Here is a 57,671-nt window from a genome sequence, read left to right as displayed (position 1 = left end):
GAGTGGCGGGTGACCGCCGTCCAGCCCTGGTGGTAGATGCCTCGGTTGACGAACATCTCGAAGTACTGTGTCCGCCGCCGATCCGCGGCCTGCCCGTCGTCGAAGGTGTAGCCCATGCTCACGCCCTCGTAGGGGTGCTGCTGCACACCATGCACGAAGGTCGGCTCCGGGATCCCGGCCGCCTCGAGAACGGTCGGTGCGACGTCGATGACGTGATGGAACTGGTGCCGAGTCTCACCGGCGGCTTGGATGCCGTTGGGCCAGCGCACGATCGTGCCGGTGCGGGTTCCGCCCCAGTGGGAGGCGACCTGCTTGGTCCACTGGTATGGGGTGTTCATCGCGTGCGCCCAGCCGACGGCGTAGTGGTTGTAGGCGGCCGGGGTGCCGAAGTCGTCGATGCGGGAGGCCATGAACTCCGCGGTCTGCATCTCGGCGGCACCGTTGAGGTTGATGAGCTCGTTGAAGCATCCGTTGACGTCGCCTTCAGCCGACGCCCCGTTGTCGCCGATGATGACGTACACCAACGTGTCATCGAGCACACCCAGCTCCTCGAGCGCGTCGATCAACCGGCCGACATGATGATCCGTGTGTTCCAGGAACCCTGCGTACACCTCCATCTGCCGTGCGAGCACGGGCTTCATCTCCTCGGGCATCTCGTCCCACGCCGGGATCTGGTCATGGCGGGCTGTCAGCTCCGCGGATTCGGGCAGCACCCCGAGCTGCTTCTGCCGGGCGAAGGTCTCCTCACGCAGTACATCCCACCCGTCGTCGAACTGGCCGCGGTACTTGTCCGACCACTCAGTCGGCACGTGGTGGGGTGCGTGCGTCGCTCCGGGAGCGAAGTATGTGAAGAACGGTTTGGTGGGCATCAACGCCTTCTGCTGACGCACCCAACCGATGGCTCGGTCGGTGATGTCCTCGGTGAGGTGGTAGCCCTCCTCCGGTGTGCGGTCCGGTTCCACCGGTGTGGTGTTGTGGTACAGCGCGGGCGCGTACTGGTTGGTCTCTCCGCCGATGAAACCGTAGAAGTACTCGAACCCGCCTCCGCCGGACGGCCAGCTGTCGAACGGCCCCATCGGGCTGGTCTGCCACACCGGCACCTCGTGACATTTCCCGAATTGTGCCGTGGAGTACCCGTTCAGCTTCAGCGTCTCCGCCAGAGGCGCGCAGTCGTTGGGACGCACCGAACTGTATCCCGGCGCTGAGGTCGCGATCTCCGTGATCCCACCCATCCCGACCGTGTGATGGTTGCGGCCCGACAGCAGCGCCGCCCGCGACGGGGAACACAGCGACGTGTTGTGGAACCGGGTGTACTTCAGGCCCTGCTCAGCTAGCCGATCGAATGTCGGCGTCGCGATCGGCCCACCGAACGAGCTCGACGCACCGAACCCGCAATCATCGATCAACACGATCAGCACGTTCGGCGCACCCTCAGGCGGCAGCAGCGGCTCGATAGGAGGGAACGCAGTCTCCGGATCCTTCGCATCATAGGTCGCCGGAAAATCAGACCCCTGGTACGGGATCGGCAATACCTGACGCTGTGTTGATCCACCCACGTGTGCCTCCAGCCAAGCCGCATCCGCCGGCGTTCGCCGGCTGATCTCACCATGGCAGATGTCACGTGGAAGCACTACCGCGACCTCCACGAGGCGACCGATTCGGTGCCCGGACCATCAGCCCGGCGGCGACGAGGCTCCCGAAGACAGCGGGCCGAAGAGCAGCGGTGTTCACGTCTCCGGCGCAATAGCCCCAACCCCTTGCCCGTTCACCCGAACCTGACAGATCCTCGTCAAAGTCGCTAGTGTCTGAAGTGGTCTCCGATGGGGAGGTGACTGAAATGGCCAAGTGGTCGGCGATGCGCGCACATGCGGCGACGCTCCTCAGGCCCTCAGCGGCAACGCTCACCGTCTCGGCGCTGATCTCGGCGCTGCTCTTTCCCACGTTCACGATCGCCGGAGGCGACGCTGGCGGACACGAACCAACAGCTACGTCCTCAGCTCCGCCCGCATCGCCAACCGAGCCGCCGGACGCGACACAATCCGAAGAGGAACCCGACGACGCTGGGGAGGCTCCCGCCGCCGACGAGACGGCGCCGTCGAATCCACCAGAGTCTGCCTCGCCGCTCGAGGATCCGCCCACCCTCCCGACCGTCATCCGGCCGGAGCGCGGCGCAGCATCAAGAGCAGCGGTTGCCGCGGCTATCGATCCGGGCACCCTGGTCGGGCTGACTTCAGCGACGCTCGCCGATGCCCTCGGCATCGCATGGTGGGGTGCGACCGACCCCGGGACGCGCGTCACCTTCGCGGCCGCGCTCGCGCAGGCGCCCGCGGACGCAGTCATCCATATCGACACTTCGCTGGGGACGGCATTCCGCTTCACGACACCGCAATTCACGCGGGCGACGTCGGTGACAATCACAGCGACGCCGCAAGTGCAGCTCTATTTCGCCAGGCTCAACTTCACAGGCGCAGCGATCACCTTTGAGAACGTCGTCCTCTCTCCGACGGCGAACAACCAGATCGCCCTCAACGTCACGACCACTGCGGACATCGCGAACCTCCAGGTGGCGAACGATCCAGTCACACGGCGATCGGGCGGCACCGCAACATCTCTCAATGCCACGACGGGGTCGACGGTGAGCGGGCTCGACTCTCTCAACGTGGCGACCGGGGTCAACCTGGCCACGTCGACCGGCAGCACGGTCACCGACTCGACGATCACCGGGCCGATCATCGGGGTGAATCTCGCCACAGCGGCGGATGCGACCGTGACCGCGACCACCATCGCGGACGCGACGAATGGCCTCGTCACGACGGCGACGAGCACAGCAGCCGGCGCCGATATCACCGATGTGTCGATCGCGGCGGCGACGGCGGGCATATCCCTGGGCGCCACGACGGGCGTGACGATCTCCGATGTGTCAGTCACCCACCTCGGCGATCCGACAAACAACGCCGGCTTCATCGGAATCAACGTGCTCAATGCAGCAGATGTCTCGATCACTGACGCCACGATCTCTGGGTTCCGCGACGGCATCTCCTTCGCAGCCGGTAACACGAGCGCGAGCCCGACCATCACCGGAGGCGTCATCACGTCCGTCGTGAACTGCGTGCAGCTCGGCGGGAGTGTCGACGCCGAGATCACGGGCGTGACCGTCGCCGGCATGCTGCGCACGGGTGCCACCGTGATCTCCACCGTCGGGGTCGAGATAGCGGCAGCCACCGGCACCATCGTCAGCGGACTGACCGCGACCGACGTCGCGCGCGGCATCAACGTGCCTCTGACCAACACGTCCACGGGACTCGTGGTCAGCGACAGCGCGATCGGTCTCACGGGCGCCGCATCCGCCACCGGCGTCAACCTCGGAGGAACGGATGGTGCACGCGTCACGGGCGTCACGGTCACGGGCGTCGATCGGACGATCAGCCGAACCACGGGCGTGACAACCAATCGAGCGAGCAACACCATCATCGACGATGTACAGGTCAGTCAGGTTGCGACAGGCATCGGAGCCACCTGGGTCCGCCTGTCGGGAACGACGATCCCCGGACCGCAGATCTCCAACACGACCGTCACCGACGCAGGCATCGGTATCTACACGGCTAACACGACGGGAACGACGGTGACCGACTCCACCGTCGATGCGTGGGGCGAGGGGGTCGCCGGCCATGAGGACGCGGACTTCACGCTCACGTACACCACCGTGACGGGCCATGCTGGGACGACCTTCCAGAACGGCACGAACTGCGTCCGCTTCTACTACACCGACGGCATGACGATCACGGGGCTCACGACCAAAGGGGGAACGACCGGCCTGTACCTGGACATGAGCTACAACGCGGTTGCGGAGGACCTCGACGTCTCCGGGGCCACCTGGTACGGCACGTACGCCGAGTCCATCACCGGCTACGAGCTGCGCAACAGCACGTTCCACGACAACGCGGGCATCGGCAACCTCACGATCAATCCGTCATCCCTAGACGCCATCGACAAGCGACAGGTGTCGAGCGACATCGTCTTCGAAGACAACACCTTCACTGACAACGTCGCAGGTCTGTATCTTCCTCTCGGCGCGTTCGACATCACGTTCCAACGGAACGTCGTCTCGGGAACGAGCACCTACGTCCTCCGAGGCAACCCCGTCCATGACCTCGTCGCCCAGGACAACACGATCGATTTCACGCGCGATCCGTTGCTCCTCGCCGCAGCCGACGCCCGCGCCGAGGCGCCATCGCTCGGCGATCCACCCGTCGAGCCTCCGCTGAGTGACGTACCCGAGGAGCCGATCGCAGCAGTCGCAGCCTCAGGTGCCACTGCCCCGCTAGCCCCATCTATCGTCAGGGCGTCGCCCATCCCGCCGGACACCCCCGCTGCGGCGATCTGGATCGCACCCGACTGGTACAACCTCGACACCGCGAGCGCGTCCAGCAGCGGCGTCGACGTGTTCCGCAACACCTTCACGGGCGACGGACCCTTCGTCGGCGTCGGAACCGCGAGCATGATCAACAAGGGAACCTCGGATGCGCCGCCCAACCCGAGCGTCATGCGCACCCTGCGCGACACCATCGAAGTGTCGGAGAATGTCTTCCCCAAGGATTCGACCGCGATCGTGACGTTCCCGTCTGCGGAAGTCGGAGAGGACTCGAATCCCAGCAACGACATGATCAACGGCAATGTCGCCGTCGACGCACGTGAGGAGACCGAGCCACGCCAGAACGACTGGGGGTCTCCGTGCGGCCCCCGCGTCTTCGCGACGGACTACGACGGCGGCGGCGCGTACATCCACGAGGGCCTTACAACACAAGTGCTCTACCCCGAATACTGCGTGGCCAGGGGCTCGATCACCAAGAATGTGGACGGACCCGACGGCACATTCCAATTCGAACTGCAGGAACTGCCGGATGGCGACCCCGTTGAGCTCGAGGTCACAACGGTCGGCGGCACGGCGACCGTCGACTTCCCCCCACTCGTCCGCGGGGCGCACTACCGCATCTCGGAGACGTCGACGCCCGGCTGGGTGAACGGGTCACTCGATTGTGTTCTGACGGCTGCTGACAAGTCGGTCTCGGCTGTGGGGTCGGATGATTTCGTGGTGGGGCCTGGCGGGGTGGTGGCGTGTGCGGTGTCTAACACAGCAGTCCCCGGCGCGGGAACGATCACGAAGTCGTCCGTGGGGGCGGACGGGTCATTCGTGTTCGTGCTGGACACGGTTCCGACGGCTGGCGCGCCCGTGGAAGTGCCGGTGGTGACAGCCGGCGGGTCGGGATCGACGGCATTGCCGGACTTGATTGTGGGTCAGCGGTATTCACTGGTGGAGCAGGATCTGCCGGGCTGGGCCGAGGGCTCTCTGACCTGTGTCTTGACTGCTGCCGATGGATCAACGTCAACGGTGGATCCGACGGATTTCGTGGTCGGCCCGGGTGGAGTGGTGGATTGCTCGGTATCGAACCAGTCGCTGCCGCGCCTGCGGCTGCTGAAGACGGTTGTGCCGGCCTCCTTCGACCCGGCCGTGTGGAGGGTGACAGCCACCCCGGATGGTGCCGGTGCGACGGTGTCCGGTCAGGGCGACACCGGGCTGGTGGAGGTCACGGCAGGAGTGGATTACCTCCTGTCGGAGTCGGCGGCTGATCCGTTCCCGGCCGAGTTCACGGCAGGTTCATGGGGGTGCGTGGATGCCGGTGGCGGGGACGTGACGGTGTCGGAGACGATCGGCGGGGAGGCCACGCTGTCGGGGCTGAGTGCTGATCAGGTCGTGACGTGCACAATCCAGAACACGGCGGCCCCGGACGTGACTGTGGCCAAGTCCGTAGTGTCCTCGGTGGCGCAGCCGGACGGGTCGTGGCTGGTGCGCTACGAGGTGACGGTGTCGAACGCATCCACGCTCGTGGACGGCACCTACGATCTCGATGATCAGCTGCGTCCTGGAGCAGGGGTGACCGCAATCGCGACGTCGGCGACGGTGGATGACGGGTTGGGTGGCGGTCCGGTGCCGGTGCCGGGGTGGACGGGTGCCGGGGCGGGTGCGGTGTTGGCTGACGGCGTATCGATCGGGCCGGCGACCACACACACCTACGAGCTGACGGTGTCGTACACGGTGGCTGCGGGGACGGACTTCGAACCGGGTGGTGCCCTCGATTGCGCGAACACGAGTACGAGTCGGGCGTTCCGCAACACGGCGACCCTGAACGGCGCAACCGAGGTGGACGCCTGTGCGCAACCAGCGCTGCCGACCATCAGCAAGACCACCGGCTCGGTATCGGCCGTCGACGGTGCACCGGGACAGTGGGACGTGTCGTACACGATCACAGTGACCAACGGATCCTTGCAGGACCTCTTCTACACAGTCACCGACCCGGTCCCGCCACTCCCCGCCGGGGCGACCCTCATCACCGGGCCGAGCTTCACTCCGGCTCTACCGTCCACGGCCAGGATGATCCCGGCGGCTGGAGGTGGCGGATCGACGACGCTGTCGTACACGGCGACCCTGCGGGTCGCGGTCGGGGCTGATACGCCGGCGGCCCTGCTGACGTGTGAGGACGGCGAGGATGGGGCCGGAGTGCTGAACACGGCGACACTCACGTCGGCCGGACAGGTCATCGTCGCGGATGCCTGTGCGGATGTTCCCGTGTCGTTGCAGGTCGACAAGACCTGGGTGGTCAACGGCGTGGACATGACGTTGGCGGACGCGCCGGATTGGTTGGCGTCGGTCGCGTCTTTGACGGTGAACGGTGTCGCCGCGGAGTGGGGAGCTCGATACGAACCATTCGCAGCGGGCTCGACGGTCGTGATCGCTGAGACCGTGGACGATTCCACCCTGCCGGTCGGGTGTGTGCTCGGGGACGGGTCGGGGGATCTGGGGGAGCAGACTCTGCTGTCGGCGCACACAGCGCTCGAGGTCGTGAACACGGTCGAGTGCGCGGCCAGGCCGCTGGTGGACAAGACGTGGGTGTCGTCGGCGCAGCAGCCGGACGGGTCGTGGCTGGTCCACTACACGGTCACGGTGTCCAACACATCCCCGGTGATCGGTGTCGTGTACGACCTGACCGATGACGTGGCCCGGTTCGGAGACGGGATCACGGTCACGAACCTCACCTTCACCCCTCCGGGCGGTACCCCGGTGAGCCAGCCCGATCCCTCCGGCCCGATCACCCTCGGAGCCGGAGTCGAGCTGGCCGGTGGAGCCATCGACGTCTACACCGTCACGGCCACCGCGACGATCATCAGCACGCCGACGGATCCCGCCGACACAACCTGCGCAGGCACCGACAGCGACCCCGAGCGGGGAGGCTTCCGAAACACCGCGGTCGTCACCGACGGCACCACCACCAGCACCGACACCGCCTGCAATGAACCGGCGGAACCCCAGGTCGCCAAGTCGGTCGCATCTGTCGACGTCGAACCAGGCCCGGTCTTCGTCGTCACCTACGCACTCACCGTGACGAACGAGAGCGAGGCTCCGCTCTACTACGACCTCGACGATGCGCTCGCCTACCCGGCAGGCATCGCGATCGAGTCGGCCACGGCCACGAACGATGCCGGAGTCGACACGTCGACATGGAACGGCGGCTCCGCCACCAACCTCGCTACTGAAGTCCAGCTCCCGTCCGCGATCGCCGGACCGGTCGTCCACACCTACACAGTCGTCGTACGAACGTCGATCGCGGCCGATTTCAACACCGACAGTGCCCGCTGCGTCGAAGGTGCGGCGGGTGGCTACCTCAACACCGCCACCATGACAAGCGGCACCATCGCGCGCCCCGCCGAAGCCTGCGCCGACATCGAGATCATCGGGTTTCAGCGGAAGCTCCACGACCCGGCTGTCGACGACGGCGTCGAATCCGGCTCGGGCACACGGATCCTCTACACGCTCGAGTTCGCGAACGGCTCCACCGTTCTGGTTCCCGACGCACTCCTGACAGACGACATGCCCGACGGGCTCACGCTCGACGTCGCGAGTATCGTCGCCCCACCGGGCTGGGACGTCTCGGAATCGACCCCGCAGCGACTCGTCGCGCGGTCCCCCTCCTGGTCGCCCGGCGCCGCCACGATCACCTATGAAGCCATCGTCGGCGACCTGCCCGCCACCACATACGGGCAAAGCCCCGCCCCTCTATCGAACACGGCCTGCCTCGAAGCGCTAGGGACCGAAGACTGCGGAACCGACGACATCCCCGTCAAGGCCATCACGTCCTCCGTTTCGCCCGCTTGTCGAGCGAGCGCGGCGTGGCTCGACTATTCGCTCAGCCTGTACAACGTGGACACGCAACCGGGTGAGCGCATTGCGTTGATCTGGTGGACCCCCGACGCCTTCGCAGCCCGCGACCCCCACATCCCCGCCGACGACGCGACCGCGATCATCGCCGACGGAGCCGAGCAGGTCGACTACATCGCCATACCGTCGGGATACGTCGACGGCGATCTGATAGAGGGCAGCCAGGCCTGGCCCGGCATCGTGTTCAATGCGGACCACGCCACAGTCGGCTGGCCGGGGTGGCGGCAACTCCCCGACGGGAGTTGGACTGAAGACGCGGACTCGCCGTTCGCGGCCATCGCCACACGGGCAACGGTCGAGTTCCGGGTGAATCCCACCGTCGCCGCTGACGAGGCATATCCGCCGACAACCCCCGTGTGCGACCCGAGACCGCCGACGGCATCGCTCGCCTCGACGGGTTGGGCGGGAGCGGCATACCTTGCGTTCGCCCTGACGACACTGCTCCTGGGGACGGCCATGTTCCTGCTGGCGCCTCCACGACGGCGTGCCCCATATACGCGAAGCTGAGATTCGCGTTGAGGGATCCTCTTGCGGGCTTTCGTTGGACGTGCCACTCGACGGCCGGGCCGGAATCGGGCAATTCTCATAGCCAAGGACACCCGATTCTCAACAGACGAGAACAACCGTTATCGCACTTAGGGAGTTGTCCGCGCATGAAGTGGGCGAACCCCTGAGGAGCCCCCACCATGCCAGCTGAACACTGCTCACCGATCTACGCCATCCTCGTCTCCAACGCGTCGACTGTCGTCGGCGACGAACTTCTGCTGCGGTCGCGGTTCGAATCGGCCGACGCCGCCAACACATACGCGGCGGGCATCGGTCTGTCACCAGGCATCGGCTGGGCGATCGTCTCAGACCGCGGGGACGGCCACGGGTTCCGCTCTCTCGATGGTCGGCTCACTCCGGTCGAAATCCTGAGGGCGTGGTGACGATGACGACGGACCTCACGCGCTCTGAACCGGCCCGCGAACTCGAAGCCGCAACCGGGAGCGCCCTCCGCTACTTGGACGCGGCGATCGCCCCAGCGACGCGCGCCGCTTATGCCGTCGACTGGGCGGCCTTCGACAGCTGGTGTGCGGCGCACAACCTCATGTCGCTGCCCGCTGAACCGCGCACGGTCGCCACCTTCCTCTCAGCTGAGGCGGACGCCGGCCGAGCCCCGTCCACCATCACCCGCCGCCTCGCCGGCATCTCCGCGATCCATGAAGCCGCCGGCCACCCGAAACCGTCCGCCGATCCGTTGATCCGTCGCACGCTCGGCGGGATCCGGCGGACGATCGGCCGACCGCAGAAACGCGCGCGGGCCCTGACCCTCGGTCCTCTCCGCGAGGTGCTTGCACACCTCGACTTGGCGACCGTCGCAGGCAACCGCGACCGGCTGTTGCTCCTGCTCGGGTTCGCCCTCGCCTCCCGACGCTCCGAGCTCGCTGCACTCGACGACACCGATGTCACTCTGCACCCGGAGGACGGCCTCCACGTCCTGATCCGGCGCAGCAAAACGGACCAGGGAGGCATTGGTCTCGTGAAGGCAGTCCCACGTGGAGCGAATCCGCTCACGTGCGCGGCATGCGCCGTCGTCCGCTGGCGTCAGATCGTGGCGGCCGACCCTGTACAGCGCGCCGAGATGCTCGCAACACTGTCCATCGGACATATCTGCCGTCAACCCGCGCCCATCACCGACGGACCGCTATTGCGCACTGTCCACCGCGGCGGTGCGATCGGCGGCCGGATGAGTGGCGCCGCGATCAACGGTCGGGTCCGCACCTGCTGGGAACGCGCCGGACTCCCACTCGACCGCGTATCCGCGCACGGACTCCGTGCTGGATTCGTGACCACCGCCCTGCGCTCCGGTTCGACCGCCGCCCAGGTGATGAGGCAGACCGGCCATAGGAGTGAGGCGACGGTCGCGGTTTACGCCAGGTTCGAGACGCCGTTGGAGGGGAATGCGGTCACGCAGATTGGGCTTTAGTCGTGCGAGCCTGCGAGATTCGCTCGGATGGCGGATGCCTGCTCGGCGGTGAAATCCCAGGAACTGCCTTTCGTCTCGTCGTCCCGCCACCCTTGGTCGCGTGCATAACGCCGGATAGCAGAGGCCGGCACTCCGAGTTCGGTCGAGAGATCGGCCGGTGTGAGAGCACCAGCCATCACCGAGGGTGCGACTGCTTTCGTTGACTGAGCAGTCGCACGGACGGCCGTCGCGTGCTGCGTGATTCCGAGCGCCTGCTCAGCGAAGGCAGCCCAGTCGGGGAGACGGGGCGCGGGCGACCGTCCGCCGGACTGGGGCAGGATCCACACTCGGGTCGCGCCGATCGTCCACAGTTGCTGGCCTTTGGCAGGCTTCCGGTGCCCGAGGGCCGCGGCGAGGTTTGCGCCGGTCGTCCCGATGCCGTTGACGGCGAGCCAGGTGGGGGAGTGTCGTTCGATCTTCGCGATGAACCCTTGCACGTCGAAATCCTCAGGACGCAGATTTCGGTCGTCGCTCTCAGCGCGCGTCTTCACGAGGTCCGTCAGTCCGACGCCGAACTCCGGCAGCGTTGCGTCCTCGGTCGGGCTCAGTTGCTGTGGCGTGATGTGGGTCGCGGCGAGCAGCTTCCAAAACTGATTGCTGGGATGCGAGTAATAGTGACCGGCGGCTGCAGATGCCATCGCGACCGCCGAACCGCAGAAGACCGCGCGAAGACCGGGAGCCAGGACGTCAGGAAGGACCACGCTCGGAGCTTAGCTGCGCTCACCGACAGCCGCACCGCCGCGGCAGACGACAGGGCCCGAGCAGTTGACCAACCCGCCGCCGCGTCGAGCACCACGGCGAGCTCCCGCGCAGTGGTCCTCGACGTCCACCGATCAGCAGTCCGGCTCGACCGCTTACCCAGCCGACCAAAACGCGTTCGCCCCCGCCAAGCTGTGCACGGCTCAGCGTCGGCACGGGTCGCGACCAGGGGAGGCGTCACAGGTCACGGCGAGCACGAAGTGCGAGCGACGCGCTCGATCGGCGCAGCCGCACACGTACCGGGCATGAACACCAAACTCGCATTTCTCAAGTCCATCTTCCGCACGATTACTGACAACGCCCTCACTGTGATCCTGATCATCGGCGCATTCACATGGGGTGTCGCCACCAACTCCTTCTGGGTGTTCGGGGCTGGCGCACTGATCCTGGCGATCCACGCGTTCATCTGCGGCGTCCAGACCGCGACGATCGTCATCGAGTGGGTCGCGCGGAAGGAAGGCATCGACATCACCGAGCCCGAGGACCCAGACGAAGCCTGACCGGGTGCCGCGCATGAAGTGGGCGTCAACCCGTTCACCGACCACCAGGAGCCTGCCCATGCCAACCACACCGATTCTCGACCGCCACCTCGACGAGCTGCTCGAGGAGCGCGCCGACGTACTCGGCGTCGCCGTGTTCGACCTGGTGCGCGAGATCACCGACGAGATCAGCGTCACCTGGGACCGGAAGAGCGAGGAGGCAGGGGAGGAGTTCGTCTGGATCGAGTTGATGACCGTGGACCTCGGATTCGATGTCATCGTCTCGCTGACAGGGGAGGACTGGGCTGGTGTTCGCTATCTGGCGCGCGATTGGCTGGCCGACTACGTCAGTGAGGGTGTCGAACTGGTGCTCGCTTGCTAGCTATCCCAGTGACCGCTGTCAGGGCCGACGGATCCAAGCGACGTCATCGGCCATCCACCTGGCCACCAATGCTGACTCCTCGCTGGCCAACACGTCCCAGCGTGTGGTCACATCGTTCTTCCACGCGGCGCACGCTAGCCATCCGCTGATCCATGCGTCGGACATCCCCGCGGCCGCCCGAAGTACGGCTGACAACTCTGGGAGAATTCGTTGGTCCTCGGTAAGTTGCCGGTCAGGGTAACCGTAGGTCCCGTCGAGCCACCGGACAGCGAAGGCGTGGCCGCTCACCCGAAGCCGGTCGACTTCATCGTTTGCAACACCGAGCCTGTCAGCGATCTCGTCGGTCGTAAGCCAAGGGCCGGCGTCTTCCCAGAAGGTGTCTTCCACCAGCTCAGTGGCTCCACGCTGCTGCGACTCGCCGGGCGTCCGCCACGACCGTGTCCACGTCACTCGCGCGGAGAGCGTCCAGCGGTGACCGCCCATCGAGGCCCGGGCTCCCTCCGGTCAGGTAACGCACCCATTCCCATCGGTCCTGGCTACCGCGGGCGAGAGCGGTCAACACTTCTGGTATCCCGGGGACTACTCGTCTTTCATCAACATCGATGAACTGGACTAGCGGGATGAAGACCGCACCGTCGTTCGTCTGAACATAGAGGAGGCGGTTGGCGCTGATCTCGAGTTCCGAGTCTGGCCACTTCTTGATCATCTGGCGGACCGACAGAATTGGGCCAAGCGTTTCGATCCGAAGGTCATGGCTCCTCATTCTGGCGCCGAACCAGACACAGGATCCGACGTGGCTGTCGGGTTCGAGTTGGCAGCCTCGATAGCAGCGCTGATCGTTGCCCCGTCTAGCAATGCCGCTGCGCCACGATGACCTGATTTTACATTCGCGGCCACGGCGCTGACCAGTATTTGGCGGACGCTAGATGCGCCAGAAGCAAGCCGGTCATCGACCGCCGCATGCCCTGTCGGAGAGACCATGCTCGCGAGCAGGGCCGTCGCCCTGTCCTCCTCAACATCAATCGCTTCTTCGAGGACTGCTAACTCCTCATTGGTCCATGGGTCCGAAGCCATCACCTCGCGACCCAGCATCTCCCAAAACAGCCTTGCTGCCTGCTCGTCTGTCAGCCCTAGCTGCCGCCGTGTGTGGCTGGCAACCGCCGATAGGTCCAACGCGAGATAGCGCGACCAGTCGCCGTGCAGTTCAACGACTCCCTTTGACACGAGGCGGAAGACCTCGTCGGGAGTCGCGGTTGGTACACACAACTGGAAATGGGCCGACTCTTCGTTCTGGCTGTTGAAGATCTCGACTTCCGCCTCCCCGTCGCCCCAGTAGGACGAGGGCCTGAACTCGTAACTGGTTCCGGCGAAGTGAGGTGCGAGCATCGCGTCGATCGCTCGTTCGATTGGTGGCGGCTCCGCGATGTCGATCCCAGCGGCGGCGGGATGGACCGGGTGGGTCGGTGTTTCCCCTGTCATGCTGACAGTTTGCGGGAGACCACCGCAAAAGTCCAAATGTAAAATCCCCGATCAAACCTGGAGATGCCGCGCATGTAGTAGGTGTAAACCGGGCTCAACATCGGCTCACTCAGTTGCTTCCTCGCTTCCCAAGACCACGCTCCAGAGCCGGTGTGCCTCCCGGAACAGGAGGGTCGTCGTGGTGCTGACTGTCCGATGTGTTCGCCGACCTCGACCACGTCAACATAGCAACCCACGTCCAGTGCCGAAAGGCAGACGATACGCTAAACGGGAAGCTCGAAAGCGGTGCGTGACGCTCCCCGCAAACCCCCCCGTAAATTGGGTCGGTTTCTGGGATGCTGACGGGGGCTTCTGACGCAAGTCAACCCGAGACTTCCCCGGATTTCCGCCGATGTGAGGGCCTTAGTCTGTTCAAGCGGGATCGACGGAATCCACTCAACCCGATACCGTTGTTCTTGGTTCGAGTCCAGGTACCCCAGCACTTAAAATCCCCGGTCATCCGCCTAATTTGGTTGGCGTTGAAAACCGGCTGATGAATGTTCTTGGTTCAAGTCCCATACGGAATGTGCCATTCATCGGGATTTCTCCAGAGTCGAGTTTCTGGTACGACGGCTTGCGGTACCGGTCTCGGGCGGCCGCCCGAGACTCGAGGCAGCTCGCCGGTCGAAGCTCTGAGGCATGCGTCGCGCGCTACCCGTCTGACGCTGACTCAGCCGTCCCACGTTTGTCAGCTTCTGTTTGATATTGCGGGGCTTATGGTCACGGCTGCTGATGGTTGTTCGTTATCGGCGGGTCTCCAATGTGGGACCGCGGCCGACGGGGACCGAATCGTTTCAGGTCGTCTCGCGCGCTACGAGTACGGCTTCGGTCTCCGGTCCTGCGGCTGGGGGCGGTGATCCGAGGGCTGCGCTCAGCGCCAGCTGAGCGAGATACCGACCGAGACCGGCGCTGTCTATGCGGACACTCGAGAGGGCTGGGACGAATAGCCGCGCCAGGGGTGTGTCGTCGTGGCCTATGACAGCCAGTTCGGCGGGCACGTCCACACCAGCGCGTAGTGCCGCGCCGGTGATGAGAGCTGCGACGTCATCGTTGTAGGCGATGACGCCGTCGACGCCGGCGGTGATCCAGTCGGCGAGGACTCGGGAGACGGACTCCTCGTCGATGTCCTGGTCCGCAGTGAGGGGCGCTCCGAGAAGGTCGACTGCGCTATCTCGAGTGAGACCGCGGCGTTGTTCCACGAGCTCGCGCAGACGGGGGTCGGTCGACCCGGCGAATGCCAGCCGACGTCGGCCGCGATCGGCGAGGTGGGCGACTTGGATTCGTGGTCCGCCTGTGTATCCGAGTTGCTCGTCGGAATTGGGTTCTCCCGCGGGGGTTTCAGGGATCACATGAGTGACACCGCTGTCCCGGATCTGGGTGAGCTGCTCTGGGGTGAACGGCATCATGCCCATCACCACGTCCGGCCGCAGAGTCTCCCAGAGTGGTTGTGCGTGACCACCGGGGTGCGGAGTCATCGTGACCAGGGAGTAGCCCGCCTCGTCCAGGGCGAGCGAAGCCTCATCGAGGTTTGCTCGCATGCTGTAGTCGAGCGGCCAGTCGGGGAGCACAAGAAGGATGACTCGACTGTGGCCGCTCGCCAACGCTCGCGCCGCTCCATTGGGCCTATAGCCGAGTCGCTTCGCCTCGCTGAGGACGCGGTCCCGGGTGCCCGCGGAGATCGTCTGTCCAGGGGTGTCGTTGAGAACGAATCCAACCGTGGCCCGCGAGATACCGAGGGAACGGGCGATGTCAGCGGTCGTCACCCTCCGTGCCGCTGTCTCGTGCATGATCATCCACCGCTCCAATCAACCTACTTGCGCGCGCTAGTCCCAGTATGTACTATCGCCATAGCTAGCGCGCGCTAGTCACCCTTTGACGATGGAGTCTTCCGTGACCACACCCCACCGGGACGAGCCGATGATGGTTCCTATGCCCGCGACGATCCCCGCACCGCCGCTCGATCCGGGTGTCCTCGCTGCTGAGGCGGCCACCCCCGCCGACTTGCCTCCTGTGAACGCACGCTACATCTGGTTCATGGTGCTGGCTCAGTTCGGCGTGTTCCTGGCCTTCATCACTCCGATCGCGATCTCGCTCGCCGTGCGCCTGAGCGAGTTGGCGCCCGACCACCAGGAATACCTGGGATACATCACCGGCGCTGGCGCGCTCTTCGTGATGCTGACGGCTCCGTTCATGGGCATCTGGAGTGACCGCACCCGCACCCGTCTCGGACGGCGTCGCCCGTTCATGATCGGCGGAATGATCGTGGGTGTTCTTTCCCTGATCGTGATGGCGGTCGCGCCCTCGGTTCTGGTTCTCGGCGCGGGATGGATCCTGGCGCAATGGGGCTGGGGCACGGTTCTGGGCAACCTGCAGAACTCGACCGCCGACCGTCTGCCTGAGGCCCAGCGCGGGAAAGTAGCTGGCTTGACCGGCTTCGCGACTCAGGTCGCCCCGGTGTTCGGCGTGATCGCGACGATGGGCGTGACCGGCAACGCACTTCTGCTGTTCCTTGTCCCTGGCCTCGTGGGTGTCGTGCTCGTGACCCTGTTCGTGACCTTGGTGCACGAGGACGACAGCCGAGGACTGCCGCTGGAGCACATCGGGCTGGCAGGAGTTCTGCGCAAGTACGTCTACAACCCGCGCCAGTACCCGGACTTCTCCTGGAACTGGCTGGGTCGCTTCTTCTTCTACTTCGGCCTCACCCTCAACACGACCTTCACGGCGTTCTTCTTCGCCGAACGCCTCGGGCTGTCCATCACCGAAGTCTCCGGCGTGATCGGCACACTCGGCGGCATCGGAGTGCTCGCCACCACGGCCGGTGCACTCGGTGGCGGGTTCCTGTCCGACCGGCTCCGCCGCCGCAAGGTGTTCCTCCTCATCGGCGGGGCGATCATGGCGGTCGGAATGGTCACCATGGCTCTGTCCTCCGACCTGCCATTCCTCTTCGCCGGCTCGCTGATCGTCTCACTCGGCATCGGCCTCTTCGCCGCCGTCGACATGGCGCTTCTCCTCGACGTGCTGCCCGAGAAGCAGACGGATGCGGGACGGTTCATGGGCATCACGGGCTTCGCCACATCCATCCCACAGGCCGCCGCCCCGTTCATCGCCTCCGGCATCCTCCTCATCGGAGTCACCGGCAGCGACAAGAACTACTCCCTGCTCTTCGTCGTCGCCGCAGCGTTCGTCCTTCTCGGCGGACTCGTCATCCTCCGCATCCGCTCCGTACGCTGACCTCGCACCACAAGGAACCTCATGCGCATCACACCGACACCTCCCCGCTTCGAACACCACACCACCGCCCTCGGCATCAGTGAGACCACGCCCAGGCTCAGCTGGAAGGTCTCCTCAGCCCCCGGCGGTTGGCGTCAGGCTGGCTACGAAGTGCGCTCCAGCAACGAAGTGGTCGCGGTCGACAGCCGCGACTCGGTGCTGGTGGCGTGGCCCTTCGCCGCGCTGACTTCTCGGGAGCGGCGCGAGGTCAGTGTTCGCGTGATCGGTGAAGATGGCGACTGGTCGGACTGGTCCGAGAGCGCAGTGGTCGAGGCTGGATTGTTGCATCCCTCGGACTGGGAAGCGCAACTGGTCGGCCCGGCCGATCCGGCGATCGCTTCGCCGCTGCTGCGCGGAGAGTTCGAGGTGGCCGATGCCGAGGTCAGTCGGGCGCGGGTGTACGCGACTGCGCACGGAGTGTTCGAGCTCGAGCTCAACGGCATCCGCGTGGGCGATCACGAACTCGCCCCAGGCTGGACTGCTTACGAGGACCGGCTCCGCTATGCGACCTACGACGTCACCGGGCTGATAAGAGATGGCGGAAACGTGCTCGGCGGGTGGCTGGGCGACGGATGGTGGCGCGGATACCTCGGGTTTGATGGCCGCCGCGCGCTTTACGGGGACCAGCTCGGCCTGCTCGTCCAGCTCGAGGTCGAATACGCCGACGGGCGACGCCAAGTCGTCACGACCGGTCCGGACTGGGTGAACTCCGACGGCCCTATTCGATCCAGCGACCTCTACAACGGCGAAGACTTCGACGCCCAGCGGTACGAGCCCGCGTGGTCGACAGCCGACTTCGAGGCGACAGGATGGGCGCCCGTCGAAGTGCAGGAGCTGAACGCCGCCCTCTTGGTCGCGCCGGACGGGCCGCCGGTGCGGGTCACCCAGACCCTCAGCGTCGCTGAAGTGCTCACGTCGCCGTCAGGCAAGACGATCCTCGACTTCGGACAGAATCTCGTCGGTCGACTCCGACTGACCGTCAGCGGCAACGCCGGCGACGTCCTCACCCTCCGGCACGCGGAGGTTCTCGAACGCGGCGAGCTGGCCACTGAGCCGCTCCGTGCCGCACGAGCAACCGACACCTACTCATTGCGCGGCGGCGGCACTGAGAACTGGGCTCCCCGGTTCACCTTCCACGGCTTCCGCTACGCAGAGATCACCGGATGGCCCGGCGACTTCGACCCGGCCGGCGTCGTTGCCGAGGTGCTACACACCGACATGGAACGCACCGGCCGGTTCACGTCATCCGACCCGCTCGTGAATCGGCTGCACGAGAACGTGGTGTGGGGGATGCGCGGCAACTTCCTCGACGTACCCACCGACTGCCCCCAGCGCGACGAGCGGCTCGGCTGGACGGGCGACCTACAGGTCTTCGCCCCTACGGCCGAGTACCTCTACGACTCCTCAGGCTTCCTTGTGTCGTGGCTTCGCGATCTCGCGGTCGAACAGACCCGCTACAACGGCACCCCCATGGTCGTGCCCGCCAAGACCACCGGCTACAACGGGCCGACGGCAGGATGGGCTGACGCCGCCACCGTCGTCCCCTGGACCCTCTACCAGGCTTACGGCGACCTCGACGTACTGGCCCGCCAGTTCGACAGCATGGCCGCCTGGGTCGACGAGGTCACCGCCGCCGCCGGTGAGGACCGCATCTGGAGCGCCGGGTTCCAGTTCGGTGACTGGCTCGACCCCACCGCACCGGCTGGCCGTCCCGAGGCCGCGCAGACCTACCCGGAGATCGTCGCGACAGCCTACTTCGCGCGCTCCACACGGATCGTCGCAGACGCCGCCGTAGTACTCGGACGCAATGACGACGCTGCCAGGTTCGGTGCTCTCGCCGAAGAGGTGAAGGCAGCGTTCCACCGCGAGTACGTCTCCGGGTCCGGTCGGCTGCTCTCCGACAGCGCGACCGCCTACGCCCTCGCGCTGCAGTTCGACCTGATCGACGATGCCAGCGCTCGCCAGCGTGCCGCTGACCGGCTGGCGGAGATCATCCGCGGAAACGGCTACCGGATCTCCACCGGCTTCATCGGCACCCCCCTCATCTGCGACGCACTCAGCGCCCACGGGCACGCCGACGTCGCCTACCGGCTCCTCTTCCAGACCGACAATCCTTCCTGGCTCTACGCGGTGACGAAGGGGGCGACGACCATCTGGGAGCGGTGGGACTCCCTGCTGCCGGACGGCACCGTCAACCCCAGCGGGATGACGTCCTTCAACCACTACGCCTTCGGCGCCGTCGCCGACTGGCTCCACCGCGTCGTGGCAGGTCTGGCCATCGCCGAACCCGGCTACCGGCGTCTGCGGATCGCACCCCAGCCGCCCCGACAGGGACTGACCCAGGCATCCACGACTCTTGAGACTCCCTACGGCGAAGCATCCAGCGCGTGGATCCTCGAAGGAGGGATGCTACGGCTCACGGCCGTGGTTCCAGTAGGCGCTACCGCTGATGTCGTCCTCCCATCGGGGGAGACGCACAGCGTCGAGCACGGCACCCACGAGTTCAGTGAGCCGTTCGAGGTCGACCCCATCGGGCGGAAGATCTTCACCGTCGACACCCCGCTCGGCGAGCTGATCGACGACAAGCAGGCCATGTCCGTGCTCACCGGGGTGATCACCAAGTACATCCCCGAGGCGGCCGAGCACATGTCCGCGGGACTGCGGGGTCAGGAGCAGACCACTCCGCGCCAGATCGCCGGAATGTTGCCTCGCCCCGAGGGCGTGCTCGCGGATCTGGAGCGCGGGTACGCCGCGATCTCGGCCGGTGAGGAGATCCCGCTCGACGTGATCACGGCGCCCGAGCCGACCGCCGAGGAGGACGCCGACCTCCGAGCGAAGGCCGCCCTGTTGACCGGCAGGGACTTCTGGTCGACGCGCGAGGGGGACGGCATCCGTTCCCTCGTGATGGTGGATGGGCCGCACGGCGTGCGCCGCCAAGCGGGCACTGCGGATAACCTCGGCTTCAACGAGAGCCGCCCGTCCACGTGCTTCCCGCCCGGTGCGGGGATCGGCTCGAGCTGGGATGTCGACCTGATCCGCGAGGTCGGTGTCGCGCTCGGCGAAGAGGCCCGCGCGCTCGACGTTGACATGCTCCTCGGGCCGGCAATCAACATCAAGCGTTCCCCTCTCGGCGGTCGCACCTTCGAGTACCTGTCGGAAGACCCTCTCCTCACCGGTGCCCTGGCCACGGCCTACGTGCACGGCGTGCAGAGCACCGGGGTTGGCACATCGCTGAAGCACTTCGCCGTCAACAACCAGGAGACCGAACGGATGCGCGTCGATGCACAGGTCGATGACCGCGCTCTGCGCGAGATCTACCTCCCGGCGTTCGAGATGGTCGTGAAGGACGCACAGCCGACCTCGGTGATGAGCGCCTACAACGCCATCAACGGCACGTTCTCATCCGAGAACCGGTGGCTGCTGACCCAGCTGCTGCGCGACGAGTGGGGCTACGACGGACTCGTCGTGTCCGACTGGGGTGCCATCAAGGACCGCGTCGAAGCGCTCATGGCCGGGCTTGATCTGGAGATGCCGGGAACCGGCGACGAAGGAACCGACGCCATCGTCGAAGCTGTTCGCTCCGGACGCATCGACCGCTCAGTGGTCGAGCAGGCCGTCGCCCGGCTGGCTCGTCTCGCCGAAATAACGCTCCCCGCTGGGCCGTCCGCCGGAATCGACATCGATGAGCACCACGCGCTGGCGCGCCGGGCCGCGGCGGATTCGATCGTGCTGCTGCGCAACGAGAACGAGGCGCTTCCGCTGCGCCGCGGCCAGCGCATCGCGGTGATCGGCGAGCTCGCCGTACACCCGCAGTTCCAGGGCGGAGGCAGTTCGCACGTCAACCCGACGCGGTTGGACATCCCGCTGGATGAACTGCGCGCGACGCTCGGCGATGCCGCAGTGTCGTACGCCCCCGGCTACGCGAAGGGCTCCGGCGACGACGAGTCCCTGCGAGCCCAGGCGCGAGAGGCGGCAGAGGCGGCCGACGTGGCGGTGGTCTTCGTCGGACTCTACGAGGAAGATCAGTCCGAGGGTTTCGACCGCGAGACGATCGATCTCCCGGCGCAACACCTGGAACTCATCGACGCCATCGCGGGCGCCGCCTCTCGCACCGTCGTCGTACTCTCGAACGGCGGAGTCGTGAACTTGGAGCCGTGGCACGACCGGGTCGACGCGATCGTCGAGGGCTGGGCGCTCGGCCAGGCCGTCGGCGGAGCCCTCACCGACGTGGTCACCGGTGCTGTGAACCCGTCCGGTCGGCTCGCCGAATCGATCCCTCTCAGCCTCGAGGACACACCGTCCTTCTTCAACTTCCCGGGTGAGAATGAGGTCGTCCGATACGGCGAGGGCATCTTTGTCGGGTACCGCTACTACGCCACCCTTGACCGCGGCGTGCGGTATCCGTTCGGTCACGGGCTCAGCTACACGACCTTCGAGTACGAGCACCTCGAGGTCGAAGCGACTGGTCCGGACACGGCGAGGGTCCGCGTGTCCGTGCGCAATACGGGCGATGTCGCCGGTGCTGAGGTCGTCCAGCTCTACGTCACGCCGGCGCCGAGCGCGGTGCGCCGCCCGGTGCGGGAGCTGGCCGCTTTCACCAAGGTGCGGCTGCAACCGGGTGAAGCCATCACCGTTGAACTCGAGCTCGATCGTCGCGCCTTCGCATTCTGGGACGTGACCAAAGATCGGTGGAAGGTGGAGCCGGGGGAGTACGGCGTCCAGGTGGGACGCTCGTCGATGCACATCCTTGCTGAGGCCGGCCTGGACCTTGCCGGCGACTCCGATCTTCCCGAGCCGCTCAGCCTCGACTCCACAGTTGGCGACTGGTTCGGTCACCCGGTCGTCGGGCCCGCCCTGATGGGGGCGATGATGTCCGGCGCCAGCGCGGAGCAGCTCGCCGCCGCCGAGCAGAACGGCAACATGTTGAAGATGGTGGAATCGATGCCCATGGGCCAGTTCGCTCGCTTTCCCGGGGTCGAGATCCCCGATGAGGCGCTCGCGCAACTGATCGAACTCAGTATCGCCGCGGCCCAGTCTGAGCCGGTCGATGCCTGACGTCCGCCGCCGGCCTGGCCAGCCTCGGCGCAGGGTGCTTCTCACAGGGGCGACAGGAAACTGGGGGAGAGCCACCCTTCGAGAGCTTCGCGAACGCGACGCCGTCGACGTCATCGCTTTCGTCAAGAGGACTGCGGCAGACGAGCGCGCACTCGTCGAGTTCGCGGATATGACCAACCTCTCGGTGGTGTGGGGAGACCTCACCGATTACACGGCCGTGCGCGACGCTATCGCTAACGTCGATGCGGTCCTCCACGTTGGGGCCGTCGTGTCGCCGCTTGCCGACGAACACCCGGCACTGGCCCGAAAAGTCAACGTTGGCTCGATGCAGAACATCATCCGCGCCGTCAAAGCACTACCCGATCCCGCACGGGTCGAGGTCGTGGGCATCGGCTCGGTTGCAGAAACAGGCGACCGACAGGCGCCGCATCACTGGGGCAGGATCGGAGACCCTCTTCGGGTATCCCAATTCGACGAATACGGTCAGACCAAGGTCATCGCCGAGAAGCTGCTCCTGGAATCCGCGCTTCCCAAATGGGCATGGTTGCGACAGACCGGAATCTTCCACCCCGGCATGCTCGAGATCCGCGATCCGATCATGACTCACTCCCCATTCGCGGGCGTCCTCGAGTGGGTATCGGATAAGGACTCTGCTCGCCTCCTGGCCTCCCTGGCCGAGGGTGCGCCGCAGGAGTTCTGGGGCGGCGTGTACAACATCGGCGGGGGTGAGAGCTGGCGCTTGACCAATTGGCAGTTGCAGACCGCGATAGGTGACGCGATGGGCGTCCGCGACATCCGCACCTGGTACGACCGAAACTGGTTCGCGACGCAGAACTTCCACGGGCACTGGTACACCGACAGTGACCGGCTCAATGACCTCATTCCATTCCGAGCCGACACTTTCGCGGATGCTCTGTCGCGTGCGCTGGATGCCGCACCGGGCTCGGTGCGGTCGGCCGGCAAGGTGCCTGCGTGGATCGTGAAGAACCTCGTCATGAAGCCGCTGACCCTCAAGGATCGCGGCACGATGGATGCCATCCGGCGCCGCGACAACGAAGCCATCACGGCGCACTTCGGCTCCCTCGACGCCTGGAAATTGATCGGCGACTGGTCCACCTTCGTCGAACCAGAACCATCACGTGACCCCAGCTACCTCGACCATGGCTACGACGAGGCGAAAGATCCCTCGACCTGGTCGGCCATTGACTATCTCCAAGCGGCCTCCTTCCGTGGCGGAGAGTTGCTCTCATCCCACGTGCGAACCGGAGCGGCCGGCGTACCGCTGGTATGGCGGTGCGCGTTCGGACACATCTTCGCTGGAAGCCCCCGCCTCATCCTCATAGCCGGCCATTGGTGCCCCGAATGCCTGCGTGACTCATCCGCGTACAACTCGCAAGCCGAACGCAATCCATTCCTCGCCCAGATCGAACGCCAGCATCAGCTGACGAACGCGTGATCAGCGGAATGGCCGAACTTGACGTGCGCGAAGATGAGGTGGCGGGGCGCCACGGAAGGATTCCCATCCGTCGCTACGTGCCAACAGTTTTGCCACTGGGTTCGACGGTTGTCTGGATCCACGGAGGCGCGTTCTCTCATGGCGACCTGGACATGCCTGAGTCCGACGCCGTCGCCAGGGCGGTAGCTCTGACCGGTCGGCACGTCATCGCCGTGGACTACCGTCGCGTTCCGCCCTGGAGCTGGTGGAAGCAGCCGAGGACAGGCCAGCTGTCGGGTGTGCGCTACCCGCTCCCGGTGGACGACGTGGTCGACGTCTTGGATCAGATCCAGAGCGAACATGCGGCGGGCGACGTCATCCTCGGTGGAGCCAGCGCCGGTGCGTGTCTCGCTGCCGCGGCTGCACTGCGCCAATACTCCGACGGCCGACCTACCGCTTCTGGCCTCCTACTCGCCTACGGAATTTTCCATGCGGCGTTGCCACCGATCCCGTCCGAGCTGCGCCGCCGGATTCGCGGACGCCACTCGGTCATGCAATTCCGCCCCGACACCGTCAACAAAATGAATCGAAACTACGCCGGTTCATTGGAGGCGATGAGGGACCCGTTCGCATTCCCCGGCGGACACGATCTGCGCGGGATGCCCCCAACGCTTGTCATCGATGCCGACCACGATTCCCTCCGTGCCTCCGGCCATCAGTTCGCGAACGAGCTCAGAGAGGCAAACGTCTCCTTGGCCCGAAATGTTGTCGCCGGATCCAGCCACGGATTCCTCAATCGCCCGGGGACTGCTCACTTTGCTGAGGGCATCGACGTAATCGCCGAATGGGTACGAAGCCAGGACGGTGATAACCGGCTGGTCTGATCGAAGACGCCGAATCAGGCATTCAAATCGAATGTGCTTCCCCGCCGTTCTCTTGGGTGCTTTCGGCAACGCACAACAGCGATAGTGATGAATGGTCTACGCCAGAACCCAGGTCAGGAACTGTTGCGGCTTCGATTGACCCCGGTCTTGACCGAGAATCGCGTGTCCACGGACTGCTCGATGAGCGTGACCACAAACGCTCCGAGAACGCCGCTGGAGCCCCTGTTTGAGCACGTATCACCAGTACCAACCCGTACACTGATGCCATGAGAACCGCGGAAATCCGCGGAATTCTGCCCCGTCAGCGGGAGTGGAAATGGACCGAAACGACTCACCGTTGTTCTTGGTTCGAGTCCAGGTACCCCAGCACTTGTTGAATCCCCGGTGAGCGGCCGATTTTGTTCGGTCTTGAATCTCCCGGTTGGTTAATGTTCTTGGTTCAAGTGGCCCGCGGAAAGAGCTTCGCACCGGGGACTTCGCGTCGGCGGAGTATTTGGTACGACAGGCCGCAACCGCAACCAGTGATCTGAGTGCTTCGTTCTTGCAGCCGAGCGGACGGGAAGTCCGGCTCTGGGTCGTTGCCTGGTCCCGCTCTACGATGCCACCGGCCCTGTCGAGCCCCGAACCACCAAGGACGTTTCGAGGAGGGGCGACTGGGGGACCGGCTCGTCGCCATCGAGCTGAGCAAGCAGTCCCAGGACTGCAAGCTCTCCTGCTCGAACGAGCTGCGCTCGGACTGTCGTCAGTGCCGGAACGATCAGCTCACTGCCGAAGATGTCGTCGAACCCCGCCACGCTGAGCTGGTCCGGTACACGGATGCCCTGGGCGGCAGCAGCCTGCATGAGACCGATTGCGATCAGGTCGTTGAAGGCGACGACAGCGCTCACGCGGGCGGCCAGTACCCGACGGAGCGCAGAGTGGCCTCCCTCGATCGTCGGCGGGTTGGGGCCGATCTCCACGAGCCCGATCCCGGCCTTCTCCGCCGCGTCCAGCATCCGTGCGAATCGGCGGTCACTGATCCACGACGTCTCCGGGCCCGAGAGATACCCGATCGATCGGTGGCCCAGCCCGATGAGATGGGCGAGCAGTTGGGAAACGCCGCTGTCGACATCGGGGAGCACGCTCACGATCTCGGCGACCGCTCTGTTGATGAGCACGAGGGGCTTTCGCGACGCAATCGTCGTGATGCGGTCGTCGGTGAGGCGGGTGGTCGCGAGCACTATGCCATCGACGCTGGGCGCTATGCGCTCGATCGCACGCGCCTCTTCTTCGCCAGATTCCTGGGACTCGGCGAATACCAGCGTGTAGCCGGCCTGGGTTGCGGCCTTCTCTGCTCCGCGCACGATGTCGAAGACGACGGGGTTCGTGATGTCGGCTACGACCAGGGCCAGGGTGTGCGTTCGTCCTGTCTGCAGGGCGCGCGCAAGTGGGTTGGCCCGGAACCGGAGCCTTTGCGCTGCTTGGCGTACTCGTGCTTCCGTGTCGGTGCTCACACGTCCCGGCTTCGAGAGCGCCCGTGAGACCGTGGAGGGATTGACGCCGGCGAGCTCGGCTATGTCGTAGATGGTCGCCGCGCCACCACGGCGTCGGATACGATCCGCAATCTCGGACGGGACTGTGGGGTCGAGCTCAGGATCGAGGGAGGCCAGACTGTCATTGGTCATTCGAAGCGATCCATTCCTGTGCTGTCTCGACGATATCGGCAACGGTTCCGCCGACGTCCACGACACAGCCGCGTTCATCGACGCCGAGCGGTTCGAGAGTCGCGAGTTGCGAGTCGAGCAGAGACGCCGGCATGAAGTGGTCCTGCCTGCGTGCTGCGCGCGCCGCCAACACCGAACGCGATCCTGACAGGTGCACGAAGGAGACCGTAGGACACGCGGCGCGCAGTCGGTCGCGGTAGCTGCGGCGAAGGGCGGAGCACGCCATGACGACACCTTCCTGCCGGGCCGCCTCTGCGAGAACTCCGCCGACGGCGTCGAGCCACGGCCACCTGTCGTCGTCGGTCAAAGGCGTGCCCGCAGCCATCCGTGCTCGATTGAGTTCCGGATGCAGGTCGTCGGCGTCGCGCCATGGGATGGCGAGGCGCTCCGCAAGTCCTGTCGCGATGGTCGTCTTGCCGGCTGCTGAGACACCCATGACGACGATGATGGGGGCCGAGATGAGGGTGGGCATCACAGATCGCCGTCGAAGATGGCGGCACGCACAGTGTCCATGACACGCGCTGTCGCGATCGTCGCGGCCGCGTCATGGTCGGGGTGCTGCATCAGGCCGGCGGAGATAGCCGCGTTGACCGCGCGGATCATCGGCGTGTAGCCGTTCCCCTCCCGAGGGTGCGACAGCAGGTCAGGCGTGTGGAAGAGTGCCTGCGTGGAACCGGCGTGGATCTGCGCGGAGTCGGTCGCCCAGAACATGGCGGGAATCTCGATCCATCCGGCCGTGCCGCTGATCGCGGCCGAAGGGTCGATGAACTCGACGATGGAGCAGCCCAACTGGGCGACCCGACCGCCATCGTGTTCGAGCGTGACGTGCGCTGCGATATCGATGCCGTCACGCACGCGTCCTGTCGCCGTGACGGTCGCGACAGGTCCCAGCATCCAGAGAGCAAGCGTGACCGGGTAGATGCCCTGATCGAGGACTGTGCTCCCACCGAGTTCGGCGTTCCATCGACTGCCGCCGGCTGGGAACGGCATCCCGAATGCCGCTCGAAGGTGCCGGGGCTCGCCGAGGAGGCCGTCGGTGACCTGTGCGTGCACTGCGCGGTGCAGTGGGTTGAACTTCATCCACATCGCTTCCATCGCGAAGAGTCCGCGCGCTTCGGCGCGGGCGAAGATCTCGGCTGTGTCCTCAGCCGTCATCGCCATCGGCTTCTCGACGAGGACGTGCTTTCCGGCATCGAGGGCACTAAGCGCGATCGACACGTGGGTCGCTGGTGGTGTCGCGATATAGACGGCGTCGATGTCATCGCGTCCCAGCACGTCGTCGAGGTCTAAGGACCACGTCGGGATGCCGTGCGCCCCTGCGAAGGCCTCGGTCCGCTCGTCGCTGCGTCCCCACACGGCGGTGACGGAGTGCGCAGCAGCCGACTGCAGGTCGGGGACGAACGACTCGGAGATCCGGCCGGTGCCGATCACAGCCCAGCGGACAGTCTCAGTCATGCGGTGGTGCCTTTCGGGGCAGGTCGCCGGCTCAGTTCTCGTCTGCGGGCGTGCCGGGCTTGCGGCCCTCCAGTCCTGTCCACCGCTTGCGCAGGGCGAACGCGGCCGCCTTGGGCTTGCGGTCGCGGGTGAAGACGCCCTTCTTGTTGCCGTCGACGCGGTGGATGCCGTTCGATGTCGCGAAGTCGGCGAAGTTCCACACCTGCTCGCCGACGAACTGGGGAAAGCGGTCGAAGACGCGGTGGTTCATCGCGAGGTAGTCGACCTGGTATTCCTCGGTCCATGCCTGGTCCCAGACGGAGTGGAGGCCGGGTTGGGTGTCTGCGCCGTACTCGGTCATCATGATGGGCTTTCCGGTGCGCTCGATCCAACCGGCGATGTCGCCCTGCAGGTACATCTCGGCAGTCTGGAGGTCGCCGGTGGCGATGTACCAGCCGTAGTAGCGGTTCATGCTGACGACGTCGAACAGGTCGATGAGCTGGTCGTTCTGGAAGGTTGCGAACATCACGAGCGCGTAGGTGAGCGGTCGGGTGGGGTCGAGCTCTCGGGCCAGGTCGACGAGCGGCTTGAAGTACTCGAGCGCGCCGTCCTCGTTGGACGCCGGTTCGTTGGCGATGCACCACATGACGACCGAGGGGTGGTTCTTGTCGCGGGTGATGAGCTCTCGGATGTGCTGAGCGTGGGCGGCTTGGGTGTTGTCGTTGGCGTACTGGTCGGAGAACGTGGGGAAGGGGGGCTTGCCCGTCATGCCGCCGACGACGCCCATGTTGAGGCCGACAGCCGCGGTCTCATCGATGACGACGATGCCGTGACGGTCTGCGAAGTCGAGGACTTCCTCGGCGTACGGGTAGTGCGACGTGCGGAACGAGTTCGCTCCCGTCCATTCCATGAGCTGGAAGTCGTGCACCATGTACGCGTCGTCGTGTCCCTTGCCTCGGATGACCGAGTCCTCGTGCTTGCCGAATCCCGTGAAGTAGAACGGCTCGCCGTTGATGAGGAACTCGTGTCCTTTCACCTCCACGGTGCGCACGCCGACGGCGAGCGGGTAGCTGTCGACGACGACGTCCCCATCGACGGCCTCGACGGTGAGCTCGTAGAGGTAGGCGGCGCCCGGCTTCCAGAGCACGACGTCTGCGATGCTCAGCACTCCGGATGCGCCGGATGCCTCCGCCACGACCCGTCCGGCGGCATCCGCGAGTCGAACCCGAACAGTTGTGGGGGCTGAGGTCTCGACGCTGTACTCCACTGAGCCCGTGGTGCCCTCGAATGCCGTCACGACAGTCACGTCGTCGATCGAGACGCGCGGGACGCTGTGCAGCCACACGGACCGGGCGAGGCCGGCGTAGTTGAAGAAGTCATGGAAGTAGACCTGCTTCCGGCGCCCGTCCATCCCGACCTCGATCTTGCCGGGCGGGATCGTCTCATTGGACAGGTCGCCGCTCACCGCGACGGTCAGCCGGAAGGCGTCGCCCGCATGGACTCGGTCGGTGATGTCGAGATCGAACGGGGTGTAGCCGCCGACATGCTCCCCGACCAGCTCGTCGTCGACGTAGACGCGTGCGGCGTGCGTCGCGGCGTCGAAACGGAGCAGGATGCGCTCCTCCGACCAGCCGCGAGGTACGCGAACCTCACGCTGGTAGTACACCCATCCGACGTGGTCGCGGATCTCCGCATCGGTGAACTGGTCGTTGTAGCTCGCGGGAACAGCAGCCTCGAGGGGGGTGTCGAGGATGCCGGTCCACGGCTCCGAGGCGAGGCGGGAGTCGATTCCGAAACGCCAGACGCCGTCGAGATTGACGAGTTCGCGGGTGGGGGTGGGGGTGGGCTTGAGCATGAAGACTCCTGTGCGTCGATGCATGGATGCGGGGAAAGGCCGAGGGGTGGTGACGGGGTTGATCAGATTGTCTCGCCGGCGTCGGCCAGCAAGGTGCTTCCGGTCATGATGAGCGAGAGATCGCTCGCGCAGAAGAGCACTACTCGGGCGATGTCGTCGGGTGTGCCGAGACGCCCGATGAGGGACTGCGTCATCGCCGCCGGCATGCTGCCGCCGTCTGTGTCGGCAAGACCCATGGCACTCATTGCGGCAGCGGCGGCTGCCATGTTGCCTTCGGTCGGAACGTAGCTCGGTGCGACGCCGAGGACGCGGATGCCGCGGGGCGCCAGTTCGAGAGCGAGTTGCTTCGTGAGTCCGCGAGCTGCGTGCTTGGAGGCGACGTAGGCCGAGAGGCCTGGAGCGATGCCCCGGAACCCGGCGGTCGAGATGACGTTGACCACCACGCCGCCTGATGCCATCCGGCGAGCGGCCTCTCGGGCACCGTTGCGGACCCCGGTGGTGTTGACGGCGAGCACGGCGTCCCACGCCTCGTCGCTCATGTCGAGCAACGGGGTGCTCGGGAAGACGCCGGCGTTGTTGACCCAGACGTCGAGGCGCCCGAAGGCTTCCGTTGCGGCCATCGCTGCCGCCTCGACGGAAGCGGAGTCGGTGACGTCCATCCTGACGCCGATCGCGGGGGTGCCGAAGCGTGTGGTGATGTCCTGGGCAGCGTCGTGGGAACGCTGCTCGTCGAGGTCTGCGATGGCGACGGATGCGCCGGCCTCGGCGAGGCGGAGCGCGATCGCCTTGCCCAGGCCTTGTGCGCCGCCGGTGACGAGGGCGGCACGGCCGTGCAGGGAGAGGAGGTCGGTCAGGGGGTGTGCCGAGACGTCGGCGAAGGGGAATGACATGGTCGTGCTCACGCGATCCCGTTGCGCGCCGCGACTGCGCCGAGCCAAGCGAGGCTGGGCTTCGGGGAACGCTCGAAGGTATCGCGGTCGACCGCGATGAGACCGAATGTGGGCTCCCAGTGTCCCCACTCGAAGTTGTCGAGCAGCGTCCAGTGCAGGTAGCCGCGCACGTCGATCCCGTCCGAGATCGCATGGTGCAGACCCTGCAGCGCCTCGTCGGTGTAGCGGATGCGCTGAGCGTCGTCGCGGGTCGCGATACCGTTCTCGGTGATGATGATCGGGACGCCCTGCGTCACCTCGGTCGCGTGACGCACGGCCATTTCGAGCGAGTCGGGACGGTAGGTCGTGCCGACGAGTGTGTTGTCGGGGCGCTTCGGGTGCGGCACGAGACCTGTCGCGTCCACCTCCTGGCTGGAGTACGCCTGCACGCCCACCCAGTCGTCGCCGCGGCTGCCTTCCCAGAAGATGTCCTCCTTGCCGTAGCGGATCTCTTCGAGCTTCGCTTCGCCGCCTGGGGCTGCGGTGAGGGCGCCGGCCGCGATGGTCCAGCCGACCTTCGCGTCGGTGCGTGCGTGGAGGATCTCCCGTGCCGCGTGGTGGATGTCGACGAACTTCCGGCTGATGGTGGGATCCGCGTAGGTGAGGAAGTTGCGGCTGGCCTGCTCGCGGTCCTCGTCGCTGTCGGCCTCGACGGTCGGGCTCTGCCACTGGCCGCCCGCCTGCTCCTGCATCCGCTTCATTGCGGTCATGATCGCGGCTTGCATGTTGGGCTCGTTCATCGTGGCGACCCATTCGACGCCGTCGAGGATCGTCGTTGCCTCGGTGACGAATCGTTCGAACTTGTCCGACGCGTCGGCGGCGCTCCATCCGCCGTCCTTCGCGAACCACAGCGGAGTCGTGAAGTGCTGCAGCGTGATCACCGGGGTGATGCCGAGTTCGACGCAGTGGTCGATCATTCGGCGGTAGTGGGCGAGTTCGGCTTTCGAGAAGCGCCCGGGGAGGGGCTCGATGCGTGCCCACTCGATGCCGAAGCGGTAGCTGTTGAGCCCGGCGTCGGCCAGAAGCTGGATGTCCTCGCGGTAGCGGTGGTAGCTGTCGACGGCGTCGCCGGAGAGCTCCATGCCCGGGGTCACCTGCTCCTGCGCCCACCAGTCGCTGTTGACGTTGTTGCCTTCGATCTGGTGCGGGGCGGTGGAGGCTCCCCAGAGGAAGCCGTTCGGGAAGGTGGTCATCTCATCCTCGTTCTGGTGGTGCGGTCTGGGCTGAAGGAAGTTGTGCGAGTACCTGCTCGACGAGTGCGACGAATGCGCTGTCGGCGGCGAGCCGCGGGTGAACCTGTTCGATCGAATCACGGATGCTCTCGGCGCGTGTCGTCGAGGGATCGGGGAGCAGTCCCGCGCGCCCGGCGGCGATCCATGCCGCCACGGCAGTCGCGCCGCCGAGGGGGACACGTCCGGAGGCCAGCTCGGCAACGACCACTGGAGCGATGCGGAGGCGCAGCTTGGTGACGGTGTCTGCCGCGATCTGAGTGAGAGCGTGGCTGATGCGGGAGTTGCCGAAGCGTTCGAGGAGCGCGTCGCGATAGTCCGCGAGCTCGAGACCTGGTGGCAGGTTGCCCGCCGCCTCATCCCACAGGCGTTCAACCGCATCGCGACAGACCGGGTCTGCGATCGCTTCGGCGACGGTCGAATGCCCGCGGAGCGCTCCCAGGCAGGCGAGCAGCGTATGGGCGCCGTTGAGCATCCAGAGTTTGCGCGCTTCCCATGGTTCGAGGTCGTCGACGAAGCGAGCTCCCGCGGTGTCCCACGCCGGCCTGCCCGCGAGGAAGTCGCCGGAGATCACCCAGTCGCCGAACGGCTCGGCGACGACGGGGGACCGGTCATCGAGGGCGGCTTCCAGGGCCGCTGCATCCGCACCGGACAGACGCGGCGTGATGCGGTCGACGGAACTCGACGCGAAACCGACCGACTCGCGGATCCAGTCGGCGAGTCCGGGAACCACCGCTGCCAATGCTGCAACGGCTGAGAGCAGGACGCCGCCATTGTCGGGGAGGTTGTCGCAGGACAGGAGTGTCACAGGACCGTTCCCGGCGCGCCGGCGCAGTTCGAGTCCGAGGACGAGGCGCCCGAGCACAGTGACCGGTGATGCCACGTCGGCGTCGATCCGGTCGGCGCCGATCGTGCGAAGCAGGTGCAGGTCTGCCAGGACGCCAGGGTCGGCGAGGTCCAGCGTGCCGCCCGCGCTCAGCTTGTATCCGGCTTCGGTGATCGTCAGAGTGACGACCGCCGTCGAGGCAGCGGCGAGGTCGTTCAGAAGCTGGCGCACGTCTGCGGCCGCGTGGGCGCGCACGAGGCTGGTGATCGTCTCGGTGCTGTCGTCTTGTGGCCCGCGAAGGACGAGCGTGTAGAGGCCGTCCTGAGCGGTGAGTGCATCCGCGAGGGTCCTGGTGCGTCCCGCGTAGGCGGCGATGCCCCAGTCTGCGGCGTCCGTAGCGTGCGCCGTGTACCACGCTGTGTGGGAGCGTGCGAAGGCGCCGAGCCCGAGGTGGACGATCCTCACGGGGGGTGCTGGAGTAACGCGAACGAGCCGCGGTGCGAGTGTGGTCGTGTCGGTCACAGTTTGAACACCCGCTTGGGCTGCGGCCCGACGATGTCGTCCGCGATCCGCTCGGCCGCCGCCATCGTAATGCGACTCTCCGCGACCAATCGGGCGAGGAAGGCGGCATCGGCCCGTCGGGCAGTGTCGTGACGCGCCGGAATCGACAGGAAGGCGCGGGTGTCGTCGATGAAGCCCGACCCGCGCGAGAAGCCGGCGGTCTCGGTCGTGGCGGCTCGGAACCGGGCGATCGCGTCGGGCGCATCGAGGAACCACCACGGCGCGCCGATGTACACCGCGGGGTAGAAGCCGGCCAGCGGCGCCAGCTCGCGCGAGTAGACGGTCTCGTCCACGGCGAACAGCACCAGGTGGAAGTCCCGCTGTAGCCCGAAGCGCTCGAGGAGTGGCCGCAGACCGCGCGTGAAGTCGGTCCGGACCGGGATGTCGTGACCACTGTCCGGCCCGAAGCGCTCGAGGGTCGGAGTGTTGTGGTTGCGGAGCACTCCGGCGTGAATGGTCATCACGAGTCCGTCTTCGACGCTCATCCGGGCCATCTGGAGCAGCATGTGGCCGCGGAACGTGCGCCGATCTGACGCAGTGGCCGTGCCTCCGAGGGCGGCTTGGAAGAGCGCCTCGGCATCGTGGTGCTCCAGATCGACCGTGAACGGCTCCTCCACGCCGTGGTCGGCCGACACGGCCCCGTGTCGCTGGAAGTACTCGCGTCGGTTCTCGAGGGCGGCCAGGTAGCCCGCGAACGTCGATGGCTGCTCGGTCGCGGCGAGCAGTCGCTCGACATTCGAGGCGAAGCCGGCAGCGTCCGGGTCCACGTAGCGATCCGGTCGGAAGGTGGGGATGACGCGTCCGGTCAGGCCGCGTTGGGCGCGTACATGTTCGCTCAGGTCGTCCAGCGGATCGTCGGTCGTCGCCAACACCTCGATGCCGAACTGCTCGAAGAGTGCGCGCGGTCGAAACTCGGGCAGCGACAACCGGGCCATGATGCTGTCGTAGATGGCATCTGCGGATCCTGAATCCAGGGGAGTGCGGATGCCGAAGATCGAGTCCAGTTCTTCCTCGAGCCAGTAGCCGGATGACGTCCCTGCGAACAGATGCCAATTCTCGGCGAGGATGCGCCAGGCAGCCCGTGGGTCGGCCGGTTCGCCGGCGACACCGAGGTTTGCCAGGTCGACACCAGCTGCGTGCAGGAGTCGGGTCACGTAGTGGTCGTGAGAGATGAAGAGACTGGCCGGGTCGGCGAACGGGGCATCCTCGGCGAGCCATCCGATCGGGACGTGCCCATGCGGGGAGATGATCGGGGCGCCCTCTACTCGCAGGTAGAGCTCGCGGGCGAGTTCACGGACTCGAGGCTCGGCGGGGAGCAGTCGGTCGGTGTCACGTCGTCGGGGCTGGAACATGGGCACCATTCTGTGCAGCTTGGCAACCGTTTGTCAATTGGCCGCCCGCCTGCATCTGCGGTGATCCAAACTTGGAGGCTTCTGGGATGGCAACCGTTTGCCATTTTCGTTCATGTCTGATTCACTGGTGTCCGTCGCAGCGCCGCGCCCGGCACCGACGCCACATCGAGGGAAGACAGACATGATCATCGACAGGGCCGAAGTCATCGTGACAAGCCCCGACCGCAACTTCGTGACACTGAAGATCACAACGGCGGACGGCATCACTGGCCTTGGTGACGCAACACTGAACGGCCGTGAGCTCGCGGTCGTCGCCTACCTGCGCGAGCACGTTGTACCGCTGCTGATCGGCAGCGACGCGTCGCGCATCGAGGACACCTGGCAGTTCCTCTACCGCGGGGCCTACTGGCGCCGCGGTCCGGTGACGATGGCTGCCATCGCGTCCGTCGACATGGCCCTCTGGGACATCAAGGGCAAGGCCGCCGGTATGCCCGTCTACCAGCTTCTCGGCGGCGCGAGTCGCAACGGGCTCATGGCGTACGGTCACGCTTCGGGCAAGGAACTTCCCGAGCTGTTCGACTCGATCCGCGCGCACCAGGAGCAGGGGTACAAGGCGATCCGCGTGCAGACCGGCGTCCCGACACTCACAGCCATCTACGGCATCGCAGCCCAGGGAGCCGATGTCGGCGATGCGAGCGTCCGCTACGACCACGAGCCGGCGCGGCGCGGCGCCAAGCCGGTCGAAGAAGACTGGGACACCCGGGCGTATCTCACCCATCTCCCTGGTGTCTTCGAAGCGGTCCGCAACGAGTTCGGACCCGACATCCCGCTCCTCCACGACGGGCACCACCGCATGACACCGATCCAGGCCGCACGGCTCGGCAAGGATCTCGAGCCCTATGACCTGTTCTGGCTCGAGGACTGCACCCCGGCGGAGAACCAGGAAGCCCTGCGTCTGGTTCGCCAGCACACCACCACGCCACTCGCGATCGGCGAGATCTTCAACACGATCTGGGACTTCAAGGACATCATCCGGGACCAGCTCATCGACTACGTGCGCGGCGCGGTCACGCACATGGGCGGGATCTCACCGTTGAAGAAGACGCTCGACTACGCAGCGATGTACCAGATCAAGTCGGGTATGCACGGCCCGACCGACATCTCACCGGTCGGGATGGCGGCCGCGATGCATCTCGGCCTGGCCATCCACAACTTCGGCATCCAGGAGTACATGAAGCACGGCTCCCGCACCGATCAGGTCTTCCAGCAGTCCTTCACCTGGACCGACGGCTACCTGCACCCGGGAGACAAGCCCGGCCTCGGCGTCGAACTCGACGTCGACGAAGCCGGCAAGTACCCCTACGAACGGGCCTATCTCCCGTACAACCGCCTGCTGGACGGCACCGTCCACGACTGGTGAGTTCCCCGAAACGCCCAAGACCCGCCAGAATCGACAAAGGAGTCACCCCGACCATGACAAGCAATGACAACCTCAGCACCGAAGAGCAGGAACGCATAACGATTGCGGCTGCGACCGGGCGGCCGATCACGGCAGGAGCCGCGGCCGGACCGGTCACCACCTCGATGCCCAACATCGACGGTCCCACCGCCCGGGTGAGCAAGAGCTTCATCCTGTGGCTCGTACTGATGAGCTTCGGCTCGGCGATGGCCTTCATCGTGCCGCTGTCGTACTCGCTGGCACTGCGTATCGACCAGCTCGCCCCAGGCCACGAGGAGATCCTCGGCTACGCGACCGGCATCGCGCAGACCGTGTTCATCCTCACGTCGCCATTGGTCGGGATCTGGAGCGACCGCACACGCAGTCGCTTCGGCAGGCGTCGGCCCTTCATCGTGGGCGGAATCGTGGTGGGACTCATCGGTCTCGCGATCATCGGGTACGCACCCAACGTCCCGATCATGATCGTGGGTTGGACGATCGCGATGTTCGGGTGGGCCAACGTGGGCTCCGCCGTGCTGTTCATCCAAGCCGACCAGCTCCCTGACGAGCAGCGCGGCCGTGTGTCAGCCGTCACCGGGGTCGCAGCGCAGGTCGCAGCGATCATGGGCATCGGACTCGTCTACGCCGTCGTGCACACGAGCATGGCGCTCGTCTTCCTCGTGCCCGGCATCGTCGGTGGAATCCTCTCCCTCGGCTTCGTGTTCTTCGGAAAGGATGCCGACTCCCGCACGCTCGACCTCCCCACGGACCGGATCTCCCTGAAGAAGGTCTTCGGCGCCTTCGTGTTCAACCCCCGCAAGTACCCGGACTTCGGCTGGAACTGGCTCGGACGCTTCATCTTCTTCGTCGGCCTCTACTTCAACACCACCTTCGGCACCTTCTTCTACGCGCAACGCCTCGACAAGCCGATCTCGGAAGTCGCCGGCACGGTCGCGATCATCGGCCTGCTGGGAATCGTGGCGGCTGTCGTCGGTGCCATCGGTGGCGGCTGGCTCTCCGACAAACTCCGCCGCCGTAAGCTCTTCGTCGTGATCGGCGCCGTGCTGTTCGCCTGTGGTGCCGTCGTGGAGGCGACGGCGTACACGATGCCGGCACTCATCGCGGGCGCGGTCCTGATGAACCTCGCCCTGGCTGCCTTCGGAGCGGTCGACCAGGCGATCGTGATGACGATCCTTCCCGAGCGCGCGGAAGCGGGTCGATACATGGCTGTCGTGCAGTTCGCCCAGAAGATCCCGAGCGCTTTCGCGCCGCTGCTCGGTGCCGCCATCATCACCATCGGCGCCGCGGAAGGCGTCAAGAACTACACCCTCCTGTACCTGATCGGGGGCGTGTGCGCCTTGATCGGCGCCGGGCTCATCTACTTCAAGGTGAAGTCGGTCCGCTGATCAATCGATGAACGACCACGGTGGCACGCGCTCGCACGTGCCACCGTGGTCTGCCGAAAGGACCCCCTGATGCCTCCATCCGCCGACGCGCCGTTCGCGCTGTCCGTCGACTCTGGCGGCTCCGATCTTCCTGTTTCGGGGCCATCGCCCCGACTTTCCTGGAAGCCGAGCATCGCCGCCGATGAGTACGAACTCGAGGCGACCATCGACGGCGTGGCTCAGCCGCCAGCCCGCTCCAACTCGCACCGATTCTTCGGCTGGCCATGGCACGCGCTACGGAGCCGGCAGCGAGTCGAATGGAGAGTGCGCGTCGTACACGGGGTCTGGTCTAGGTGGCATCAGTTCGAAATCGGACTGCTCGATGACGACTGGTCATCTCAATGGATCAGCCCAGTGGAAGGCGCATCCAGTACCCCCGGGACGCGGCCAGCGCACGCACTGCGCACGACATTCACCTTCCACAGCGACCTCAGGCGGGCGCGGCTGTACTCAACGGCGCTCGGCCTGTACGAGGCGTTCATCAACGGGCGCCGGGTCGGGACGGCAGAGCTGACGCCCGGTTCGACCTCCTACGACCAGACGGTCTACGCCCAAGCAGCCGATGTGACCGACGCGATCCAGCCCGGAGAGAACACGCTCGAAATCGTCCTGTCCGACGGTTGGTACCGCGGTCAAGTCGGAGCCTTCCGCGAGCCCGCCGGATGGGGCGAGCAACTCGCCGCCCGTGCTGAACTCCACCTCGACACCGCCGACGATGAAACGACCGTCGTCGGCACCGGGCCGGAATGGACCTCGAGTCCGAGTCAGATCACCCGCGCTGGCCTCATGGGCGGACAGACCACCGACTTCACGTTCGCTTCGTCTGAGGCCGGCCCGGTGATCGTGGACGCGGTCACCGCCCCGCCGATCGCCTGGTCTCCCGCGCCGCCCGTCCGCGTGATCGAGACGACAGCGCCCATCGCACTGCGACGACTGCCCGACGGCGCGGTCGTGATCGACTTCGGCCAGAACGCCTCCGGCTGGATCACCCTCGCAGACCTCGGGCCTGCCGGCGCGCGGACCATCATCGACTACGGCGAGCACACGGGTCCCGACGGCGACCTCGACACCTCCCACCTGGATGCGGTCCATCCAGGCAAGCCGCCCATTCCGTTCCATCAGCGCGACGAAGTGATCTCATCCGGCCGGAAGGGCGAGGTCTTCACTCCTCGCCACACGATCCACGGCTTCCGGTACGCACGACTCCGGAGAGAAGGCGGCGACCTGACCGGTCTGCTCGCAGCATCCGTCTCCATGGACATCGTCCACACAGCCCTCACCCGCACCGCCGGTCTGGTCACGAGCGACGACGACCTGAACCGGCTCGCCGGAATTGCCGACTGGAGCTTCCGCGGCAACGCAGTCGACGTCCCCACCGACTGCCCGACCCGCGAACGGCTCGGCTGGACCGGCGACTACCAGGTCTTCGCACCGACCGCCGCACGCCTCTACGACGTGCTCGAGTTCACCCGAAAGTGGCTGCGCTCCGTCCGCGACGACCAATTCGACGACGGAAGGATCGCGAACTTCTCACCCGACGGACGCCGCGCCAAGCTCAACCTCGAATCGCAAACCGCCATGATGACCGGCTCGGCCGGCTGGGGCGACGCCATCGTCGAAGTCCCCTGGACGATGTGGAGCGCCTACGGCGACCGGGAGATCCTCGCTGAGAACTGGGACGCGATGGTGCGGTGGGTCGAGTGGGCGTTGGGCGTCGCCCGGACGCGACGCCACCCTTCTCGCTCGGCGCGATCGGCTGAGGCGGCCCCGCACGAGGAGCACCTCTGGGACGCCTCGTTCCATTGGGGCGAGTGGCTCGAGCCTGCGCAGCGGGCGGAAGACGGCACCCTCATCAACCCGATGCAAGCCGACCCAGCAGCCTGGTTCATGGCCGACAAGGGCGAAGTCGCCACAGCCTTCCTCCACCGCTCCACCCGACGCCTGGCCGACATCGCCAGGATCCTGGACCTCCACGACGACGCAGATCGGTACGGCACGATCGCCGAGCGGGTTCGCGATGCCTGGCGCACCGAGTACCTCAACGACTCCGGCCGCACTGAGACCGACAGTCAGGCGAGCTACGTGCGAGCCCTCGACTTCGACCTCATCCCCGAACAACTCCGCGCGGCGGCCGCGACCCGACTCGTCGAGCTCGTTGAGAGCTCAGGCGACCACCTCACGACAGGCTTCCTGTCGACGGCGAAGCTCCTGCCCGTCCTGACCGACACCGGTCACGCCGATGCGGCATACCGCGTGCTGTTCCAGCGCACAGCGCCATCCTGGCTCGGCATGCTGGACCATGGTGCAACCACGATCTGGGAAGACTGGGATGGAGTCTCGGAGGACGGTGTTGCCCGAGATTCCCTCAACCACTACAGCAAGGGCGCGGTGGCGAACTTTCTCCACACCCACGTCCTGGGACTTCGCCAAGCACCCGGCGGCGTGGCGTGGGAGCAGTTCGTCATAGCCCCCGTCATCGGAGCAGGGTTGACGCACGCCCGCGGATGGTTCGACAGCCCTCAAGGGCGGATCGATGCGGCATGGCGTATCGACGGTGATGACATCGAAATCGAGCTCGTCGTGCCACCGGCCTCGCGGGCGACGATCATCTTCCCGGGCGGCGAAGTCGTCGAAGCTGCCCAAGGTTCGGTGCATGAATGCCGGCCGCTGGTGAGCCGGGAATCCAACAACACAAGGAGTCGAGCATGACCCGGATCGTGTGCAACCCCCTCGACCTCGAGTATCGGTATCAAGACGTGCGGACACCGTTCGGCGGACGCAGCGTGCACCGTGAGGCCGCCGACCCGACCGTCGTGCACTATCGCGGCCGTTACTACATGTTTGCGTCCATGACCCGGGGATTCTGGCACTCCGAGAACCTCGTGGAGTGGACACTCCACCCCACCGACAAGATCCCCGCCGTCGACTACGCGCCCGACGTGCGTGAAGTCGACGGCGCACTCCTCTTCACGGCATCCCGTCGTACCAATGGCCGCTTCTTTCGCAGCGTCGATCCCCTGGCGGACGACTTCGAAGAGGTGGCTCCGAGCGACATCGCCTTCTGGGATCCGGACACGTTCCAAGACGACGACGGTCGACTGTTCCTGTACTGGGGCTGCTCGCACAAAGAGCCCATCTCGGGTGTCGAACTCGACCGTCAGACGTTGCAGCGGATCGGCGAGCCCGTCCCTCTGATCGCAGCCGACACCGCAGCTAGGGGATGGGAGCGCACCGGCGACGACTACGTACCCCAGATCCGGCGAGGGATCAGCGGCAAGATCATGGATGCCTACATCGGCGACGCCCCCTTCATCGAAGGCGCCTACATGAACCGCGTCGGCGGACAGTACTACCTCCAGTACGCCGGCCCCGGCACGCAGTTCAACACGTATGCCGACGGTTACTTCACGGGGACGAGTCCGCTCGGCCCGTTCGAGTACGACGAGCACAGTCCCTTCTCCTCGAAACCCGGAGGATTCATCACCGGCGCCGGACACGGCAGTACCTTCCAGGACCGGCATGGCAACTGGTGGCACGTCGCAACCATGCGTGTTTCGGTCAATGCCGACTTCGAGCGGAGGATCGGCCTGTTCCCCGCTGGCTTCGACGAGGACGGCGTCCTGTTCTGCAACCAGAACTTCGCCGACTACCCCATGCATGTTCCCGACCGACCGTTCGACCCGTGGACCGAAGCGTCCCCGGGTTGGATGCTGCTGTCATACAACGCGTTCGCCACTGCTTCGTCCTCGCTTACCGACCACGAGCCTGCACTCGCCACCGACGAATCTGTACGCACCTGGTGGGTCGCCGGGTCCAACCAGCCGGGCGAATGGCTGCAACTCGATCTCGGCTCGGAGATGAGCATCCACGCGCTGCAGGTCAACCTCGCCGACCACGAACTCGAACGCCACGCACCGAAACGCAGAGACCTCACCAAGGTGACGTTCGGCAAACGAGCCGTCTTCCCGGACTCCCAACCTACGGAGCTCCACCTCGAACTCTCCGTCGATGGGAAGGAATGGACGACCGTCCACGACACTCGTGGCACGAGAGCGGACACACCACACGCCTTCATCGAGTTGCCCGAGCCTCGCGCCGCGCGCTTCGTTCGGGTCACCGCCGGCGCGATGCCCTTCGGCGGTTCATTCGCGGTGAGCGGCCTGCGGGTCTTCGGCCTCGGGGATGCGCCCAAGCCGGCCGCGATCACCCCCACCATCACGCGCTCCGACCCACGCACCGCCTCACTGACATGGAACGCTGCATCGAATGCAGTCGGCTACAACGTCAGATACGGACTCTCGCCCGAGAAGCTCTACCACAGCTGGCTTGTCTACGACCGCACAGACCTCGACGTCGGCTCGCTCAATGCCGGGCGAGCCTACTGGTTCGCCATCGACAGCTTCAACGAAGCCGGCGTCACAGAAGGACCCGCCGTGCGCGTGGACTGAAGGGGGTGGCACATTGCCGGAACTGCAGACACGTGTGTGGCCAACTGCGGCTGCATCCTCGATCAATATTCGACCAGTTCGATGCTCAGGTCGGCCTGTCGCCGACATCAGCGAATCACTACGTGAGCGGGGTGCTGACGTGAAGCGAACGGGCCATAGAAGATTGGTGTGGTGCGCCGCGGTACGTGTGTCCAGAAACGCTCCCAAAACCCCGCCGGTGGCCCTCTCCGAGCACGTAACTCTCCGTAGCAACCCGTACACTGGTGCCATGAGAACCGCGGAATTCCGCGGGATTCTGCCCCTTCAGCGGGAGTGGAAATGGGCCGCGACGACTCACCGTTGTTCTTGGTTCGAGTCCAGGTACCCCAGCACTCAATGGCGCAGGATTTCGCGGCAAAATCATAATTTGCCCATCCTTCGAGAGACTCATTTCATCGGGCGTAGACCTGATCATCTCGAAGCTCCCTACTCCGTGGGCTGACGCTCGACTGCAGCCAGTACGGAGACGGACCGGGGTCCGACGACGACGCTCACGGTGTTGTCGGACAGAGGCCGGGGGACGGCCGGCACGTCGTCGGGGGCAGGGGCGGCGGTGTCTGCGGCCAGCGCCCAGCAGTGGGTGGCCGGAAGCCGCGGGAGCTCGAACTCGAGCGGTTCCCAGTAGGCGTTGAAGGCTACGTAGAGGCGGGTGTCGGGCTCGTCCGCGTGGGTGAGTTCGAATGCGAGTGAGTGCGACGTGTCGCCCCAGTCCGGGCTATCGGCTTGGATGCCGTGCCACGTGATGTCGGCTCCGCCGGGGTGCGCCCAGAACCGTTCGTCGCGGTAGAACGGACTGGAGCGACGAAACCTCAGCAGCCGTGCCACGAAGTCGGAGAGTTCGGGGTTGCGCTCGACCAGATCCCAGTCGAACCAACTGAGCTCGTTGTCCTGACTGTACGCGTTGTTGTTGCCGTGCTGGGTGCGCCGGACCTCGTCGCCCATCACGAACATCGGCCGCCCCTGAGCGAGGAGCAGTATCGCGAAGAGGCTTCGCAGTTGCCGTTCCCGGAGGGCCTCGATGGCGGGATCGTCGGTGGGGCCTTCTGTGCCGCCGTTCCAGCTGTCGTTCTGGTCGGTGCCATCACGGTTGTCCTCGCCGTTCGCCTCGTTGTGCTTGTGGTCGTAGCTGACGAGGTCGTTGAGGGTGAAGCCGTCGTGGGCGTCGACGAAGGTCACGCTCCGCATCGGGTCTCGACGGGGATCGCCGAAGATGTTCGGGCTGCCGCTGAGAGCGTCGGCGAGATCCCGGACGGTGCCGTTCTCCCCCTTGACGAAGCGGCGGACCGTGTCGCGGAATCGGCCGTTCCACACCGCCCATCGGTCACCGGCGAACGATCCGACCTGGTAGAGCCCTGCTGCATCCCACGGCTCGGCGATGATCTCGGTGCCTGCGAGCACTGGGTCGGTGTCGATGTCCCACAGGATCGGAGGATCGGCTAGTGGTTCGTTGTCCTGCCCCCGCGACAAGACCGATGCGAGATCGAACCTGAAGCCGTCGACATGCATGTGCTCCACCCAGTAGCGAAGGCTGTCCAGGATCAGCCGGCGAACGATCGTGTGGTTGGTGTTGAGGGTGTTGCCGACGCCGCTGTCATCCACGTAGCGGGATGGATCCTGGGGATCCAGGAGGTAGTACGTGCGGTTGTCGATTCCCCGCATCGACAGCGTCGGGCCGTTGACGCCGTCTTCGGCGGTGTGGTTGTACACGACGTCCAATATCACTTCGATGTCGGCGCGATGCAGCGCCTTGATCATGTCGCGGAACTCGTCGACGGCCCCAGTGGGCTGTTGGTTCGAGCTGTATGCCCGGTGTGGTGCGAAGAACGCCACGGGCTCGTAGCCCCAGTAGTTCGGCCTGCCCGCAGGCGCGGACTGGCGATCGAACTGGAACACCGGCAGGAGCTCGACAGCGTCGATGCCGAGTTTCCGGAGGTAGGGGATCTTCTCGATCACTCCGGCGTACGTGCCCCGAAGCGGCACGGGGAGGCCCGAGTTCGGGTGATTCGTGAAACCTCGCACGTGCAACTCGTAGATGGCGCCGCCCCGGCCGCTGCGGCGGAGGGGTCGGTCGCCCTCCCAGTCATAGGCGTCCGGGTCGGTCACGACGCCGAGCATGGCGGCGGCGGTGTTCGGGGTGTCCGGTCGTGCTGCCAGGCCTCGCTGGTAGCGGTCGTCCACGACCTCGCGGGCGTAAGGATCGAGCAGGAGCTTGGAGCTGTCGAAGCGAAGCCCCTGGTCGGGTCGATTCGGCCCGGCGATGCGATAGCCGTATTGCGTGCCCGCCGCCAGCCCGGGGATGAAGACGTGCCAGTAGTTGTCGGTCCGGTGGCGAGAGGAATCGAGCGGAATCGTGGCAGCCGCGTCTGTCTCGCCCGGCTTGAACAGCACCAGCTCGACCGATTCGGCATCGTGCGAGTACAGCGAGAAGTTCACACCACCGGTGCGCGTCGTGGCACCGAGCGGGGCGGGGGTGCCCGGCTCGGGATTGATGGAGGGAGGGATCGTCATGATGTCGTCCCCGCGTCCGGGCGGGTGTCGTCGTCACGACGGGAGGTCTTCGCGTCGAATGCGTCCTCATCGCCGATGAGTTGCATCATCCGGGCGACCAATGCCGTCCAGCCGGTCTGGTGGCTCGCTCCCAGGCCGGCACCGTTGTCGCCGTGAAAGTACTCGTAGAAGGGGATGAGGTCGTTCCAGTGCTCGCTCTCCTGGAACACCGCATTGCCGCCGAAGACCGGGCGGATGCCGGTCTCATCCCGCAGGAAGATGCTCATCAATCGCTCGGAGAGCTCCGCAGCGATGTCCCTGAGCGCGAGTTCGCGGCCTGAGCCTGTGGGGTATTCGATCATGACCTGGTCCCCGTAGTACGACGCGTAGGACAGCAGGCCCCGGATGAGCAGGAAGTTCATCGGGAACCAGATGGGGCCGCGCCAGTTGGAATTGCCGCCGAACATTCCGCTGTTGGATTCGGCCGGCAGATAGTCGACGCGGTATTCCTGACCAACGACGTCCACGACGAACGGATGGTCCCTGTGGTATCGGGACACGGACCGGATGCCGTGCTCGCTGAGGAACTCGGATTCGTCCAGCATTCGCACGAGCAGTCGACGGAGCTTCGTCTCGTCCAGTACGGACAGCAATCGTCTATCCCCGATACCGGGCTCCGCCAGGGTGGGGAACCGGGCGGCGAGGTTGGGCCTGTGGGTGCGAAGCCAGTGCACGCGCGCCATGAACTCGGGCATCTGGCTGACGTCGGCGGGACGCAGGACGACACAGGCGGCGAGGGGGAGCAGGCCGACGAGCGACCGCACCTTCAGTCGCGCCGTGCGCCCGTCCGGCGTCGCCAGGACATCGTAGAAGAACCCGTCCTCGTGGTCCCACAGACTCCCATCAGGGTCGTCGGGGTCGTCCATCGCAGCCGCGATCCACAGATACTGTTCGAGGAACTTGGCAGCCATCGACTGGTACGACGGGTCGTGGCGTGCCAGTTCGAGCGCGATCTCGAGCATCTCCAAGGCGTAGAAGGCCATCCACGCCGTTCCGTCAGCCTGTTCGAGATGGCCGCCGGTGGGGAGCGGGGCGCTGCGATCGAAGACACCGATGTTGTCCAGGCCCAGGAACCCGCCGCCGAACACGCTGTTGCCGTCGGGATCCTTGCGGTTGACCCACCACGTGTAGTTCAGCGTGAGCTTGTGGAACGCCTCTTCGAGGTAACGGAGGTCTCCTTCGCCGCGCGCCTCCTTCTCCGCCTCGTACACGCGCATCACGGCCCAGGCGTGCACCGGCGGGTTGACGTCGCTGAAGTTCCACTCGTACGCGGGGATCTGCCCGTTGGGGTGCAGGTATCGCTCGTCGAGCATCAGCGCCAGTTGCCCTTTGGCGAAATCGACGTCCACGACAGCCAACGACACCGCATGAAAGGCCAGGTCCCACGCGGCGTACCAGGGGTACTCCCACTTGTCCGGCATCGAGATGATGTCCTCGTTCACCATGTGGAACCAGGCCGCGTTGCGCAGCGTGGACCGAAGTTGCGCCGCACGCGTCGTGACGCCGTGCCCGCCGAGCCACTTGGTGACGTCGTACGCATAGAACTGCTTCGTCCACAGCAGGCCGGCGAGGGCCTGGCGCATGACGAGCGCGGAGTCGGCACTCAGCGAGCTGGGGATCACCCCGGCATAGAAGGTGTCGGCTTCGCGCCGGCGTCGCGACACGGTCTCAGTGAATCGCGCGCCGAAAGGACCACCGTCCGCGCTGAGGGATTCCGGGTCGAGGTCGGTGAGGCGCAGCGAGAAGCGCTCCGTGGCTCCTGCCGCGACATCGACCGAGTAGTGAGCAGCGACCTTCGTCCCGGGTCCAGTCGGATGGGCAGCCTCGCTGTCGCCATGCACCACGGCCTCGCCGATGCCGTCTTTGACGTATCGCGTGACGTTCGGGTCGCCGAACAGCCGCGCAGTGTTCGTCTCGTTATCGCAGAACAGAGTCGCCGGGCGGTTCGCCGCGTACAGGAAGCGCGTGCCGATCCCGTCGTGGTCGGCCCGCACCACCGTCGCGCCAGGGAGATCGGCCAACCGCTCGAGCGTGGGGCGGGGCTGAGTTCCCTCACTCCAGGTGTTTCGGAACCAGAGGGTCGGCAGGAGGACGAGACTCGCCTGCTCGGGACCCCGGTTGGTGATCTCGATGTTGATGAGGATGTCTTCCGGGGACACCTTCGCGTACTCGACAGTCACGTCGAAATAGCGGTCCTCGGCGAACGCGCCGGTATCGATCAGCTCGTACTCGAAGTCGTCGACGCTCCTGCGGCCGTTGGTGGCGACCAGATCCTCGTACGGGTACGCCGTGTGCGGATACTTGTAGAGGTATCGCATGTACGAATGCGTCGGAGTGTTGTCGAGGTAGAAGTAGTACTCCTTGACGTCCTCGCCGTGGTTGCCTTCGGTGTTCGTCAGCCCGAACGCCCTCTCCTTGAGGATCGCATCCGCGCCATTCCACAGTGCGAGCGCGAAACACAGCGTCTGTCGATCGTCGGAGATGCCAGCGAGCCCGTCTTCTCCCCACCGATACGCCCTCGATCGAGCATGATCATGAGGGAAGTAGGCCCACGCGTCGCCATCCGCGCTGTAGTCCTCCCGGACCGTTCCCCATTGCCGCTCACTCAGGTAGGGCCCCCACCGAAGCCAGGGCACACCGTGCCCGCGCTCGACGAGGCGATCGCTTTCAGCGTCGATGTCCGCTGCTCGCCGCCGCCCTCCCTGGCCGGGCCCCCGTTCATGCATCGAACACTCCGACATGGTGCATGGTCAACCGCCTTCGCTCGGTGAGCTTGACCATAGCGGCAAGTTGTTTCACTCACGTGAATGTCGGCTCAGACGACGCGGCAGGTGACACCTCGCGTCACCCGTACGTGCTACCGTCATCTGCGATAGCGCCTAGGGTTCCGGGATCGAGAGATCCGACTGGTCCGAGCGGCGCCACGGCCACCGCCAACGGGGGCCGTCATCTGACAGGACAAAAGCCCGGAGGACCCCGTTCGTCGCGCCCGCGACGCACCGAAGGGTCCCGTGTCGTCTGTCGCTCTCGTCCTTGTCCTGGCTGCAGCCGTCTGCCACTCGGCGTGGAACATCCTCGCCCACGGTGTCAGTCGCATCGGCCTGCCGTTCCTGTGGTGGGGTGCCCTCGCCAGCGCGGTGATCTGGCTGCCTCTCGTGCCGTTCACCGGCGGTATCGGCACGGGCGACCTCGGCGGCTTCGTACTCGGCGTGGCAGTGTCGGCCGCGCTGCACTGCGCCTACATGCTCGTGCTGCAGCGCGGCTACTCCACCGGGATGCTCTCGACCGTCTATGCGACGGCGCGGGGGACCGGTCCCCTCGTCACTGTCGTCGTGGCCGTGCTCGTTCTGGGGGAGCGGCCGTCAGCGTGGGCCATGCTCGGCATCGCCGCGATCCTGGCCGGCGTCGTGGCGATCGGGCTGCTCGATCGGCCGGCGGCGGATGCGGGCGTCGGAGCGCGAACACCGATGCGACACCGCCGGATCGACCCGGCGATCGCCTGGGGAATCGCGACCGGCATCGCGATCGCCGCGTACACGCTCTGGGACGCGAACGTCGTGCGGGAGGGGCACGTGTCCCCTGTCGCCTTCATGGTAGGCTGCACGGCCGGGGAGATCGTGCTGTTCTCGGCTCTGCTCGGTCGGCGGGCACACGAGCTCGGCACTGTCTGGCGGGAGCACTGGGTGCGCATCCTGACGTTCGGCATCCTGTCGCCGCTGTCGTACATCCTCGTGCTGTTCGCCGTGACCCTCGCGCCGGTCGCCCTCGTCGCGCCGATGCGCGAGGTCAGCGTCGTGATCGTCAGCGCGTTCGGCGCGCTCGTGCTGAGGGAGGGCCGCGGAGGATGGCGGGTCGCGGCATCCGTCATCGTCGTCGCAGGGGTGGTGCTGATCGGGGCGTGAGCGCTTACTCGCCGACGGGGCGGATGAAGTGCTCGCCGGAGATCGCGCGCCCCGATGCCGACACGGTGAAGCGCACGATGTCGCTGCGATACCTGTCGTCGGACGCTTCGAACACGCGGCCGTCGGCCCGTCGCGTCACGCGGCGCAGGCGCAGGATCGGCGAGCCGGGCTCGACCTCGAGGAGCCTGCTGTCGAGGTCGTCGGCCGCCACCGCATCGATCTCGTGATCGACCTCCGAGTACGGGTGGCCTCTTTCGGCGAGGTACTCGGTGATGGAGACCGTGTCGAGGTCGATGTCGAAGAGCACCCGGCCCACCTCCTCGATGAACATGAGTCGCTCGAGCATCGTCGGGCGGCCATCGAGGAGTCGGAGACGGATGACCTCGACGACGATGTCGCCGGGCTCGATGCCGAGCATCCCGGCCTGGTCGTCATCGGCACGGCGAAGTGAGACCTGCTGGGTGACGGCGCCCGGCTCCGCTCCCATCTCGCGGGCCCATTTCGTGAAGGGGATCGAGACGTCGACGGCCTGGTGCGCCTTGCGCTTGACGACCCGGCTCGGGCGACCACGAGTCGTCTCGATCAGCCCTTCGCGGCGGAGTTCGGCCAATGCGTTGCGGATGGGTCCCCGCGAGGTGTTCCACTGCTGCGCGAGCTCGCCCTCGGTGGGAACGTCGTCGCCTGGGGCCAGCTGCCCCGTGGAGATGCGCTCTCGGAGGTCATCCGCGATCTGTTTGTATACACCGAAGGTCACATAGGCATATTACATGGGCAGAACTCCGGCAAACCAGCGCAACGCACCGTTCACTTATGTCTACTTCTCGTGAACAAACGGTGAATGCAGGCCGAGATGGGTACATAACTATCGTCGGCGATGGCAGCATGTTGAGCGTCCACCACACCGGAACTCCTGCCTGAAAGGCCATCATGTCCACGCGATTCTCCCGCTCCATCGTCGCCCTGCTCGGCGTCGGGGCACTCGCCGCCACCCTCGCCGGATGTTCCGGCACCGCCGCAACCGGCGACAGCGCGTCCAACGACACCGCAGACACCGTCTCGTACGCCGTCGACGAGAACACGATCGTGTTCGGCGTCGTGCCCGACTCCGTCGACACCGAGACCAACTACCAGCCGCTCATGGACTACATCGCCCAGGAGACGGGCAAGAAGGTCGACTACCACGAGTCCACCGACTACGCGGCGCTCATCGAGGCCGCTGTCGCGGGCAAGATCGACGTCGCGTCCTTCTCCGGGTTCACCTACGTCACCGCCAAGAACAACGGTGCCGCCATCACTCCGATCTCGTCGATCATCACGGAGAAGGGCCAGGAGCCCGGGTACTACTCGCAGGCCATCGTGCCTACGGGAAGCGACATCACCGACCTGGCCGGCTTCAAGGGCAAGAAGGTCTGCTTCGTCGACCCGTCGTCGACCTCGGGCTACCTGTTCCCCAGCTACAACCTGCTGAACGAGGGCATCGACCCCGAGAAGGACGTCACCCCGGTCTTCGCGGGCAAGCACGATGTCAGCGTCACCAAGGTCGGCGAGGGCGTGGAGTGCGAAGCCGGCTTCGCCGAGGACAGCGAGGTCGCCAAGAGCGACAAGGTGAAGGTCGTCGACGAGACGATGGTTCCCGGTGCTCCGATCGTGGTGTCGGACACCCTGCCCGAGGACCTCAAGACGAAGCTGACCGACGTGCTCAGCGAGGTCACCATCGACGACATCATCGCTTCAGGCGTGACCAGCGCCGACAGCGACGGGTTCCGCAGTGTGTTCTACGCGACGTCGCCCGTCGACGACGCGTACTACGACACGATCCGCGACATCTGCAAGAAGACGAACGCGGACCAGTGCCAGGGCTGACGCCCGACCACTGAACAGCGATCACCACGTTGGGAACCGGAGAAGGTCATGAGCGAGACATCCGTCGTCGAAGTCGCAGGACTCACGAAGGAGTTCGGGCGCACAGTCGCGCTGAAGAACGTGGCGTTGCGTGTCGAACCCGGCGAGATCGTCGTGCTGCTCGGCCTGTCGGGCTCGGGCAAGTCGACGTTGCTGCGGCAGCTCGTCGGGCTCGAGCCCACAACCTCCGGCTCCGTGCGCGTGCTCGGCGAGGAGGTGCCGACCCTCGGTGGTCGGCGCCTCCGCGCCCTGCGCAGCCGCATCGGCTTCGTCTTCCAGCAGTTCGAGCTCGTGCCATCGCTCACAGTGCTCGAGAACGTGCTCACCGGAGCGCTGGCAGAGCTGCGCGGGCCGCGACTCGGTCTCTGGGCCTACCCGCGGCGGTTGAAGCTCGTGGCGCTCGGCCACCTCGACAGGGTCGGGCTGCTCGATCGCGCCTACCAGCGCGCCGACACCCTCTCAGGTGGGCAGCAGCAGCGCGTGGCCATCGCCCGGGCGCTGATGCAGGACCCCGAGATCCTCCTGGCAGACGAGCCCGTCGCCTCTCTCGACCCCGAGTCGAGCGACCAGGTCATGAGCCTCATCCGCGAGATCGCGATGGAGGCAGGCCTCACGGTGGTGTGCAGCCTGCACCAGGTCGACCTGGCCCTGTCGTGGGCCGATCGCATCGTCGGGCTCCGGCACGGCGAGGTCGTGCTCGACACGTCGGTCGACGGTCTGTCGAAGGGACAGGTGATGGAGGTCTACGGTCGTGTCACGACGTCGACCAGCGAGCTCGAGGCGATCACCGTCGAACTCGCCGAATCGGCTCAGTCTCGAGCGGTCGTCGGTTGATGTCGACCATCACGGCCTCGGCGCCGGCGCCGGCGCCGGCGTCGCCGCCGCCTCTCGCACCCCGCCCGGATCGCTCCATCGCCGAGCGGGCGCCCAAGCGCGTCGTCTCGCCCGAGCGCGTCGCCGCCGCATCCACTCTCCTGGTGATCGTCGGTCTCGCCGTCGTCGCCGTGGCGGAATCGGGCATCTCCCTTCCGGGGATGATCGAGAGCTGGAGCCACGCCGAGCGCTTCTTCGCCCGCGTCGGGCCCATCACCTTCCCCGAACCCGCTGAACTCCTCTACCTCACGGCGCTCACCGTCGGCCTCGTGCTGTGCGGCACGCTGCTCGCCGCCGTGATCTCGGTGCCCGTCGCCTACATCGCAGCCTCGAACACCACGCCCGGGCCGGCCTGGCGCGCCGTCGGCCGGTTCATCACGGTGCTCACGCGGGCCGTACCCGACGTCGTGCTCGCCATGGTCTTCGTGCTCATGTTCTCCATCGGCTCGCTGCCCGGCATCCTCGCCATCGGCATCCACTCCATCGGCATGATCTCGAAACTGTTCGCCGATGCCATCGAACAGATCGACGAGGGCCCGCGGATGGCGATCCGGGCGGCCGGCGGATCGAAGTTCCAGCAGTTCACGAGCGGCATCCTTCCTCAGGTGCTCCCGTCCTGGGTCGCGACGGTGCTGCATCGCAACGACATCAACCTGCGCGGCTCCGTCGTGCTCGGCTACGTCGGTGTCGCCGGTCTCGGACTGGAGATGTCCTACGCCTTCAAGTCGTTGAACTACTCGCTCGGACTGGGCATCGCCCTCGTCATCTTCGCGCTCTGCGTCGCCATGGAGATCGTCTCCAGCGTGGTGCGCCGCGCGATGCTCGGCAGCCAACCCAGCGGTCGCGGCCTCGGCGACAGGGTCGTACGCGGAGTCACTGGCGCGCGGGCAGCACGCACCACGCGGCGAGCGGATGCCGCTCGAGCAGGTGGTTCGGCCTCAGCCCCGACACCCGTCCCCACCGCAGCAGCCGGCGACCTCGAGGCCGCGCTCCGGCGCCCGTGGACCGGCTCCCGCGTTCGCAACACCGTCTGGGGCTGGACGGCTGTCGCCGTTGTGGTCGGCAGCGTGCTGATCTGCGATATCCACTGGGGAGACCTCGTGACGTTCTGGGCGAAGGTTCCGGCCGTCGCCGCCCAGTTCTGGCCTCCGAGCTTCGGCAACTACGAGCCGTCGACCCTGTTCGCCGCGATGGGGATGACGATCGGCATCGCGCTGGCCGCGACGCTGCTCTCGTTCGGGTTCTCCGTCGTCATCGGCTCGCTGGCGGCACGGAACGTGGCCCCCAACGGCACGGCGCGGTCGTCGATGCGGCTGGTTCTCGTGATCATCCGGGGCGTGCCCGAGATCATCCTGGCGATCGTCCTGATCGTCATCACCGGACTCGGCACTCAGGCCGGAACTCTCGCCCTGGCCTTCGGAGGCATCGGGCTCCTGGGCAAGCTCATCGCCGACTCCTTCGAGGAGGTCGCATCGGGCCCCGAGCGGGCGCTCCGGGGCGCCGGGGCGACGCGTGGCCAGGTGTACGCATCCGCGACCCTGCCGCAGGGCAGACGGGCCCTCCTCGGCCACAGCTTCTACCTGCTCGACTCGAACATCCGCTGCGCGACGATCCTCGGGATCGTCGGCGGCGGCGGAGTGGGCTACTACCTGCTGAACGCAGGACAGGGCTCGCACTACGCCGTGGTCACGACGATCGTGCTGATGATCCTCGCGACAGTGCTCATCATCGAAGGACTGGCCGTGTGGATGCGGCGGGTGTTCCGATGAGCGGCACGACGGAGCGCGGCTACGACGTCGCCGTTGTCGGCTCGGGCATCATCGGCCTGGGAGTGGCCTTCGCCGCGCACGCCCGTGGACAGCGCGTGATCGTCTTCGACCGGGGGAGCGAGCCCACCGGCGCATCTGTGCGCAACTTCGGCCACCTCTGCTTCACGCCCCAGCACGGCATCGCCCGCGACTTCGCCTTCGCCTCGCGCGAACTCTGGCTGACGCTCGCGGCCGAGGCCGGAGTTTGGCTGCGGCAGTCGGGAACCCTGGTCGCAGCGCGGCACGATGACGAACTCGCCGTGCTCGACGAGTTCGCTGCCGAGCGGAACGGCGAGGTCGAACTCCTCACGGCGTCCGAGGCATCGGCACGGATGCCGCTGGCCCCGGGCACGGCCGTGGGTGGAGCCTTCCTCCCGCTCGACCTCCAGGTGAACCCGCGCCAGGCTGTGGCGTCGATCGCCGCTCATCTGGCCCGCCACGGGGTCGAGTTCCGCTACCGCACCTCGGTCGGCTCAATCCGGTGCGGTCGTGTGGAGACGAGTCGAGGAGCCGTCGACGCGCGCGAGATCGTCGTCGCGGCGAACCACGACATCGACCAGCTCTTCCCCGACCTCGCCGAGCAGCACGGCATCGAGAGGTGCGGGCTCGACATGCTGCGCGTCTCGACGACGCTGCGGACGCCGCTGGCAGCACCGCTGCTCACCGGCTGGTCGCTCGTGCGCTACGGGGGATTCGCGGCGATGCCCACGGCAGGTGCCCTGCGCGAGCGTCTGCACACTGAGGACCCGGCCCTGGCCGCCCTCGACCTGAACCAGATGTACACCCAACTGCCTGACGGCTCGCTCATCGTCGGAGACACGCACTACCGCGGCACCGCGATCGCTCCGTTCCAGAGCGAGGCCTCCTTCGACGCGTTGCTCGCCATCACGCGCGAGCTCTTCGGCGTCACCGACCTCCGCGTGCTGGAGCGCTGGCAGGGCGTGTACGCGAGCGGGCCGAACGACTTCCTGATCGACCAGCCCGAACCGGGAGTGAGCGTGCTCGCGGCGACGACGGGCATCGGCATGACCACCGGGCTCGGACTCGCCGACAACCTGGTCGCCGGCCTGCTCGGCGAGGGCGCCATCTCATCCACCCTGAAAGGAACAGCATGACAACCGCAACCACCGCCCCGGAGACGCAGGCGCCGACGCAGGCGCCGACGCAGCAGCGATCCTGGGCCGACGTCGAGCTCATCGTGCTCGACATGGCCGGAACCACCGTCAGCGACGACGGCGCCGTCGAGCAGGCCTTCGCCCTCGCGGCCGAGCGCAGCGGCATCGGTGCCGGTTCCGACTTCGAGGCCTCACTGCAGTACGTGCGCGACACCATGGGACAGTCGAAGATCGACGTCTTCCGGGTGCTCGCCAGCGGCGATGAGGCCGCTGCTGAACGCGGGAACGCCGCCTTCGAGGGGGCCTACGCCGAGATCGTCGCCCGGGACGGCGTCGCCGAGGTGGACGGGGCCGCCGACGTCATCCGCGAGCTGAGCGCCGCCGGAGCATCCGTCGTCTTCACCACGGGCTTCGCACCCGCGACGCGTGACGCCGTGCTCGACGCGCTCGGCTGGCAGGAGCTCGCCGACCTGGCACTGTCGCCCGTCGATGCCGGACGCGGTCGCCCGCACCCCGACCTCCCGCTGACCGCGCTGCTGCGCTCCGGCGCCCCGAGCGTGGCATCGATGGTCGTCGTCGGCGACACCCGCAGCGATGTCGAAGCGGGCAGACGGGCCGGTGCCGGCCTGGTCGTGGGCGTGCTGACCGGTGCGCACGACCGGGCCGCGTTGACGGATGCCGGTGCCGATGCCGTGATCTCGAGCATCCGTGACCTGCCCGCTCTCCTCGGCCTCCGCGGCGAGTAGCCACGATGACGACTCTGCTGCCCGACACCGGGCTGGACCTCACCCTGACTCCGTCGCCCCTCGCGATGGTGTGGACCGAGCCCGACCGGCCGCATCAGCTGATCGCCTCGCCCGGAGTGCATCTCGCTCCCGGCGACGCCCTTGTGGAGATCGAGTTCGCGACGGTCTGCGGATCCGACGTGCACACCGTGCGCGGGCATCGATCGGCTCCCACGCCGCTCGTACTGGGCCATGAACAGGTCGGTCGGGTCGTCGCGCTCGGCGACGGCGCCGTGCGCGCGGACGGTTCGCCGCTGGAACTCGGAGACCGCGTGGTGTGGTCGCTGGCCGTGAGCTGCGGAACGTGCGACCGCTGCAGGCGGGGCATCCCGCAGAAGTGCCGCAACCTGGCGAAGTACGGGCACGAGCGCATCACGCGGGGTTGGGAGCTCACTGGCGGCTTCGCCACGCACGTGCACGTGCGGGCGGGCACGGCCGTCGTCGCCGTGAGCTCCGAGCTGCCGGCGCCTGTCGCCGCCGCGGCGTCGTGCGCCACCGCCACAGCGGTCGCCGCCCTGGACGCGGCATCCCGCACCCACGATCTCGACGGTGCGCTGCTGCTCATCACCGGCGGAGGCATGGTCGGCCTGTCGGCTGCGGCTCTCGCCGTGGAGGCCGGGGCCGAGGTGATCGTCTCCGACCCTGACGCCGCCCGTCGGTCGTTCGCCAGACGCATCGGCGCGATTCCTGTCGACCCGCTGGCAGAGCCCGGATCCGCGGCGAACCTCGACACGGTTCTGGCAGCTCGGGCACGGCGCGGCCTGCTGGAGGTGAACATCGCCATCGAGGCGTCCGGGGCGTCGGCAGCCGTCGACACCGTCATCTCCCGGGTCGGGGTCGGAGGCACGGTGGTGCTCGTCGGCAGCGTCTCGCCCGGCCCAGCGGTTCCGCTCGATGCCGAGTCGATCGTGCGCCGACTCGTCACGCTGACCGGCGTGCACAACTACACGCCCGCGCAGCTGGAGCTCGCCGTCGCCTTTCTCGAGCGCTCCTGGCGCACCGTGCCGTTGCAAGAACTGGTCGGTGCGAGCTATCCACTGGCAGAACTCGATCGTGCGATCGAGGATGCCGCATCCGGCACTCATGTTCGGGTCGGAGTGGTTCCACTGGCCGGCTGACACCGCAGCCGTCGTCGTCGGCCGGGCGGGAGCCCGTCGAGGTGCTGCGGATCAACCTGTCGTTCATCCGATGCTCAACTCGCGTAAATCGACTTCCGGTCGAATGCCTTCCAGCATTGTCCGAACGGCAGAGTCACGGCGGGGCGGATGCGGCCGATGCATTCGACGCGTCGCCGCAGTCACCCGCCCTCGGTCGAAAGGCATCGCGATGAACCGTTCCATTCGAGTGCTCTCCCTCTATGAGGGCTTCTTCGCCGGGGGAGCCCGCATCCTCCACACCGACCTCATCGCCGGGCTGCACAACGCCGGCGAGCAGCAGCACGACGTCCTCTCGATCGCCTCCGCCGTCAGACGGGATTCGACCGTCCAGCACCTGCGCCGAGATCCGCGCTACGTCCGCCTGGCGGCATCCGGCGTCGGAGTGACGTCGCTCGGACGGACCGGCGGAGTGGAGGCTCCTGCGCCATCGACGTACACCGATCGCCAGCTGCGGATGGCGTCGAACCTCGTCGGGCGCGCCGACGTGATCCTGTCCCTCAAAGAGCAGCCGCTGGGGCTTCTGCTCGCTCTGCGGAAGCGCGGGCTGATGCCCGATCGCCCCGTGGCGGCGTGCCTGCACCGCTCCGATCCGACGCACTCGGGATCGGCTTTGTCCTGGCTCAGCGAAGCCGCCGCGAGCGGCCTGCTGACGGCTGAGATCTCCTGCGCCAGGTCGACCAGCGACGCCTACCAGCCCTACCTCTCGCCGGCCACGGGACGATTCGTCATCGGCAACGGGATCGACACGGATCGCTTCCGACCCGGGACGGAAGGCGAGCGGGCGGCGATGCGCCGGACACTCGGGGTTCCGCCTGCTGCGCCGGTCATCGTCTTCGCGGCACGGTTCGACCTCATGAAGGATCCCGGTCTCTTCCTGCGTTCCGTCGCGCTGCACTCGGCGCAGCGCCCCGAGACCCACTACCTCGTCTGCGGCGCTGGCATGACGAGGGAGAACGACGCCTTTCGTGCCCTGCTGGACGAATCGGGCGTCACGGATGCCACGAATCTCCATGCTCTCGGCATCCGCGACGACATGCCCGAGATCTACCGGATCGCCGACATCGTCGCCCTCACGAGTGCCTTCGGAGAGGCGTCACCCCTCTGCCTGCTCGAGGGGGCAGCCTCCGGCGCGACGCCGGTCACCACCGATGTCGGCGATTCCGCGTTGACCGTCGACGGCATCGGATTCGTCACGACCCACGAGGCGACGGCCATCGCCCCGACCTGGACCGACGTGCTCGCGCGGCGACCGGAGCTGCGCGAGCGGAGCATCGCCGCTCGTGCGCGATTCGGCCGCGACCGCATGATCGCCGAGTACGCAGCCATCCTGCGCGGGCTGGTCGACAACCGGAGGGCCGCAGCCTGACAGGCACCGGCGCGGCCGTCTCGGCTGGCGCCACTGGTGGACGGCCGACCCGCCCGTCCCTATCCTGATCACGTGGTGACGTCAGATCCCGCTCTCGACTACGCACGCCCCCATGGCCTGAAACGGATGCTGGGACGAGACCCGCATGAGCGACACCGCGCCGCCACTCCGCTCGAACTGCTCTTCGACCTGACCTTCGTGGTCTCGTTCTCGCGGGCCGGAGATGAACTTGCGCACTACGTCGCGGAGGGGCACATCGCCACCGCGGTGTGGGGATTCGCCTTCGTCGTGCTCTCGGTGTGCTGGGCCTGGATCAACTTCACCTGGTTCGCCTCGGCGTTCGACACCGACGACTGGCTCCAGCGGGTGCTCACCATCGTGCAGATGATCGGCGTCATCATCGTCGCTCTGGGCATCCCGCCGGTCTTCGAATCGATCGACACCGGGGAACCGTTCGACTTCATCGTCGTCGCGGCTGGCTACGTCGTGATGCGTGCGTCCCTCGTCCTCATGTGGCTGCGCGTCGCAATGCAGGATCCGGCCAATCGTCGCGTGGCCCTGCGCTATGCGGCCTTCAGCGTCGTCATCCAGGCCGGATGGCTGACTGTCGCGATCCTGCGCATCGACGACGTCACGGTGCTGGTCGCCCTCGTCGTGCTGCTCTGGGTCGCAGAGTTCGCAGGACATCCGTTCGCCAGCTGGAATGCCAAGGCCGCTGACGACACGTGGTTGGGGACCCCGTGGAACGCCTCCCACATCGCCGAGCGCTACGGGTTGCTGGTGATCATCACCCTCGGCGAGGGGATCCTCGGCACCGTCACCGCCGTCGCAGCCGTCGTGTCGCGTGTCGACTGGAGCGGTGAGGCCATCCTCATCGTCATCGCCGGCACCGGCC

Annotated in this window: 38 protein-coding genes (2 of these 38 running past the window's edge); 22 read left to right on the top strand and 16 right to left on the bottom strand. The window is 66.4% G+C overall.

Annotated features, from left to right (window positions below):
- Nucleotides 1-1,556: the 5' portion of an arylsulfatase gene (locus ASF30_RS01840; protein WP_055900669.1), read on the bottom strand. Its footprint begins 811 nt before the window's first position; 1,556 of the gene's 2,367 nt are visible here — the first part of the coding sequence; the start codon lies at nucleotides 1,554-1,556; its stop codon lies beyond the left edge, outside the window.
- A gap of 281 nt (nucleotides 1,557-1,837) precedes the next feature.
- Here ASF30_RS01840 and ASF30_RS01835 point away from each other — a divergent pair, with 281 nt between their 5' ends.
- From ASF30_RS01835 to ASF30_RS01825, 3 genes are all read left to right on the top strand, one after another.
- On the top strand, nucleotides 1,838-8,779 hold the full coding sequence (locus ASF30_RS01835) for a right-handed parallel beta-helix repeat-containing protein (protein ID WP_055900667.1): 6,942 nt from the start codon (nucleotides 1,838-1,840) through the stop codon (nucleotides 8,777-8,779).
- A 179-nt stretch (nucleotides 8,780-8,958) separates the two neighbouring features.
- On the top strand, nucleotides 8,959-9,201 hold the full coding sequence (locus ASF30_RS01830; protein WP_055900664.1) for a hypothetical protein: 243 nt from the start codon (nucleotides 8,959-8,961) through the stop codon (nucleotides 9,199-9,201).
- Between the two features lie 2 nt (nucleotides 9,202-9,203).
- The gene (locus ASF30_RS01825; RefSeq protein WP_157496868.1) at nucleotides 9,204-10,241 is read left to right on the top strand and encodes a tyrosine-type recombinase/integrase; all 1,038 of its coding nucleotides are present in this window, start codon (nucleotides 9,204-9,206) and stop codon (nucleotides 10,239-10,241) included.
- On the opposite strand, the gene ASF30_RS01820 is transcribed toward ASF30_RS01825, so the two are convergent.
- Complete coding sequence (locus ASF30_RS01820; RefSeq protein ID WP_055900660.1) at nucleotides 10,238-10,981, bottom strand: mismatch-specific DNA-glycosylase; 744 nt, start codon at nucleotides 10,979-10,981, stop codon at nucleotides 10,238-10,240. The two genes, ASF30_RS01825 and ASF30_RS01820, sit on opposite strands and share 4 nt — an antisense overlap.
- A gap of 303 nt (nucleotides 10,982-11,284) precedes the next feature.
- On the opposite strand from ASF30_RS01820, the gene ASF30_RS01815 reads away from it, so the two are divergent.
- Complete coding sequence (locus ASF30_RS01815; protein ID WP_055900658.1) at nucleotides 11,285-11,539, top strand: hypothetical protein; 255 nt, start codon at nucleotides 11,285-11,287, stop codon at nucleotides 11,537-11,539.
- A 58-nt stretch (nucleotides 11,540-11,597) separates the two neighbouring features.
- The gene (locus tag ASF30_RS01810; protein WP_055900656.1) at nucleotides 11,598-11,900 is read left to right on the top strand and encodes a hypothetical protein; all 303 of its coding nucleotides are present in this window, start codon (nucleotides 11,598-11,600) and stop codon (nucleotides 11,898-11,900) included.
- A gap of 18 nt (nucleotides 11,901-11,918) precedes the next feature.
- Here the strand turns inward: ASF30_RS01810 and ASF30_RS01805 are convergent, their stop codons facing one another.
- From ASF30_RS01805 to ASF30_RS01790, 3 genes are all read right to left on the bottom strand, one after another.
- Nucleotides 11,919-12,287, bottom strand: a complete 369-nt coding sequence (locus tag ASF30_RS01805) for a hypothetical protein (RefSeq protein ID WP_055900652.1) — start codon at nucleotides 12,285-12,287, stop codon at nucleotides 11,919-11,921.
- A gap of 372 nt (nucleotides 12,288-12,659) precedes the next feature.
- The gene (locus ASF30_RS01795) at nucleotides 12,660-13,379 is read right to left on the bottom strand and encodes a hypothetical protein (RefSeq protein ID WP_157496866.1); all 720 of its coding nucleotides are present in this window, start codon (nucleotides 13,377-13,379) and stop codon (nucleotides 12,660-12,662) included.
- A gap of 833 nt (nucleotides 13,380-14,212) precedes the next feature.
- Nucleotides 14,213-15,211, bottom strand: a complete 999-nt coding sequence (locus ASF30_RS01790; RefSeq protein ID WP_235480235.1) for a LacI family DNA-binding transcriptional regulator — start codon at nucleotides 15,209-15,211, stop codon at nucleotides 14,213-14,215.
- 97 nt (nucleotides 15,212-15,308) lie between these two features.
- On the opposite strand from ASF30_RS01790, the gene ASF30_RS01785 reads away from it, so the two are divergent.
- The 4 genes from ASF30_RS01785 to ASF30_RS01765 are packed head-to-tail and all read left to right on the top strand — an operon-like array spanning nucleotide 15,309 to nucleotide 24,062.
- On the top strand, nucleotides 15,309-16,649 hold the full coding sequence (locus tag ASF30_RS01785) for an MFS transporter (protein ID WP_235480234.1): 1,341 nt from the start codon (nucleotides 15,309-15,311) through the stop codon (nucleotides 16,647-16,649).
- Nucleotides 16,650-16,670: 21 nt separating this feature from the next.
- A complete protein-coding gene (locus tag ASF30_RS23260; RefSeq protein WP_235480233.1) occupies nucleotides 16,671-21,743 on the top strand; it encodes a family 78 glycoside hydrolase catalytic domain in 5,073 nt (1,690 codons plus the stop codon).
- Complete coding sequence (locus tag ASF30_RS01770) at nucleotides 21,736-23,199, top strand: NAD-dependent epimerase/dehydratase family protein (protein WP_055900642.1); 1,464 nt, start codon at nucleotides 21,736-21,738, stop codon at nucleotides 23,197-23,199. The genes ASF30_RS23260 and ASF30_RS01770 overlap by 8 nt, the downstream gene beginning before the upstream one ends.
- Before the next feature lie 8 nt (nucleotides 23,200-23,207).
- Nucleotides 23,208-24,062 (top strand): alpha/beta hydrolase, encoded by an 855-nt coding sequence (locus ASF30_RS01765; protein WP_055902390.1) that lies wholly within the window; start codon nucleotides 23,208-23,210, stop codon nucleotides 24,060-24,062.
- A gap of 593 nt (nucleotides 24,063-24,655) precedes the next feature.
- Here the strand turns inward: ASF30_RS01765 and ASF30_RS01760 are convergent.
- The 8 genes from ASF30_RS01760 to uxaC all read right to left on the bottom strand — a co-directional run bounded on the left by ASF30_RS01760 (nucleotide 24,656) and on the right by uxaC (nucleotide 33,951).
- Nucleotides 24,656-25,726 (bottom strand): LacI family DNA-binding transcriptional regulator, encoded by a 1,071-nt coding sequence (locus tag ASF30_RS01760; RefSeq protein WP_157496864.1) that lies wholly within the window; start codon nucleotides 25,724-25,726, stop codon nucleotides 24,656-24,658.
- The gene (locus tag ASF30_RS01755; RefSeq protein WP_157496862.1) at nucleotides 25,716-26,237 is read right to left on the bottom strand and encodes a gluconokinase; all 522 of its coding nucleotides are present in this window, start codon (nucleotides 26,235-26,237) and stop codon (nucleotides 25,716-25,718) included. Before ASF30_RS01755 ends, ASF30_RS01760 begins: the two co-directional genes overlap by 11 nt.
- The gene (locus tag ASF30_RS01750) at nucleotides 26,237-27,220 is read right to left on the bottom strand and encodes a Gfo/Idh/MocA family protein (protein WP_055900639.1); all 984 of its coding nucleotides are present in this window, start codon (nucleotides 27,218-27,220) and stop codon (nucleotides 26,237-26,239) included. The genes ASF30_RS01755 and ASF30_RS01750 overlap by 1 nt, the downstream gene beginning before the upstream one ends.
- A gap of 31 nt (nucleotides 27,221-27,251) precedes the next feature.
- Nucleotides 27,252-29,054, bottom strand: a complete 1,803-nt coding sequence (uidA, locus tag ASF30_RS01745; RefSeq protein WP_055900637.1) for a beta-glucuronidase — start codon at nucleotides 29,052-29,054, stop codon at nucleotides 27,252-27,254.
- Nucleotides 29,055-29,116: 62 nt separating this feature from the next.
- Nucleotides 29,117-29,956, bottom strand: coding sequence for an SDR family NAD(P)-dependent oxidoreductase (locus ASF30_RS01740; RefSeq protein WP_235480232.1), 840 nt, complete (start codon nucleotides 29,954-29,956; stop codon nucleotides 29,117-29,119).
- Entirely contained in the window at nucleotides 29,953-31,176 is a 1,224-nt protein-coding gene (locus tag ASF30_RS01735) for a glycoside hydrolase family 1 protein (protein ID WP_055900635.1), read from the bottom strand. The genes ASF30_RS01740 and ASF30_RS01735 overlap by 4 nt, the downstream gene beginning before the upstream one ends.
- 1 nt (nucleotide 31,177) lies before the next feature.
- Entirely contained in the window at nucleotides 31,178-32,503 is a 1,326-nt protein-coding gene (locus tag ASF30_RS01730; protein ID WP_235480231.1) for a mannitol dehydrogenase family protein, read from the bottom strand.
- A 53-nt stretch (nucleotides 32,504-32,556) separates the two neighbouring features.
- Complete coding sequence (gene uxaC, locus ASF30_RS01725) at nucleotides 32,557-33,951, bottom strand: glucuronate isomerase (protein WP_055900629.1); 1,395 nt, start codon at nucleotides 33,949-33,951, stop codon at nucleotides 32,557-32,559.
- Nucleotides 33,952-34,132: 181 nt separating this feature from the next.
- Between uxaC and manD the strand changes: the two genes are divergently transcribed.
- From manD to ASF30_RS01705, 4 genes are all read left to right on the top strand, one after another.
- Complete coding sequence (gene manD / locus ASF30_RS01720) at nucleotides 34,133-35,371, top strand: D-mannonate dehydratase ManD (protein WP_055900625.1); 1,239 nt, start codon at nucleotides 34,133-34,135, stop codon at nucleotides 35,369-35,371.
- Between the two features lie 53 nt (nucleotides 35,372-35,424).
- Nucleotides 35,425-36,795 (top strand): MFS transporter, encoded by a 1,371-nt coding sequence (locus ASF30_RS01715; protein ID WP_055900624.1) that lies wholly within the window; start codon nucleotides 35,425-35,427, stop codon nucleotides 36,793-36,795.
- Nucleotides 36,796-36,864: 69 nt separating this feature from the next.
- Nucleotides 36,865-39,543, top strand: coding sequence for an alpha-L-rhamnosidase (locus ASF30_RS01710; RefSeq protein WP_082467378.1), 2,679 nt, complete (start codon nucleotides 36,865-36,867; stop codon nucleotides 39,541-39,543).
- Nucleotides 39,540-41,282, top strand: coding sequence for a family 43 glycosylhydrolase (locus ASF30_RS01705; protein WP_055900621.1), 1,743 nt, complete (start codon nucleotides 39,540-39,542; stop codon nucleotides 41,280-41,282). The genes ASF30_RS01710 and ASF30_RS01705 overlap by 4 nt, the downstream gene beginning before the upstream one ends.
- Before the next feature lie 465 nt (nucleotides 41,283-41,747).
- On the opposite strand, the gene glgX is transcribed toward ASF30_RS01705, so the two are convergent.
- Both glgX and ASF30_RS01695 read right to left on the bottom strand, forming a co-directional pair.
- The gene (gene glgX, locus ASF30_RS01700) at nucleotides 41,748-43,829 is read right to left on the bottom strand and encodes a glycogen debranching protein GlgX (RefSeq protein WP_055900618.1); all 2,082 of its coding nucleotides are present in this window, start codon (nucleotides 43,827-43,829) and stop codon (nucleotides 41,748-41,750) included.
- Complete coding sequence (locus ASF30_RS01695) at nucleotides 43,826-46,594, bottom strand: MGH1-like glycoside hydrolase domain-containing protein (RefSeq protein WP_157496860.1); 2,769 nt, start codon at nucleotides 46,592-46,594, stop codon at nucleotides 43,826-43,828. The genes glgX and ASF30_RS01695 overlap by 4 nt, the downstream gene beginning before the upstream one ends.
- Before the next feature lie 285 nt (nucleotides 46,595-46,879).
- Between ASF30_RS01695 and ASF30_RS01690 the strand changes: the two genes are divergently transcribed.
- Nucleotides 46,880-47,770: an EamA family transporter gene (locus ASF30_RS01690; protein ID WP_055900612.1), complete on the top strand. Its 891-nt coding sequence runs from the start codon at nucleotides 46,880-46,882 to the stop codon at nucleotides 47,768-47,770.
- A 4-nt stretch (nucleotides 47,771-47,774) separates the two neighbouring features.
- Here ASF30_RS01690 and ASF30_RS01685 read toward each other — a convergent pair whose 3' ends face one another.
- Entirely contained in the window at nucleotides 47,775-48,524 is a 750-nt protein-coding gene (locus ASF30_RS01685) for a GntR family transcriptional regulator (protein WP_055900609.1), read from the bottom strand.
- 173 nt (nucleotides 48,525-48,697) lie between these two features.
- On the opposite strand from ASF30_RS01685, the gene ASF30_RS01680 reads away from it, so the two are divergent.
- The 8 genes from ASF30_RS01680 to ASF30_RS01645 all read left to right on the top strand — a co-directional run.
- The gene (locus ASF30_RS01680; protein ID WP_055900606.1) at nucleotides 48,698-49,633 is read left to right on the top strand and encodes a phosphate/phosphite/phosphonate ABC transporter substrate-binding protein; all 936 of its coding nucleotides are present in this window, start codon (nucleotides 48,698-48,700) and stop codon (nucleotides 49,631-49,633) included.
- A gap of 48 nt (nucleotides 49,634-49,681) precedes the next feature.
- Nucleotides 49,682-50,506: a phosphonate ABC transporter ATP-binding protein gene (gene phnC, locus ASF30_RS01675; RefSeq protein ID WP_055900603.1), complete on the top strand. Its 825-nt coding sequence runs from the start codon at nucleotides 49,682-49,684 to the stop codon at nucleotides 50,504-50,506.
- Complete coding sequence (locus ASF30_RS01670) at nucleotides 50,506-52,314, top strand: PhnE/PtxC family ABC transporter permease (RefSeq protein WP_055900599.1); 1,809 nt, start codon at nucleotides 50,506-50,508, stop codon at nucleotides 52,312-52,314. The genes phnC and ASF30_RS01670 overlap by 1 nt, the downstream gene beginning before the upstream one ends.
- A complete protein-coding gene (locus tag ASF30_RS01665) occupies nucleotides 52,311-53,468 on the top strand; it encodes a TIGR03364 family FAD-dependent oxidoreductase (RefSeq protein ID WP_055902382.1) in 1,158 nt (385 codons plus the stop codon). Before ASF30_RS01670 ends, ASF30_RS01665 begins: the two co-directional genes overlap by 4 nt.
- Entirely contained in the window at nucleotides 53,465-54,214 is a 750-nt protein-coding gene (locus ASF30_RS01660; protein ID WP_082467377.1) for an HAD family hydrolase, read from the top strand. Before ASF30_RS01665 ends, ASF30_RS01660 begins: the two co-directional genes overlap by 4 nt.
- A gap of 5 nt (nucleotides 54,215-54,219) precedes the next feature.
- Nucleotides 54,220-55,371: an alcohol dehydrogenase catalytic domain-containing protein gene (locus ASF30_RS01655; protein ID WP_055900596.1), complete on the top strand. Its 1,152-nt coding sequence runs from the start codon at nucleotides 54,220-54,222 to the stop codon at nucleotides 55,369-55,371.
- A gap of 208 nt (nucleotides 55,372-55,579) precedes the next feature.
- Complete coding sequence (locus ASF30_RS01650; protein WP_055900593.1) at nucleotides 55,580-56,776, top strand: glycosyltransferase; 1,197 nt, start codon at nucleotides 55,580-55,582, stop codon at nucleotides 56,774-56,776.
- 72 nt (nucleotides 56,777-56,848) lie between these two features.
- Nucleotides 56,849-57,671: the 5' portion of a low temperature requirement protein A gene (locus tag ASF30_RS01645; RefSeq protein WP_235480229.1), read on the top strand. The gene runs 458 nt beyond the window's last position; the window shows 823 of its 1,281 coding nt (coding positions 1-823); it begins with the start codon at nucleotides 56,849-56,851; the stop codon falls past the right edge of the window.

This window comes from Leifsonia sp. Leaf264 (genome assembly GCF_001422325.1).
Taxonomy (GTDB): domain Bacteria; phylum Actinomycetota; class Actinomycetes; order Actinomycetales; family Microbacteriaceae; genus Orlajensenia.
This window is presented reverse-complemented; position numbering and strand designations above follow the sequence as displayed.

What these genes read in the sequence shown, in the direction of transcription:
- ASF30_RS01835 (WP_055900667.1), top strand. Translation starts at nt 1,838, where the DNA reads ATGGCCAAGTGGTCGGCGATGCGCGCACATGCGGCGACGCTCCTCAGG.
- ASF30_RS01830 (WP_055900664.1), top strand. Translation starts at nt 8,959, where the DNA reads ATGCCAGCTGAACACTGCTCACCGATCTACGCCATCCTCGTCTCCAAC.
- ASF30_RS01825 (WP_157496868.1), top strand. Translation starts at nt 9,204, where the DNA reads ATGACGACGGACCTCACGCGCTCTGAACCGGCCCGCGAACTCGAAGCC.
- ASF30_RS01815 (WP_055900658.1), top strand. Translation starts at nt 11,285, where the DNA reads ATGAACACCAAACTCGCATTTCTCAAGTCCATCTTCCGCACGATTACT.
- ASF30_RS01810 (WP_055900656.1), top strand. Translation starts at nt 11,598, where the DNA reads ATGCCAACCACACCGATTCTCGACCGCCACCTCGACGAGCTGCTCGAG.
- ASF30_RS01795 (WP_157496866.1), bottom strand. Translation starts at nt 13,379, where the DNA reads ATGACAGGGGAAACACCGACCCACCCGGTCCATCCCGCCGCCGCTGGG.
- ASF30_RS01790 (WP_235480235.1), bottom strand. Translation starts at nt 15,211, where the DNA reads ATGATCATGCACGAGACAGCGGCACGGAGGGTGACGACCGCTGACATC.
- ASF30_RS23260 (WP_235480233.1), top strand. Translation starts at nt 16,671, where the DNA reads ATGCGCATCACACCGACACCTCCCCGCTTCGAACACCACACCACCGCC.
- ASF30_RS01770 (WP_055900642.1), top strand. Translation starts at nt 21,736, where the DNA reads ATGCCTGACGTCCGCCGCCGGCCTGGCCAGCCTCGGCGCAGGGTGCTT.
- ASF30_RS01765 (WP_055902390.1), top strand. Translation starts at nt 23,208, where the DNA reads ATGGCCGAACTTGACGTGCGCGAAGATGAGGTGGCGGGGCGCCACGGA.
- ASF30_RS01760 (WP_157496864.1), bottom strand. Translation starts at nt 25,726, where the DNA reads ATGACCAATGACAGTCTGGCCTCCCTCGATCCTGAGCTCGACCCCACA.
- ASF30_RS01755 (WP_157496862.1), bottom strand. Translation starts at nt 26,237, where the DNA reads ATGCCCACCCTCATCTCGGCCCCCATCATCGTCGTCATGGGTGTCTCA.
- ASF30_RS01750 (WP_055900639.1), bottom strand. Translation starts at nt 27,220, where the DNA reads ATGACTGAGACTGTCCGCTGGGCTGTGATCGGCACCGGCCGGATCTCC.
- uidA (WP_055900637.1), bottom strand. Translation starts at nt 29,054, where the DNA reads ATGCTCAAGCCCACCCCCACCCCCACCCGCGAACTCGTCAATCTCGAC.
- ASF30_RS01735 (WP_055900635.1), bottom strand. Translation starts at nt 31,176, where the DNA reads ATGACCACCTTCCCGAACGGCTTCCTCTGGGGAGCCTCCACCGCCCCG.
- uxaC (WP_055900629.1), bottom strand. Translation starts at nt 33,951, where the DNA reads ATGTTCCAGCCCCGACGACGTGACACCGACCGACTGCTCCCCGCCGAG.
- manD (WP_055900625.1), top strand. Translation starts at nt 34,133, where the DNA reads ATGATCATCGACAGGGCCGAAGTCATCGTGACAAGCCCCGACCGCAAC.
- ASF30_RS01715 (WP_055900624.1), top strand. Translation starts at nt 35,425, where the DNA reads ATGACAAGCAATGACAACCTCAGCACCGAAGAGCAGGAACGCATAACG.
- ASF30_RS01710 (WP_082467378.1), top strand. Translation starts at nt 36,865, where the DNA reads ATGCCTCCATCCGCCGACGCGCCGTTCGCGCTGTCCGTCGACTCTGGC.
- ASF30_RS01705 (WP_055900621.1), top strand. Translation starts at nt 39,540, where the DNA reads ATGACCCGGATCGTGTGCAACCCCCTCGACCTCGAGTATCGGTATCAA.
- glgX (WP_055900618.1), bottom strand. Translation starts at nt 43,829, where the DNA reads ATGACGATCCCTCCCTCCATCAATCCCGAGCCGGGCACCCCCGCCCCG.
- ASF30_RS01695 (WP_157496860.1), bottom strand. Translation starts at nt 46,594, where the DNA reads ATGCATGAACGGGGGCCCGGCCAGGGAGGGCGGCGGCGAGCAGCGGAC.
- ASF30_RS01680 (WP_055900606.1), top strand. Translation starts at nt 48,698, where the DNA reads ATGTCCACGCGATTCTCCCGCTCCATCGTCGCCCTGCTCGGCGTCGGG.
- phnC (WP_055900603.1), top strand. Translation starts at nt 49,682, where the DNA reads ATGAGCGAGACATCCGTCGTCGAAGTCGCAGGACTCACGAAGGAGTTC.
- ASF30_RS01670 (WP_055900599.1), top strand. Translation starts at nt 50,506, where the DNA reads ATGTCGACCATCACGGCCTCGGCGCCGGCGCCGGCGCCGGCGTCGCCG.
- ASF30_RS01665 (WP_055902382.1), top strand. Translation starts at nt 52,311, where the DNA reads ATGAGCGGCACGACGGAGCGCGGCTACGACGTCGCCGTTGTCGGCTCG.
- ASF30_RS01660 (WP_082467377.1), top strand. Translation starts at nt 53,465, where the DNA reads ATGACAACCGCAACCACCGCCCCGGAGACGCAGGCGCCGACGCAGGCG.
- ASF30_RS01655 (WP_055900596.1), top strand. Translation starts at nt 54,220, where the DNA reads ATGACGACTCTGCTGCCCGACACCGGGCTGGACCTCACCCTGACTCCG.
- ASF30_RS01650 (WP_055900593.1), top strand. Translation starts at nt 55,580, where the DNA reads ATGAACCGTTCCATTCGAGTGCTCTCCCTCTATGAGGGCTTCTTCGCC.